The organism is Neorhizobium sp. 05N33 (assembly GCF_056397445.1).
Window position 1 is genome coordinate 614,342 of record NZ_JBFTNK010000003.1, and the last position, 54,622, is coordinate 668,963.

The window sequence follows — 54,622 nt, forward strand, 5'->3', positions numbered from 1 at the left end:
TCTCCTCGACGGATCAATGGGCGCAGATGTCCCTCGCCGGTCCGAAGGCGCGAATCATCATGAGCCGCGTCGTGCAGGACGATATTTCCGATGCTGCCTTACCCTTCCTCGCCGCCAGGGAGGTGATGCTGCGCGACGGGCTGAAGGCGCGGCTGTTCCGCATTTCCTTCTCGGGCGAACTCGCCTACGAGCTCGCGGTTCCGGCCGGTTACGGCGAGGCCGTCGCCGACGCGATCATGAACGCGGGCCGCGAGGAGGGCATCTGCGCCTATGGTGTCGAGGCGCTCAACGTGCTGCGCGTCGAGAAGGGGCATGTCACCCACAGCGAACTCGACGGCCGCACTACCGCGGACGATGTCGGGCTCGGCCGGATGATGGCGATGCAGAAGCCGGATTTCATCGGCAAGCGGCTCTCGACCCGATTCGGATTGACGGCCGCCGACCGGCTGCAGCTCGTCGGATTGAAGCCGATCGAGGCAGACAAGGATATCAAGGCCGGTGCGCATCTCCTGAAGGATGGTGCAAAGCCCTCCCTCGCCAACGACCAGGGCTTTGTTTCTTCGGCTTGTTTTTCGCCAACGCTCGGGCATTTCATCGCGCTCGCCATGCTGAAATCCGGGCGCGAGCGGATCGGCGAACGGATCATGGTCTGGGACGGGTTGCGCGGTTCGGAAGTGCTCGCGCAAGTCTGTCCGCCGGTCTTCGTCGATCCCGAAAACAGCAAACTGCATCTATGAGGGCTGCCTGATGTCGATCAACCTTCTCCACCGGCATGTCCTCGATGATCATATTTCCGGTTTCGAGACGGATCCCAATCCGAACCATCTCGCCATCATTCGCCGGCCGGTGATCTTCACCGTTCTCGCCCATACAGGCCAGGAGGCCGCCGTCGCCGAGGCCCTGTGGAATGCTCCGGATGTGGCGCCGCGCTTCTGCAGCCCGTCCGAATGGCTTGCCGTGTCGCGGACGGTCGGGGCCGAGACGGTCGCCGGCATGCTGTCCGAAATCGCGGGCGCATCCGTGGTCGACCAGAGCGACGGCCGGGTCTTGATGGAAATCTCCGGCCCGAGCGTGCGAAAGATACTGGCCAAATGCGTAGCGATCGATCTGCATCCGGAGGTGTTCGAGGAGGGGCATTCCGCCGCGATGTTGTGCTGCCACGCTGAGGTAAATGTCGCGCGCACCGGTGCCGACACGTTCGAGATCATCGTGCCGCGCTCGCTTGCCGGATCGGTTTTCGAGGAGCTGATGGAGATGGGCCGCGAGCATGCACTGACCCGCGGCTTCGTGGACTGAGCGCCGAGCCTGCAGGGCGAGGGTCGAATCTGAATTTAACGTTAACCGCGGGACGATCTTTAATTTCGAAAACCGGACGCCTTGGCTAATTTTTCGACAGAAGCTGCCGGTTTTTTGGAATTTCTGATCTTTGTGTTGCCAGATTGTTGAGAAGTGCTGCGATTTTGTCGGTCTCGCGGCTTTTTGTCTTCCCATTCCTTACGAAAACGTTATGGAATGCGCCAAAGAACGTAAGAACCCGCAAGGGGCAAATAAACGAGATGTGACCCTTCCGGGATCGCATCCAGGGGAAAATATATGGAGTATTTTATCCAGCAGCTCATCAACGGGCTGACTCTTGGATCCATCTATGGCCTTGTCGCAATCGGCTATACGATGGTTTATGGCATCATCGGCATGATCAACTTCGCCCATGGCGATATTTTCATGCTTGGCGGCTTTGCCGCTCTCATCGTCTTCCTGATCGCAACCTCCTTCTTCGCCGGCATTCCGGTGGCGTTGCTTCTGCTGCTGATGTTACTCGTCGGCATGCTGATGACGGGGTTGTGGAACTGGACGATCGAGCGGGTCGCTTACCGGCCGTTGCGCGGTTCATTCCGGCTTGCGCCGCTGATCACCGCGATCGGCATGTCGATCGTGCTGTCCAACTTCATCCAGGTGACGCAGGGCCCGCGCAACAAGCCGATCCCGCCGATGGTGACCGACGTCTTCCATATCGGCGGCATCACCATCTCGCTGAAGCAGGTGCTCATCGTCATCATCACGGCGGTGCTGCTGTTCGCCTTCTGGTACATCGTCAACAAGACGCCGCTCGGCCGCGCCCAGCGGGCGACCGAGCAGGACCGCAAGATGGCGGCGCTGCTCGGCGTTGATGTCGACCGGACGATCTCGATCACCTTCATCATGGGTGCAGCGCTCGCGGCGGTCGCCGGTGGCATGTATCTGATGTATTATGGCGTCGCCTCGTTCAACGACGGCTTCATCCCAGGCGTCAAGGCGTTCACCGCAGCGGTTCTCGGCGGCATCGGGTCGTTGCCGGGTGCTGTTCTCGGCGGGCTTCTGATCGGCCTCATCGAGTCGCTGTGGTCGGCCTATTTCTCCATCGCCTACAAGGACGTCGCCACGTTTGCGATCCTCGCTTTCGTGCTGATCTTCAAGCCGACCGGCATTCTCGGCCGGCCGGAAGTGGAGAAGGTGTAACATGACAGCTTCCACCGAAACCGGTCACCCGAACGTGCTTGCCAAGGCGGTACGGGAAGGACTGTTCGCCGGCGTCATCGCCTTTTTCATGTTCCTGCTGTTCGTCGGCATCGAGACCTATCAGGACATCAACAACGCGCTCGTCTGGCGCACCCGCTGGGGTCTGCTGGCGATCTTCGTGGCTGTTGCTGCGGTCGGCCGCTTCCTGACTGTCGGCTTCATCAAACCGCATGTCGACCGTCGCAAACTCGCCAAGGCAAAGAGTGGAGTTCTCGAGATTTCCGAGAACAAGAGCTTCTTCCACCGGCATTTCCTCAAGATCGCGCTGGTTTTCCTGCTGGTCTATCCCTTCCTGTCGCTGCTGATCGTCGGCAAGCAGGGCTCGCTGAAATATGTCGACAATTTCGGCATCCAGATCCTCATCTACGTAATGCTCGCCTGGGGCCTGAACATCGTCGTCGGCCTTGCCGGACTGCTCGACCTCGGTTATGTCGCCTTCTATGCGGTCGGCGCCTATTCCTATGCGCTGCTGTCCTCCTATTTCGGCCTGTCCTTCTGGCTGCTCTTGCCGATGTCGGGCATTCTTGCAGCACTCTGGGGGATCATTCTCGGCTTCCCGGTTCTGAGGCTGAGGGGCGACTATCTCGCCATCGTGACGCTCGCCTTCGGTGAAATCATCCGCCTGGTGCTGATCAATTGGACCGACGTGACCAAGGGAACATTCGGGATTTCGGGTATCGCCAAGGCTTCGTTCTTCGGCATCTGGTCCTTCGATACCGGCAGCGCGAACAGTTTCGTCAAGGCCTGGGGCCTGTCGGCTTCCTCGGTCTATTACAAGATATTCCTGTTCTACATCATCCTGGCGCTCTGCATGCTCACCGCCTACGTCACCATCCGGCTTCGGCGCATGCCGATCGGCCGGGCCTGGGAAGCGTTGCGCGAGGACGAGATCGCCTGCCGTTCGCTCGGCATCAATACCGTCACCACCAAGCTGACCGCCTTTGCGACCGGCGCGATGTTCGGAGGGGTGGCTGGCTCCTTCTTCGCCACCCGCCAGGGCTTCGTGTCGCCGGAAAGCTTCGTCTTCCTGGAATCGGCCGTGATCCTGGCAATCGTCGTTCTCGGCGGCATGGGCTCGCTGACCGGCATTGCCATCGCCGCGGTGGTGATGGTGGGCGGTACCGAAGTGCTGCGCGAAATGTCCTTCCTCAAGGCCGTGTTTGGACCGGACTTCACCCCTGAACTCTACCGCATGCTGCTTTTCGGTCTGGCGATGATCATCGTCATGCTGTTCAAGCCGCGCGGCTTCGTCGGATCGCGAGAACCGACGGCCTTCCTCAAGGAGCGCCGGGCGGTTTCAGGAAGCTTTACCAAGGAGGGCCACGGCTGATGGCTCCCGGAACGACGACTATGACGAGTGGCATTGCTGGCGATACGATCCTCAAGGTCGAGCATCTGTCGATGAAGTTCGGCGGCCTGATGGCCATCAACGATCTGTCGCTGGAAGTGCGGCGCGGCGAGATCACCGCGCTGATCGGCCCGAACGGCGCCGGCAAGACGACGGTGTTCAACTGCATCACCGGCTTCTACAAACCGACCATGGGCATGCTCACCCTGCAGCGCAGGGACGGCAAGGAATACCTGCTGGAACGCCTGCGCGACTTCGAGATCCCCAAACTGGCCGGCGTCGCCCGCACGTTCCAGAACATCCGCCTGTTCTCGGGCCTGACGGTGCTCGAAAACCTGCTGGTCGCGCAGCACAATGCCTTGATGAAGGCATCGGGCTACACGATCCTCGGGCTTCTCGGCCTGCCGGCCTATAGCAGGGCCGTCGATGCCTCGATCGAAAAGGCGAAGTACTGGCTCGACAAGGCCGATCTGACCGATCGCGCCGACGATCCCGCCGGCGATCTTCCCTATGGCGCCCAGCGGCGGCTGGAAATCGCTCGCGCGATGTGCACCAATCCGGAACTGCTATGCCTCGACGAGCCGGCGGCCGGCCTCAACCCGCGCGAATCGGCGGCTCTCAACACGCTCCTGCATCAGATCCGTGACGAGGGCGCTTCGATCCTGCTGATCGAGCACGACATGTCGGTGGTCATGGAGATTTCCGACCATGTCGTGGTGCTGGAATATGGGCAGAAGATTTCCGACGGCTCGCCGGACCATGTGAAGAACGACCCACGAGTGATCGCCGCGTATCTCGGCGTCGAGGATGACGAGGTGGAAGAGGTGATTGCGGTAGAACTCGAGGGGGGCAATCACTGATGGCGGCCGAGAACCTTCTGAAAGTCGAGGCTGTCGAGACTTATTACGGCAATATCCGTGCGCTCGCAGGCGTCGATGTCGAAGTCAACAAGGGCGAGATCGTCAGCCTGATCGGTGCCAACGGTGCCGGCAAGTCGACGCTGATGATGACCATCTGCGGCAGCCCGCAGGCCCGAGCCGGCTCGATCATCTTCGACGGCGAGGACATCACCAAGCTGCCGACGCATCTGATCGCGCGGCGCCGCATCGCCCAGTCTCCCGAAGGCCGGCGCATCTTTCCGCGCATGACCGTCTACGAGAACCTGCAGATGGGGGCCGGCCTCGACAACCTCAAATATTTCAACGAGGACGTCGAGAAGATCTTCACGCTCTTCCCGCGCCTCAAGGAACGCCAGAGCCAGCGCGGAGGCACGCTTTCGGGCGGTGAACAGCAGATGCTGTCGATCGGGCGCGCGCTGATGGCCCGGCCGAAGCTGCTCCTGCTCGATGAACCTTCGCTGGGCCTGGCGCCGCTGATCGTCAAAGGCATTTTCGAGGCGATCAAGAAGCTGAACAAGGAAGAGGGCCTGACCGTCTTCCTCGTCGAGCAGAACGCGTTCGCGGCTTTGAAGCTCTCCGACCGCGGTTATGTGATGGTCAACGGCAAGGTGACGATGAGCGGTTCCGGAAAAGAACTTCTCGCCAATCCGGAAGTGCGCGCCGCTTACCTTGAAGGTGGACGGCATTGATCGCAAAGGTTGTACTTTTGACGACCGGAGGAATTTAGGATGCAGGGACTGTTTTTCGAAAGCGACAGCGGCGTGCGTTACCTCTTGCGTTTCCTCGTGCTGATGATCGGTTTCTGGACTGCCTGGCGGTCGGGCAAGGCCGCCGCCGAGGGCTGGAACGGCTATCCGACGGTGGTGGTCTATACGCTGCTACTCGGCGTGGCGATGCGTTTTCTGCACTATGCGCTGTTCCAGGGGCCGTTCATCAGCCCGTTCTACTACGTCCTCGACGTGATCGTCCTGCTCGTCTTTTCGGGCGCCGGATTCCGCATTCGCCGGACACGCCAGATGGTGCAGAATTACTATTGGCTCTACGAGCCGACTTCGGCTTTCTCCTTCAAGAAGAAAGATTGACAGCCGCACTTTTCTGTCCTCAGATTAGCTCGGGTTGAAATCATAAGTAACCTAGAGTGGAACATTTCCGGCGCAGTGATGGTGGGTATTGCGTCCGGTCTCGAAAAATCAGCTCACCTAAAAAATTGGGAGTAACTCGATGAAGAAGTCTCTTCTTTCCGCGGTTGCGCTGACGGCCATGGTCGCCTTCAGCGGTAGCGCATGGGCCGACATCGTTATTGGCGTCGGCGGTCCGCTCACGGGTCCGAACGCCGCCTTCGGTGCGCAGCTCCAGAAGGGTGCCGAACAGGCAGCAGCCGACATCAATGCCGCCGGCGGCATCAACGGCGAAAAGATCAAGATCGTCCTCGGCGACGACGTATCGGACCCCAAGCAGGGCATCTCGGTTGCCAACAAGTTTGCATCCGACGGCGTCAAATACGTGGTTGGCCACTTCAACTCCGGCGTGTCCATTCCGGCTTCCAAGGAAGTCTATGCCGAAAACGGCATGCTGGAAATCACCCCGGCTGCGACCAACCCGGTCTTCACCGAGCGTGGCCTGTGGAACGTCTTCCGTACCTGCGGTCGTGACGACCAGCAGGGCGGTGTTGCCGGCGCTTATCTCGCCGACAAGTTTAAGGGCGCGAAGATCGCCATCATCGACGACAAGACGCCTTACGGTCAGGGCCTTGCCGAAGAAACCAAGAAGGCAATGAACGCCAAGGGCCTCAAGGAAGTCATCCGCGAAGGCGTCAACGTCGGCGACAAGGACTTCTCGGCTCTCATCTCCAAGATGAAGGAAGCCGGCGTCTCGATCATCTACTGGGGCGGTCTCCACACCGAAGCCGGCCTGATCATCCGCCAGGCCAAGGACCAGGGCCTCAAGGCCACGCTCGTTTCGGGTGACGGTATCGTCTCCAACGAACTGGCTTCGATCGCCGGCGACGCCGTCGCAGGCACGCTCAACACCTTCGGCCCCGATCCGACGCTGAACCCGGCCAACAAGGACCTGGTTGCCAAGTTCAAGGCAGCCGGCTTCAACCCGGAAGCCTACACGCTGTATTCCTACGCAGCCGTGCAGGTCATCGCTGCCGGCATCAAGGCAACCGGCAAGGCCGACGACGCCGAAGCCGTTGCCAAGACGCTGCATGCAAAGGGTCCGTTCAAGACCGTTCTCGGCGACATTGCCTTCGACGCAAAGGGCGACCCGAAGATTCCGGGCTATATCATGTACGAATGGAAGAAGGGTCCGGACGGCAAGTACAGCTACTTCCCGCAGGGCTGAGCCGTTATCGGCAACCGTATCTTAGAAGGGAGCCCGGTCAAAAGCCGGGCTTCTTTGCGTTTGGGAGCACTTATAGGCGGCACGCCGGAGTCTCACTAAACCGGCAGCTGAATTCCGGACTTGGAAATCTCCACTATCTGGCATATCAAGGGTCAGGGCCTGTTAAATTCAGCCGAACCCGAAGGACGAGACGGGTTTCGCGCCTGGACTGCGTCGGGAAGATTTGAAAATGTGCGAGCATTTCCTGCATTTCCCCTCCTAACCGGGTACGAAATCCGTCACTTGGATTGGATGAATTCAACAGGTCCTAAGCCTGGATAATCCAATTTGAGGAGAGGTGATGTTATGGATCTGAGTGCCATTATTGCCCAGGTCATTGGCGGTGCCGTCGGCGGGGCCGCGGGTGGGAAAATCCTGAAGGATGCCGATCTCGGTCAGATCGGAAATATCATAGCCGGCGCGGTCGGTGGAGTTGGCGGTGGTTCAATCCTCGGCTCGCTTCTTGGAGCCGGCGGCGCGGCGGCTGGAGGCGTCGATTTTGCGGCGCTCGCTGGTCAGCTGGTCGGGGGCGGTATTTCCGGGCTTGTTGTTCAGATCGTCGTTGGTCTGGTCATCAACAAGTTTTTCAAAAAAGCCTGACTGCAGCGAAGCGTCTGTCGTCGCCACGCAGAGAAGCTTGTTCGTCGCTCGAAACGGTTCGCCGGATCGTTGTCGGCTACGCTGACCGCTCCTCGCCATGCAGCACATGCGCGGCCTTGACGGCGGCCGATGCGCGGTTTTCGACGCCGAGCTTCACATAGATCTGTTCCAGATGCTTGTTCACCGTGCGTGCCGAGAGGCCGAGGATGTCGCCGATGTCGCGGTTCGATTTGCCCTTGGCGATCCACAGCAGCACTTCGGATTCGCGCTGGGTCACCGGGAAATGCTGGCGCAGCACTTCGTCGTCGGGGCGTTTGTTGGCGGCCGTCAGGCGGAAAAGATGTTCGTCGGCACCGATCGCGCCGAGGAAGGAGAACTGCAGGCTCGCCCGGCCGTTCTGGACGAGGGCGAAGGCGACGTCGCGGGCAAAACCGGGCTTGTCACGCTCGGCCATCCAGGTGGAAATCCGGCGGGAAACGATGTCGAGCCCATCGTCGCTGTTGGTGGCCGCGTTGATCAGCCGTGTCGCCTGGGGGGTCGACCAGTGGATGGCGCCACTCGCCTTGACCGCCAGCAGGTGGCGGCCCGCGGCGTCGAGCGCCACACGGGCGCTCTGGGCCGAACGGGCATTGGAAAGGTGCACCCGGATGCGGGCGCGCAGTTCGTCGATGTTGATCGGTTTGGTCAGATAGTCGACGCCGCCGGAATCGAGCGCGTTGACCACATGTTCGGTCTCGGTGAGGCCCGTCATGAAGATGACCGGTACTTGCGCAACGGCGCCATTGGTCTTCAGCTTGCGGCAGGTCTCGAAACCGTCCATGCCGGGCATCACGGCGTCGAGCAGGATGAGGTCCGGGGTGATGCGCTCGACGATGTTGAGCGCCGACTGGCCGGCGGTGGCGATCAGCACCGAAAAGCCGGATTTTTCCAGCGCCTCGGTGAGGAAGCCCAGCGTTTCGGGACTGTCGTCCACGAGAAGGACGATATCGCGCGGCAGAGCAGTTTCAGCCATCACTCGTCCTTTCTGCCTCAAGTCGGCTCAGGAATTTCATATAACCGGCAAGGTCGAAGGCCTGCACGTAGGCGCCGAGTTCTTCCGTGAAGGGGCGGTGTTCCTCCTCCCGGGCGAGATCGGCGAGTTTCGCTTCGATACCGCGGACGTAGCCGATTTCGCCGAGCCGCAAAAGGTCCTGGACATGGTTCGTCCCCGGACTTTTGATCGGCTTTTTCGGGCCAACGACCGCCGGAACCACCGTTTCGTTCTCGTAGACCCAGACGAGGCCGAGATGGGCGGCGAGTTTGTCGGCAAGCCTGCGGATGTCGACCGGTTTGGCGATCGCGTCGTTATGGCCCTCGTCGCCGGAATGCGTCGCGATACCGTCGCCGATATTGGCCGAGAGCATGACGATCGGCGCCACCTGGCCGATCTCGCGCAGCCGCGAAACGAGCTGCCAGCCGCTCATGCCGGGCATGGAGATATCGACCAGGAACAGGTCCGGCGTCACGCCCTCGATCAATGTCAGGCAATCCGGCCCGCTATTGGCGGTCAGCACAACGAAATCCATCGGCACCAGCACCTCGCGCATCAGGTCACGATGGTCCTCGTTGTCGTCGACGATCACGATTGTGCGGCGCGGGCCGGTATAGGAGACGATCTTCTTTTCCGCCGCCGGTGTCGTGTTGGGCCGCTCGATGGCGGACAGCATCAGTCGCACCTTGAAGATCGAGCCTTCGCCCCTGGTGCTGGCGACCGCGATCTCGCCGCCGAGCGTATTGGTCAGCAACTGGGTGATGGTGAGGCCGAGACCGAGGCCGGGCATCGGCCTGATGCTTTCCGCCTCGCCGCGCTGGAAGGGTTCGTAGATGCGGCCGAGATCCTTTTCGGCGATGCCCCGACCGGTATCTGAGACGGTGAAGGTAGCGACCTGGCTGCGATAGGCGATGTCGAATTTCACCGTGCCTTCGTCGGTAAACTTAATCGCGTTCGAGAGAAGATTGACGAGGATCTGGCGCAGCCGCTTCTCGTCGGTGCGGACATATTGCGGCAGGGCGCGGGCGCGCTCGTGCTCGAAGGCTAGGCCCTTGGCCTGTGCCTGCAGGCCGAACATCTCGACGATCTGGTCGAGAAAATCCTGGATGTTGATCTCGTTGGAATAGACCTGCAGCCGGCCCGCCTCGATCTTGGAAATGTCGAGCAGCCCGTCGATCAGGCCCGACAGATGGTCGGCGGAGCGCTTGATGACCTTGATCGCCGACTGCCGCGGTGCGGGGATCGTCTCGTCGCGCTCGAGGATCTGGGCGTAACCGAGCACGGCGTTGAGCGGCGTTCGCAGCTCATGGGAAAGGCCGACGACATAGCGGCTTTTGGCGCGGTTGGCGGCCTCGGCGGTCTCCTTGGCATCCTGGAGTGCCGCGTCGGTCTTCTTGTGGGCGGCGATTTCCTTCAAGAGCAGCGTGTTTTGGCGGGAGGATTCCTCTTCCGCCACCACCCGGCTGTCATGGGCGAGCACATAGAACCAGGAAACGATGCCGGCGATGATCGCGAAGACGAAAAAGACGATCAGCACCGTGCCATAGATGACCTCGGCGTTGACGGGGGTTGCATGGCTGACCTGGTAGGCGATCATGCCGAGGATCGCGCCGATCATCGAGATCGAAAATACCGCCGTGGTGGCATAACGCCCGAGGCGCGTCGTCAGCCGGGTGATGACGCTTTCCGGCAGGAAGGAGCGAGCGACCGCGCCAACCTGGGTGTTCAGCCGCGCATGCGGCTTGCACATGTCGTGACAGCGACTATCGAGCGAGCAGCAGAGCGAGCAGATCGGCGCGGCATAGGCGGGGCACCACGCCATGTCCTCGTGCTCGAACGGGTGTTCGCAGATGGAACAGGTGATCGAGCCGACCGTCTTCCAGCTCTGGCGCGGTTTTCGGGCGAGGTAAAATTTGCCCTTGGTCGCAAAGGCGAGCGCCGGCGAAATCAGGAAGGCGATCAGCGTCACATAGGTGGCGAGCGAGGTCATCAACGGGCCGAACAGGCCGAAATGGGCGGCGAGCGCTATCGCCGCCGAGCCGAACATCGAGCCCAAGCCCACCGGGTTGATATCGTAGAGATGGGCGCGCTTGAACTCGATGCCTTCGGGCGACAGGCCCAGCGGCTTGTTGATCATGAGATCGGCCGAGATGGTGCAGAGCCAGGCCATGGCGATGATCGAGAAGATGCCGAGCGTCGCTTCGAGCAGCCGGTAGATGCCGAGCTCCATCAAAAGCAGCGCGATCACCACGTTGAACACCAGCCAGACGACACGGCCTGGATGGCTGTGGGTGAGGCGCGAGAAGAAGTTCGACCAGGCGAGCGAGCCCGCATAGGCGTTCATCACGTTGATCTTCAACTGCGAGACGACCACGAAGGCTGCCATCAGCAGCAGCGCGGCCGTATCGTTGGGGATCATGTAGCCGAAGGCCGCAAAATACATATGCGCCGGGTCTGCCGCCTCGCGGATCGGCACGGCGGTCGAGAGCGTCAGGACAGCGAGGAACGAGCCTGCCAGGAGCTTCGGCACGCCGACCACCACCCAGCCGGGGCCGGCGAGGAAGACGGCGAACCGGTGACGCCACTTGTCGAGGCCCTCCGGCGGCAGAAAGCGCAGGAAGTCGACCTGCTCGCCGATCTGCGGCATCAAAGCGAGGATGACTGCGGAGGCCGCGCCGAACTCGACCAGGTTGAACGGGGCTGGTCCGCCGACCTGGGCGTTCGAATGGCCGATACCGGCAAAGGCACGCCAGAGATCGAACTTCTCCCAATCCATGAAGGCGATGAACACGAAGGGGAGGATGTTGAGCACGATCCAGAATGGCTGGGTGATCAGCTGAAAGCGGGAGATCAGCTGCACGCCGTAGATGACCAGCGGGATGACCACCACGGCGCTGATGATGTAGCCGATCCAGGGCGGAATGCCGAAGGCGAGATCCAGCGCGCCGGTCATGATCGACGCCTCGATCGCAAACAGCATGAACGTGAAGCTCGCATAGATCAGCGAGGTGATGGTCGAGCCGATATAACCGAAGCTGGCGCCGCGGGTCAGGAGGTCGATATCGACGCCGTGGCGGATCGCGTAACGGCTGATCGGCCAGCCGATCGCCAACATGGCTATAGCGGCCGCGACGATCGCGAAAATTGCGTTGGTGGTGCCGTAGGAGAGGGTGATCGTGCCGCCGATCGCCTCCAGCGCCAGGAAGGAGATGGCGCCGATGGCGGTCTGGGAAATACGGCTGGAGGAAAACCGGCGGGCGCTCTTGGCGGTGAAACGGAGGGCGTAGTCCTCCAGCGTCTGGTTGGCGACCCAACGATTGTATTCACGCCGGACGGGAATGATGCGTTGCCGCGCTGCCATGCCTAATTTCTAGCACCTTTTGAGGAGAGACCGTCAATTGTGCACTTTCGGCTGAGGCGCGGCGTTTTGCAAGCAAAGTATGATGCGGTGCGGCAAATCCCCACCGCATCTTGGGACCACTTACATTGTGCGTGTCGGGCGCACGACGATCTCGTTGGTATCCACGTCTTCCGGCTGTTCGATCACATGCAGGATGGCGCGGCCGATCGCATCGGGCGTCAGGGCGACGCTGCGATAGGTCTTTATCGCATCCGCCGCGACCGGGTCAGTGATCGTGCCGGCAAGCTCGGATTCCACGACGCCCGGATAGACGCAGGTGACGCGGATCTTGTCGTTCTCCTGGCGCAGTCCATCGGAAATTGCCCGCACCGCGTATTTGGTGGCGCAATAGATCGCTGCGGTCGGCACCACGCCGAGGCCGCCTATCGACGAAATGTTGATGATCTGGCCGTACCCCTGGCCGTTCATGATCGACAGAACCGAGGCGATGCCGTAGAGCACGCCGCGGATGTTCACGTCGATCATCCGATCCCATTCCTCGACCTTCAGCGATGACATCAGCGACAACGGCATCAGGCCGGCATTGTTGATGATGACGTCGATGCGGCCGAATTCGGCCAGCACGAATTCGGCGAAGGCCTGAAAGTCCTGCCGATCGGTGACGTCGAGCCGGCGGATGCGGACGGTGCCGCCGGCCGCGGCGATCTCTTCGGCCAGCGCTTCCAGCCGGTCGGTGCGGCGGGCGCCGAGCACGACCTTGGCGCCGGCAGCGGCGAGGGTGCGCGCCGTACCTTCGCCGATACCGCTGCTGGCGCCGCTGATAAGAATCACTTTTTCAGTGATTTGAGTCATGTTGCTGATCCTCTGTGCGAGGCAGCGGCGGCATGCCGCTGCAGGCACGGGATCTATGCGCCGGATGCGCGGCCGACCGGTATCAAGGTCCTCCGCAGTTCTTGCACGATCGTCCGAGCCTGCATCTGCGGCTATTTCAAAAGCGGCCAGAGCGTTGCGACCAGCAGCAGCGCCATGACGATGTTGAACCATTTAAGTCGGGCCGGATCGGACAGGAACTGCCGAAGCGCTACGCCGAAGCCGGCCCAGACGGCGACGCTCGGCAGGTTGACGATGGCGACGACGAGGGTGATCAGCATGACTGACACGAAGGGGTTTTCGGCGCTGGCATAGGCCGCCATGGCGGTGAGCGCGGCGACCCAGGCTTTCGGGTTGACCCACTGGAAGGCGGCGGATTCGAGGAAGGTGAGCGGCCGGGCGGCGCTCGCGTCGCTGTTGGGGACGGAGCGGGACATGGCGATCCGCCAGGCAAGGTAGAGCAGGTAGGCGCCGCCGGYGATCTTCAATGCCAATGCGAGCGGCGGATAAGCCGTCAGCAGGGCGCCGAGGCCGAAGCCGACCGCCAGGAGCACCGATGAAAGGCCGATGGTGATGCCGAGGATCTGCGGCACGGTGCGCCGGAAGCCGAAATTGGTGCCCGAGGCAAGCAGCATGAAATTGCTCGGCCCCGGCGAAACCGAGCCGACAAGCGAAAAAAGGGCGATTGCAAGAATGGTTTCAAGGGCCATGGCAAAGGGTCTCCCACGCGGGGAGGTTGCTCCCGGCGGCGTTAGGGCGTCTGGTTGTTCAATCGAGATTCCGGGTGGCGGGATTCTAGAGGTGGCGGATGCCGAGCTTGCCGCCCCATTTGCCATTCAGGTAGTCACAGACGAGCCGGCGATGGCAATGGTGCGGCTTGTCTTCCGAGCAGAGCAGACAGGAGCCATCGAACTCTTCTGCCTTGAAATGATCTTCCACCTTGCGTTCAGCCATCAAGCCAAGGAAATCATTCTGGAAAACATTCCAGTCGCCTTTCTCCTTCTTGAAGGCAGTCATGATCTCCTCGGTCGGCGCCAGCAGCGGTTCGTGCACATAGCCGGCACCGCAGATCGTCTTCAGGAAGAAGGCGAGGTCGTCCGATTTGGCAAACCCCGCAAGCTGCGAGGTGTTGTGGAGGCGCACGTCCAGGACCCGCTTGACGCCCGCCGCCTTGATGCGGCCGAAGAAATCTTCGGCGGTCGTCTTGGTGAAGCCGATCGTGGTGACGTCCATGCTCATGCTTCTCTTCCTATCGCAACGGGCTCGTCAGGCGACCTCTTTCAAGCCCGATATTCCGCCACGCCGGCCCGTTTGCCTATTGTCAATATTGACATTTTTGATAGTGTTCTTGCCATGAAGCTACAGATCCTTGCCCTCGATCCCGTTTTCGATACCGGCCTGTCGACCATGCTCGACGTGTTCACCATGGCAAACGAGCTTGCGGCGATGCTGTCGCTCGATGTGCCGGCCTTCGATGTGTTGGTCGTCGGCGTGCGCAAACAGGTGAAGACGGCGCATGGGCTTGCGGTGCCGATCTCCGGAAGTTTCGATCCGAAGGCCGGCGGCTGGCTGATCGTGCCGGCGATTGCCTGCAAGATGCCGGACGTGCTGGTGCCCGCCCTCGACCGTCCCGACATCCGCGATGCGGGGGCGGTGTTGCGCGAGGCCAACGCGGCGGGCATGAATATCGCCGCCGCCTGTATCGGCACGTTCGTGCTCGCCGAATCCGGCCTTCTCGACGGGGAGAAATCGACGACCAGTTGGTGGCTCGCGCCGCTCTTCCGCCAGCGCTATCCCTCCGTGCAGTTGGAGGACGGTCAGATGCTGGTGAAATCCGGCTCTCTGGTGACGGCGGGCGCCGCACTCGGTCACATGGACATGGCGCTCTGGCTGGTACGGCAGGTGAGCCCGGAGCTTGCCGGCCTTGTGGCGCGCTACCTCATCGTCGACAACCGGCCGTCGCAGTCGGCTTACGTAATCACCGACCATCTTTCGCATGCCGATCCCCTGGTGCAGCGTTTCGAGCGCTGGGCACGCAGCCGTCTCGGGGAGGGGTTTTCGCTGGACAACGCGGCCGATGCGGTCGGCGCCAGCAAGCGAACGCTGGCCCGGCGCATGCAGCAGGTGCTCGGCAAGTCGCCGCTCTCCTATTTCCAGGATCTGCGTGTCGAGCGTGCGGTGCATCTCCTGAAGACCAGCGACAAGAGCCCCAACGAAATCGCCGGACTCGTCGGTTATGCGGATGGCGTTACGCTACGGGCATTGTTGCGGCAAAAGACTGGCCGCGGCGTGCGCGAGGTGAGGGCGGGCGGTTAGGCTAGACTTCCCTGCGCCGCAGCAGGTAATCGAGACCGCCGACCCGGAACCAGCGATAGGCATAGGCGTCGAGCAGGAGACGGTGCCGGCCGTTGGCGTCCGCCTCGCTGTTACCGCCGTCTGCGATATCGATGAGAAGATCGCCGTGCTCTCCGATACCGACCACGAACGTTACTTCGACCGGCTTCGAATTCAGATTGTGGACTACCAGCACGGAATTGTCGCGCCAGTCATAGCGGAGCGCCAGCACGCCGTTGTCCCCGGTGTTGAGGGTTGTACAGGCCCCCCAGCCGATCTCCGGGGCTTCCTTGCGCATCCGAATCAGGCGCTCCGTCCAGTTCAACATCGAGTTCGGGTCGCGCCGCTGCTCCGCGACGTTGATGTGCTCAAAACCGAACAGACCGCCGCTGATGACCGGCAGGACCGGCTTTTCGTTCTTGGTGAAGCCTCCATGCGGCTCGGTCGACCATTGCATCGGTGTGCGGGCGCAGTTGCGCTCCGGCAGCGACAGGTCGTCGCCCATGCCAATCTCGTCGCCGTAACGCAGGACCGGCGTGCCGGGCAACGAAAACAGCAGGCTATAGGCGAGTTCAAGGCGCCTCCGGTCGTTCTCCAGCATTGGCGCCAGCCGCCGTCGGATGCCGCGGTTGTAGAGCTGCATATTCTTGTCCGGCCCGAATTCCGAGAACACTTTCTGGCGCTGTTTTTCGCTCAGCCGACCGAGATCGAGCTCATCGTGATTGCGCAGGAACATGCCCCATTGTCCCGTTTCAGGCCGATCGCTGGTATTGACGATCGCTTTTGCGAGCGGACCGGCGTCGCCGGAGGCGAGCGCATAAAACAGTGCCTGGTTGACGTGAAAGTTGAACATCATCTGCATGCGGTCGCCGTCATCGCCAAAATAGGCGAGATTTTCCTTCGGCACGACATTGGCTTCGGCAAGGATAATCGAATCTCCGAGCCGCCATTGCAGGAATTCGCGGAAAACCCGGAGCATGTCGAACTGCTCCTTCGGCTTTTTCACCTCGGCACCCTTTTCGGCGATCACGAAGGGCACCGCGTCCATGCGAAAGCCGGAAACACCGAGCTGGATCCAGAACCCCATTATTTTGAGGATTTCCGCCTGCACATGCGGATTGGAGGTGTTGAGATCCGGCTGGAATTCATAGAAGCGGTGAAAGTAATACTGCTTGGCCTTTTCGTCATAGGTCCAGGTAGTCTTCTGCACGCCCGGGAACACCATGCCCTCGTCGGCGTTCGCCGGCTTCTTGCCGGACCAGATATACCAGTCGCGATAGCGGGAGTCCGGGTTGCTTCGGGCGTCCTGGAACCAGGGATGCTGGTTGGAGGTGTGGTTGACCACGAGATCGATCAGCACCCGGATGCCGCGCTGCCGGGCTCCGTGAGTGAATTCGACGAAATCGCCGAGCGTGCCGTAGCGCGGGTCGACATTGTAATAGTCGGAGACGTCGTAACCGTCGTCTCTACCTGGCGAGGTCTGGAACGGCATCAGCCATATGGCGCTGACGCCGAGGCCCGAGAGATAATCGAGCCGCCGCTGCAGCCCCTGGAAATCGCCGATCCCGTCGCCATTGGCATCCATGAAGGTTTCCACGGAAAGGCAGTAGACGATGGCGTTCTTGTACCAGAGGTCGTTGATCACGGGGCAGCTCCTCGGATGGTTGGCGGATCCGGGGAGGCAAGCGCATGAGGCCGGGAAATGTTCCCGAGAGGGAACCGCCAGGCCCCAAGAATTTACGCGGCGCGGTCTACCCGCACCGGCTGCCAGACTGAAATGTCGCGCGGGCTGGCGAGCAGGTCCGGCAGGGCCGCGTGCCAGGCCTCGCGATAGGGGCGTTTCAACTGGACGTCCAGCACATCGGCGTGATCCTCCCAGGTCTCATAAAGCATCATGTGGTTCTCATTCTCGGGATCGGCATGCAGCATGGCATTGTGGAACATCGGCTCGTGCCGCATGGCATCGAGCACGCCGTTCAGAAGCGTCAGGAAGCGGTCGCGCTGACCTGGGAGGATATCGAAACGAATGACATAGGTGACGGGCATCGGGCCGATCCTTTCGCGCTGCAAAGCTGGATAGTGGGATAGATGCCATCCGTCGCCGGGTCGATTACCTCGGAGGTCATATATCGCACGCGCAATGCGCGCCTGCCCATCAAGGATGACGGTCTCGTTACCGGAAGAGAGACAGGATGTTTTGCGCGTCCGAATTGGCGATGGAAAGCGACTGGGTCGCGAGTTGCTGCTGGACTTGCAGTGCCTTGAGCCTGCTCGACGCCTCGGTCATATTGGCATCGACGAGGCGCCCAATGCCTCTGTCGAGACTGTCGGCGAGACTGTTTCCAAATGCTTCCTGCATCTCGATCCTCGACCTGAGCGAGCCAAGGTAGGCGCCGGCCGATATAGCCTTCTGCTGCATCTCGTCGAGAACCAAGGTAATCGTCGGAAAGTCGATGTTGGGATCGGTGACGTCGATATCGAGAATATCGATACCCTCCGGCGGCAGCGTCCGGGTGTGAACTGGCGGCTGTACCGTGATCAGCTCCGCGGCGAGAGGAATGATGGCGCGGAAGAAGATATTCGGCGTCCCGCCCTGAGCCGTCAACAAGGCGTCGGAGGGCGCCTTGTTGAGAAACGTTGCCTGCTGGAGGACTTTCGCCCAATCGGCCGTGTTTTCAATATCTCCATCGAAGCCGTATCCGATCTGGCCCCCGAGGGCCTGATCGACGACATTCTTGGTGATGACGAACGTATCGTTGGACGTACCCACTGAGAAGGGGACCGTGACGACGTCGAATTTCGTAATCGTGAAGGGTTGGTCGAATACCGGACCCGGTACGTCGCCATAACCGGATGTCGAAAATCCGAGCAATCCACCGATCGTGCCGAGGCCATAACCCAGATCCGGATCAGGTTCTTTCTGCAGAATCCCGCCGCCGCCATTCTTGAACAGTACGAGTTTCGACAGGTCGACGTCGATGGTCTTAACGGCGACGGTTCCGTCCTCGCTGCGATCGAATGACGATACGACAGAAGTCTTGGCGCCTGTTTCGCTAGCCTCGCCCTTCATGTCCGACCGCAACCAGTTCTGACCGGCGAAAGTCGCGGAGTTGGATATCGAGACGATCTGCTGCTTCAACTGCTCCAGTTCTTCCTGGATCTTCTTCTTGTCTATTCCGTCCTGCTGGGCGGAAACGACCTTGGCCATGAACGCCGCCAGGATATCGGTCGTCGCAGCCATGCCTTCATAGGCCGTATCGACTTTTGCGGCTCCGAGGCCAAGGGCGTCGCGCACGGTCGAGAGGGCACCATTGTCCGACCGCATGGTGGTGGCGATCGACCAGTAAGCGGGATTGTCGGAGGCCTGTTCGATACGCAAGCCGGTCGAGACCTGCCGTTGCGTGCCAAACATCTGGCTGTCGAGGGAGCGAAGCATTTGGAGCGCGGAGGCAGCTCCAGCATTCGTGAGGATGCTACTCATGGGATCTACACCGAACCAACTCCCCCCGCCCTACATGAGCGTCGGATCATAAAATCCAAATATGGTTAATATATCAATAAGTACGCTCGATGGTGGCCACGCCGACCTGCTTGGCTGAAGATGCCAGCTGGGCGTGGGATTTCTACCCCCGGCATCCCTCTTCCCCCTTCTCCCCCACCGGTACGTCATTCGACGTATACGGTTTTGCGATGCAGCAACCGATAGTCGCTTAAGCAACGGTTAAGTTCTTCGTTGCGGACGAACGAGAAGAGGGGTTCGAACCAATGACATTCAAGTCCAAATCGGGCAAATCCAAACTGGGTGGCGCGCTGCTCGCTGCCGTAATGTCAGCGACGGCGCTGCAGGGTGCTTTCGCCGCTGACGACACCATCAAGATCGGTGTTCTGCACTCGCTTTCGGGCACCATGGCCATCTCTGAGACCACCCTCAAGGATGTCATGCTGATGCTCGTCGCCGAGCAGAACAAGAAGGGCGGCGTGCTCGGCAAGAAGCTCGAAGCCGTCGTCGTCGACCCGGCGTCCGACTGGCCGCTGTTTGCCGAAAAGGCCCGCCAGCTGATTTCGCAGGACAAGGTGGCGGCTGTTTTCGGTTGCTGGACCTCCTCTTCGCGCAAGTCGGTCCTGCCGGTCTTCGAAGAGCTGAACTCGATCCTGTTCTACCCGGTCCAGTACGAGGGTGAAGAATCCTCGCGCAACATCTTCTACACAGGCGCTGCCCCCAACCAGCAGGCCATTCCGGCCGTCGATTATCTGGCGAAGAAAGAAGGCGTCAAGCGCTGGGTTCTCGCCGGTACCGACTACGTCTATCCGCAGACGACCAACAAGATCCTCAAGGCCTATCTGATGTCGAAGGGCGTTGCCGAATCCGACATCATGGTCAACTACACGCCGTTCGGTCATTCCGACTGGCAGACGATCGTCTCGGACATCAAGAAGTTCGGCTCGGCCGGCAAGAAGACCGCCGTCGTCTCGACCATCAACGGCGATGCCAACGTGCCGTTCTACAAGGAACTCGGCAACCAGGGCATCAAGGCTGAAGACATCCCGGTCGTCGCGTTCTCGGTCGGCGAAGAAGAACTCGCCGGTCTCGACACCAAGCCGCTGGTCGGGCATCTGGCCGCCTGGAACTACTTCCAGTCCGTCGATGCGGACGTCAATGCCGAATTCATCAAGGAATGGCATGCGTTCACCAAGAACGACAAGCGCGTCACCAACGACCCGATGGAAGCCGCCTATATCGGCTTCAACGCCTGGGTAAAGGCCGTCGAAGCCGCCGGCACCACCAACACCGATGCCGTGCTGGACAGCATCATCGGCGTCTCCGTTCCGAACCTGTCGGGTGGCACGTCCACCGTCATGCCAAACCACCACATCACCAAGCCGGTGCTGATTGGTGAAATCCAGGCTGACGGCCAGTTCGACATCGTTCAGGAAACTGCGCCTGTGGTCGGCGACGAGTGGTCCGATTACCTGCCGGACAGCAAGAACCTGATCTCCGATTGGCGCAAGCCGATGTCCTGCGGCAACTTCAACGTTGCTTCCGGCAAGTGCGGCGGCAAGGGCAGCTGATCCGATTGCCTTCTAGATGTTCATCGACATCATCGCGGGCGGCGTTCAGTCGCCCGCGATCTCGCAAGGGGGTTCCAATGACGAGCAAAGTTGCTTTCCGCGTTCTGCAGAGCCTTGGTCTTCTGCTCTGCCTGATCTTTTCTCTCGCCGCGCCGTCGTTCGCGCAGCAGACCGATCCCAAGCCGCTGATCGACGCGCTCTCCAAGGCGGATTTCGGCGAAGCTGAAAAGCTGATCGGCCAGCTCGCCGCCACAGGCGATGCGCGGCTCGTGCCGGCGCTGAACGCCTTTTCCGAGGGCGATCTCTATTTCCGCAAGTCGGACAACCTGGTGTTCATCGGCAAGGCGGTCGGCTCCAGCTACGAACTGACTGATCCGGTCACCGGCGCCTCTGCCGGCCAGGCCGCCAAGAACGCCGTCACGAAGATCAAGATCAACAACAGCCTTCGCCGTGTCATCCGCTCGGCCATGGGCGGCCTGACGCTGATGAGCCCGGATCGCGAGGTCCGGCTGCAGGCGGCCGATGCGGTGCTCCGCTCGCCGAGCGCCGAAAACCTCGAACTCCTCGAAACCGCAATCTCCAAGGAGACGGACGGCGAGGTCAAGGCCCGCATGGTAGAGGCGCGCGCCGTGTCGCTGCTCTCCTCCGATCGCTCCATCGATGAAAAGCGCACCGCGATCCAGACGATCAAGAACTATGGCGGCCGCAACGCGATCGGCATCCTGATGGGTGCGTCCGCGGGGCTCGATCCGAGCCTCAAGGGCGATGTCGATGCGGCCATCGCCAGTATCGAAAGCGGCCAGAGGCTCTGGGATATCGGCCAGAACGTCTGGTACGGCGTTTCGCTCGGCTCGGTCCTGCTTCTGGCGGCGATCGGGCTCGCGATCACATTCGGCGTCATGGGCATCATCAACATGGCGCATGGCGAAATGGTCATGCTCGGCGCCTATTCCACCTTCGTGGTGCAGCAGGTCATCCGCGACCATGCGCCCGGCCTGTTCGACTGGTCGCTGGCGATCGCGCTTCCGGTTGCCTTCCTCGTCACCGGCGCCGTCGGCCTGGTCGTCGAACGCGGCGTCATCCGCTTCCTCTACGGCCGGCCGCTCGAAACGCTGCTGGCCACCTGGGGCGTCTCGCTGATCCTGCAGCAGACGATCCGCTCGATCTTCGGCCCCACCAACCAGGAAGTCGGCAATCCGTCGTGGATGTCCGGTTCCTTCCCGGTCGGCGGCATGACGATCACCTGGAACCGCATGTGGATCATCGCCTTCTCGCTGTCGATCTTCGTGGCGCTGCTGGTGGTGATGAAAAAATCCTCCTTCGGCCTCAACATGCGCGCCGTCACCCAGAACCGCCGCATGGCCTCGTCAATGGGCATCAAGACGCCCTGGGTCGACGCTTTCACCTTCGCCCTCGGCTCCGGCATCGCCGGCATTGCCGGTGTCGCACTCTCCCAGATCGACAACGTCTCGCCGAATCTCGGCCAGAGCTACATCATCGACAGTTTCATGGTCGTGGTGTTCGGCGGCGTCGGCAATCTCTGGGGCACGCTGGTCGGCGCGCTGTCGCTCGGGGTGCTCAACAAGTTCCTCGAACCATCGGTCGGCGCCGTGCTCGGCAAGATCCTGGTTCTGGTGCTGATCATCCTGTTCATCCAGAAACGTCCGCGCGGTCTCTTCGCGCTCAAGGGAAGGGCGGTGGAAGCATGATTTCCGGCTTTGTCTTCCGCGCCCTCAAGGGCCGCATTGTCGCTGCCGTCGGCATCCTTCTCGGCATCGGCATCCTGGTGCCGGCACTCAACCTTCTGACCCCGCCCGACAGCGCCATCCATATCCCGACCTACGCCATGGCGCTGTTCGGCAAGTATCTCTGCTATGCGCTGCTGGCGCTGGCGCTCGATCTCGTCTGGGGCTATTGCGGCATCCTCTCGCTTGGCCATGGCGCCTTCTTCGCGCTCGGCGGTTATGCGATGGGCATGTACCTGATGCGCCAGATCGGCCCGCGCGGCGTCTACGGCAACCCGATCCTGCCGGACTTCATGGTGTTCCTGAACTACAAGGAACTGCCGTGGTTCTGGCACGGCTTCGACTGGTTCATCTTCGCCATGGCGATGGTGATCGTCGTGCCCGGCCTGCTCGCCTTCATCTTCGGCTGGTTCGCCTTCCGCTCCCGCGTCAACGGCGTCTATCTGTCGATCATCACTCAGGCGATGACCTACGCTTTGCTGCTTGCCTTCTTCCGCAACGACATGGGCTTCGGCGGCAATAACGGCCTCACCGACTTCAAGGACATTCTCGGCTTTTCTGTTCAGGCGGACGGCACGCGTGCGGTCCTGTTCTTCATGTCGGCGCTGATGCTGTCGCTCTGCCTGATCCTTGCCTCGGCCATCGTCCGCTCGAAGTTCGGCAAGGTGCTGGTCGGGGTGCGTGATGCGGAAAGCCGGGTGCGCTTCCTCGGCTTCCGGGTCGAGAACATCAAGCTCTTCACCTTCGTCGTTTCCGCCATGATGGCGGGGATTGCCGGCGCGCTGTTCGTGCCGCAGGTCGGCATCATCAATCCGGGCGAATTCGCGCCCGCCAACTCGATCGAAGTGGTCGTCTGGACGGCGGTCGGCGGGCGCGGCACGCTGATCGGCCCGATCATCGGCGCGATCCTGGTCAATGGCGGCAAGAGCTTCTTCACCGGCGCCTTCCCGGAAATATGGCTGTTTGCGCTCGGTGGTCTGTTCATCGCCGTGACGCTCTTCCTGCCGAAGGGCATCGTCGGAACGATCCAGCACGGCTTGAAGGCTCGGCATGCGTTGAAGGCGGCGGCGGATGCCGAAAAGGGCAGGGGTGACGCCACCACGGTGGCGCAAGCCCAGGCGGCGGAATAGGGGCACGCAACCATGAACATGATTTCCGAAACACGACAGAAAAGCCTGCTCTATCTCGAAAACGTCTCGGTCTCCTTCGACGGCTTCAAGGCGCTCAACTCGCTGTCCTTCGTCGTTGAGCCCGGGGAACTGAGGGCGATCATCGGCCCGAACGGCGCCGGCAAGACGACGATGATGGATATCATCACCGGCAAGACAAGGCCCGATACCGGCACGGTGCTGTTCGAGGATACGATCGACCTCACCAAAAAGGACGAGGCTGATATCGCCCAGCTCGGCATCGGCCGGAAATTCCAGAAGCCGACGGTGTTCGAAAGCCACACCGTGTGGGACAATTTGGAACTGGCGCTCAACCGGTCGCGCGGCGTGTTCGCCACCTTGTTCTATACGCTTTCAGCGGAGGACAAGGCCCGCATCGAGGAGATCCTCGAGACGATCCGCATGACGCATCGCAAGAACGAGTATGCCGCCAATCTCAGCCACGGCCAGAAACAGTGGCTGGAAATCGGCATGCTGCTCGCCCAGGAGCCGAAACTTCTGCTGGTCGACGAACCCGTCGCCGGCATGACGGACGCGGAAACGGCGGAGACGGCGGTGCTGCTCAAGGAAATCGCCAAGACCAGGTCGGTGGTCGTCGTCGAGCACGACATGGGTTTCATCCGCGAACTCGGCGTCAAGGTAACCTGCCTTGCGGAAGGTTCGGTACTTGCTGAAGGCTCGATCGATTTCGTTTCGAACGATCCCAAGGTGATCGAGAATTATCTGGGGCGCTAACATGCTGACAGTCAACAACGTCAACCTTCACTACGGCGCAGCGCAGGCGCTGCGCGGCGTCTCCATTCACGCGGATATGGGCAAGATCACTTGCGTGCTGGGGCGGAACGGCGTGGGGAAGAGTTCTCTTCTCCGCGCCGTCACCGGCCAGCATCCGGTCAGCGCCGGCACGATCAGCTTTCAGGGGGAAGTGCTGAACGGTCTCGCGCCCTATAACCGCGCCAAGCACGGCATCGGCTACGTGCCGCAGGGCCGGGAAATCTTTCCGCTCCTGACAGTTCAGGAAAATCTCGAAAGCGGTTACGCGCCGCTCGCCCGCAAGGACAAGTTCATTCCCGACGAGATATTTTCGCTGTTTCCGGTGCTGAAATCGATGCTCGGCCGGCGCGGCGGCGATCTCTCCGGCGGTCAGCAGCAGCAGCTTGCAATCGGCCGTGCCATGGTTACCCGTCCGAAGATCCTCGTCCTCGACGAGCCGACCGAAGGCATCCAGCCGTCGATCATCAAGGATATCGGACGGGCGATCCGCTACCTGCGCGATTCAACTGGCATGGCCATTCTCCTAGTGGAACAGTATCTGGACTTCTGCCGGGAGCTTGCCGACCAGGTCTACATCATGGATCGTGGCGAGATTGTGCACGAAGGGGCGGCAGAGACTCTGGATACGGCAGAAGCAAGGCGGCATCTGACCGTCTGAGACTGGTATTTTTACTGGTGAATGTTTGTATCGTTTCGCAGCACTTCGTGCGTTTCAAAGGCCGCTAATATATGTTAACAACACTGCGTTTTCAGGGCATTCCGCATAATTGTTGACAACCCCCGCACCCCATGATGAGGCGCTGATGGTCTTTGCACGCGTTGCCGGTTTCTTCTCTCGTTCCGCTCTTACACGCATGGTTACGGTAGGAGCGGTTTTTTTGGGCGCCACGACCTTCCTGGGGTCGATGACCGGCAGCGCCCTTGCCGCAGGCTGCGGCCAGCCGATGGAAGCGGGTCGCCACCCAATCACCATCGAAACCGACGGTATCGCCCGTTCGGCAGTCTATTTCATTCCCTCGTCCTATACCGGCAAGGACAAGGTTCCGCTGGTTTTCGATCTCCATGGCAGCCACAGCAACCCTGAAGGGCAGCTGAACAGAAGCTCCTGGGACAAGGTTGCCGAGAAAAACGGCTTCATCGTTTTGGCGCTGCAGGGGAGCCTGCCCGGAAGCTCCGCGGGGACCTATGCCTGGAACGTGCCTTTCGTCACCGTGCAGCAGGGCGGCCTCGACGAGATCGCCTATATCCGGCAGGCTATCGCGACCGCCAAGCAGCAATTCTGTGTCGATCCGGCCCGCATCTATGCCTCGGGTTATTCGGGTGGCGGCCGCATGTTGTCGGCTTATCTCTGCTCGGGTCATGAYGATTTCGCGGCCGCCGGCTTCGTGCATTCGCTGCGCGCCGGACGTCCGGTCGAGGCCGACGGGAAATGGGGCCCCGATGCGCAGGGCTGCAATCCGGCCAGGCCCATCTCGATCATGGCCTTTGCCGGCGTCAAGGATGCGGCAAATCCTTACGCTGGCGGCGGCAGCGCCTATTGGCAATACGGCTTCAAGACCGCGATCCAACGCTGGACGGAACTCGACGGCTGCAAGGGCAATGGCGACGTAAAGACCGTCGACGGTGTGACCTTCAGTCTCTACGGCACCTGCAAGAACGGTGCACGCGTCGCATCCTACGTCTTCGCCAACGGCACGCATGATTGGCCGAAGCCGGTTGCCGCTACGGAAGCCGTGATCGCCGCCGCCAAGGACGGGGCAGCGAGCGTCACCAAGGTGGCTGCGGTGACCGTCTCCAAGCCGGCATTCGACGCCAATGTTGATCCGGCTTCGCGGATGTGGGAGTTCTTCGGCAAGGCCGACAGCACCGACGTGATCGCCACTGCAACGCCGGCCAAGATCGGTTCGACGGCCAAGTCTGGCACGGGCGTTGCATCGGGTTGCGGAACCGAAGCCGATCTTCAGGGGACGACGTGCAACAGCAACCAGCCGATCGATATGCGCCGCAGCGGGCAAGGGGTGCAGGACGCCTTGTAACCAAGGCTTTCGGCGGGCGGACACGGCTCGCCGAATTCTACCAGGAAGGCTGCGCAAAAATTCGCCTCCCGGAAACATTTTCGCCTGAAATGGAGGCGATTTTAATCAATACGTCGGGGGGACTGACGGGCGGCGACGTGATCGAATGGTCCGTCGCCGCTGCCGCTTCCACAAGACTGTCGGTCACCACCCAGGCGAATGAGAAGATCTACAAGGCCTCGTCCGGCACGGCCTCCGTCTCCACCCATGTCACCGTCGGCGAGGACGCATCGGTCCACTGGCTTCCCCAGGAAACCATCCTTTTCGACCAGTCCTCGCTGACCCGCCGGCTTGACGTCGATCTTTCCGAAAGGTCCGAATTTCTGGCCGTCGAGGCGGTCCTGCTCGGCCGCAAGGCGATGGGCGAAGCGGTCGCGAATGGTTTCTTCCGCGACCGCTGGCGGGTGCGCCGGTCAGGTCAGCTGATCCATGCGGAAGAGATGAAGTTCGAGGGCGAGATCGAACAGCTCTCTCAAGCTGCTGCCGTGCTCTCCGGCCAGGTCGCCTTCGCGACGCTGTTTTACACCGGCCCGCTCGCCGAAATGCTCTTCCCGAAACTCCGCCAGATTGTCGACGGCACGCCTGGCGGAGCCAGCCTGTGGAGCGGCGGAGCCAGTCACTGGAACGGCAAGCTGATCGCCCGGCTGGTGGCCCCGACCGGCTTCGACTTGAGAAAAATCCTGACACCGGCAATTTCCGTATTGCGTAACGGCGCGCCAGTGCCGAAAGTCTGGAACATCTGATCTTACAGCGGGATTCCCATGAACCTGAGCCCACGAGAAAAAGACAAACTGCTGATTTCCATGGCGGCGATCGTCGCCCGACGCCGGTTGGATCGCGGGGTCAAGCTCAACTATCCGGAAGCGATCGCCCTGATTACCGATTACGTGGTGGAAGGTGCGCGCGACGGCCGCGCGGTCTCCGACCTGATGGAGGCCGGAGCTCATGTCGTCACCCGCGACCAAGTGATGGACGGCATTGCCGAGATGATCCACGACGTGCAGGTGGAGGCGACTTTTCCGGACGGCACCAAACTTGTCACCGTCCACGAACCGATCCGCTGAGGAGGCCTGCAATGCTGGAACTGCGCCCGAATTGCGAGTGCTGCGACAAGGACCTTGTACCGGAAAGCCGGGAGGCGATGATCTGCACTTTCGAGTGCACGTTCTGCGCCACCTGCGCCTCCGACGTGCTGAAGGGCATCTGCCCCAATTGCGCCGGCGAACTGGTGTGCCGGCCCGTGCGTCCGGCGGCCGCGCTCGCCCGCCATCCGGCCTCCACCAAACGCGTACTGAAGGCCGAGGGCTGCGCGCCCAAGGCGGCTTGAAGGAGAATGCCATGATTCCCGGTGAAGTGATTGCCGCAGAAGGCGAAATCGAGCTCAACGCAGGTCTTCCGACGGTGACCATAAAGGTCGCCAACACCGGCGACCGACCGGTGCAGGTGGGCAGCCACTACCATTTCTTCGAGACCAATAACGGGCTCTCCTTCGACCGGGACAAGGCGCGCGGCATGCGGCTCGATATCCCGGCCGGTACGGCCGTCCGTTTCGAACCCGGCCAGATGCGGGAAGTGACGCTGATCCCGCTTTCGGGCAAGCGCGAAGTCTATGGTTTCCAGCAGAAGATCATGGGTGCGCTGTGAAGCCCGCATTGGCGTTTTCCGCCGCGTTCATGCCGCTTCTTGCCCTGCCGGCGGCGGGGCAGGAGCCGAAGGCAAATTGCAAGAACCCGCAGACGCAGCTGGAGATGAACATCTGCTCGCAGCGCGACTACGAAGCCGCCGACAAGGCGCTTAATGCCCAGTACCAGACGACCCGCAAGGCGATGAAAAAATGGGATGCGGATAGTTCCGCGGATCTCAAAGGCGCCGAGGATGCGCTCGTCAAGGCGCAACGGGCCTGGGTCGCCTATCGCGACGCGCAATGCATCTCCTCCGGCTTCCAGGCCCATGGCGGCTCGATGGAGCCGATGCTGATTTCCGGATGCCAGGCGGACCTGACACGCAAGCGCATTGCGGAGCTCAAAGAGCTGACCGAGGCGATGGGGAACTGAACGTTGAGCGTGTTCGTGGTAGTTATGGGAGCGGGAAGGAGAGCGACATGACCGAAACAGTCAAGATCAGCCCTGAAAACCAGATAACCCTATCTGCCGAAGCGCTCGCTTTGCTTGGCGTCAAGGCCGGAGACCAAGTGGATATCGTACCGAGTCAGGACGGCCATCTGGAGATCCGGCCGAAACGTTGGACATTCGCGGACCTGAAAGGGATCGTAAAGCTGGATAGGCCGATTACCGCGGGCGAACTGGATGAATGGGTTGCCGAAGCACGTGGCCGGATTCCTGAAGGCGGCAACGACCTATGATCGGGATCGACACGAATGTCCTCCTTCGTTGGCTCGTGCGCGATCAGCTGATCGGGGAGCCGGCATTGGCGCAGAGTGAGGCGCTGTCTGCGCTCTTCGATAAGAGCGAGGAAGCATTCTTCATCAACGAGATTGTTGTCGTCGAAATTGCCTGGGTCCTGAAACAGCGCGCCCGCCTACCAAAGACCCAGATCGCCGAGATCATCTGGGGTCTGCTGAATTTGGAAAATGCGGTCGTGAAGGACCGAGACATATTGAGCGCTGCGCTTCAAGCCTATTCCGAGTTTCCCGGCGACTTCTCCGATCATTTGATTGGAGAAATCAACAGCCGCAACGGTTGCCGCACCACAATGACGTTCGACAAAGCCGCATCGAAATCCTCCCATTTTACCGAGCTTACAAGGTAGACCGTCCATGCCCCACAAGATGTCCCGCGCCTCCTATGCCAGCATGTTCGGTCCGACCACGGGCGACAGGGTGCGGCTTGCCGATACCGAATTGTTCATCGAGGTGGAGAAGGATTTCACCGTCTATGGCGAAGAGGTGAAGTTCGGCGGCGGCAAGGTCATTCGTGATGGCATGGGGCAGAGCCAGGCGACGCGGGCGGAAGGCGCCGTCGATACGGTCATCACCAACGCGCTGATCGTCGATCATTCGGGCATCTACAAGGCCGACGTCGGTTTGAAGAACGGCCGCATCCACGCGATCGGCAAAGCCGGCAATCCGGATACCCAGCCGGGCGTGACGATCATCGTCGGCCCGTCCACCGAGGCGATCGCCGGCGAGGGCAAGATCCTGACGGCCGGCGGCATGGATGCGCATATCCATTTCATCTGCCCGCAGCAGATCGAGGAGGCGCTGATGAGCGGCGTCACGACCATGCTCGGCGGCGGCTCAGGCCCGGCACATGGCACGCTTGCCACCACCTGCACCGGCGCCTGGCATATCGAGCGGATGATCGAGAGCTTCGACGCCTTCCCGATGAACCTCGCGCTCGCTGGCAAGGGCAATGCGTCGCTTCCCGCACCGCTGGAGGAAATGATCCTCGCCGGTGCCTCGTCGCTGAAGCTTCACGAGGACTGGGGCACGACGCCGGCGGCGATCGACAACTGCCTGACGGTCGCCGATGCCTTCGACGTGCAGGTGATGATCCACACCGACACGCTGAACGAAAGCGGTTTCGTCGAGGATACGGTCGCGGCTATCAAGGGCCGCACCATCCACGCCTTCCATACGGAAGGTGCCGGCGGCGGCCACGCGCCCGACATCATCAAGATCTGCGGCAACCCGAACGTCATCCCGTCTTCGACCAACCCGACCCGGCCCTACACGATCAATACGCTTGCCGAACATCTCGACATGCTGATGGTCTGCCATCACCTGTCGCCGTCGATCCCGGAAGACATCGCCTTTGCCGAAAGCCGCATCCGCAAGGAAACCATCGCTGCCGAAGATATCCTCCACGATCTCGGCGCCTTCTCGATCATCTCCTCCGACAGCCAGGCCATGGGCCGCGTCGGGGAAGTGGCGATCCGCACCTGGCAGACCGCCGACAAGATGAAGCGCCAGCGCGGCAGCCTGAAGGAAGAAACCGGCAATAACGACAATTTCCGCGTCAAGCGCTACATCGCCAAATACACGATCAATCCGGCAATCGCCCAGGGCGTTTCCCATGAGATCGGTTCGGTCGAAGTCGGCAAGCGAGCGGATCTCGTGCTCTGGAGCCCGGCCTTCTTCGGCGTGAAGCCGGAAATGGTGCTGCTCGGCGGCTCGATTGCGGCCGCACCGATGGGCGATCCGAACGCCTCGATCCCTACGCCGCAGCCGATGCATTACCGGCCGATGTTTGCGGCCTACGGCAAGCTGCGCACCAATTCCTCCGTCACCTTCGTCAGCCAGGCTTCGCTGGATGGCGGTCTTGCCCAGCGCCTCGGGGTCGCCAAGAGGCTGGTGGCAGTCAAGAACACCCGCGGCGGCATCTCCAAGGCCTCGATGATCCACAATTCGCTGACGCCGCATGTGGAGGTCAACTCGGAGACCTACGAGGTGCGCGCCGACGGCGAGCTGCTGACCTGCGAGCCCGCGACGGTGCTGCCGATGGCGCAGCGCTATTTCCTGTTCTGAGGCGCTGGCACCTCGGAGCCCCTGAATGAAGACGTTTTTGCGCTGGCTCCTCGCTGCGGTTCTGTTCGTGGTTGTCGCGGTGGCCGTCGGGACGTTCATCCCGCGACCGTTGTTTGCGCCGAGCCGAGCGGCGGAACCGGCGGCGCAAAGGCGCATCTTGGTTCTGTCCAACCCGATCCACACGGACATTGCCATTCCGCTGGCTGAGGACACCCGCACCGCCTTCGCTTTTCTGGAGCGGTCCGGAATCCCGGTTGCCGACCCCGGTGCGGAATGGCTGGTGCTCGGTTGGGGTGGGCGGGCCTTCTATCTTGAAACGCCGACCTGGGCAGAGTTGAAGCCGCTTCCGGTGTTGCGCGCACTGACGATCGACAGTTCGGTCATGCATGTGGACGTTGCCGGCGGGATCGACGAAAGCCATCCGGCGGTGATGCCGCTCGACCTGGAGGCGGCGGAATTCCAGCGGCTTTTGGCGTTCATCCAGACGAGTTTCATCCGTCAGGCAGGCGAGGTGGCTGTGGTGCCGGAGGCGGGCTATGGCGATAATGACCGGTTCTTCGAGGCAAACGGCTATTTCAACGCATTTGTTGGCTGCAATACCTGGACCGCCGCCGCACTTCGCACAGCCGGAATACGAACCGGCCTCTGGAATCCGCTGCCGCAGACGCTTACCCTCTCACTCAAGCTTTTCAATTGACCTCGGAGCATTCCATGCAGCACGTCCATTCCTATCATCCGGCCGGCGTGGTCACAGATCCGCCGATCGATATCGTCACGCTGCCACATGACCTGCGGCATCTGCGCCGCAAGCTGCTGCATCTCTCCGATGGCGAGATGGTGATGCTCGACCTCAAGGAGGCTGTGCTTTTCCATCACGGCGATCGGCTGGTGCTTGAGAACGGCGATACGATCGAAGTACACGCGGCCCCGGAAAAACTCTTCGAGATCAAGGGTCGAGATACGCTGCACCTGATCGAACTCGCCTGGCATCTCGGCAACCGGCATCTGCCGGCGCAGATCGAGGAGGGGCGTATCCTCATCCTGCGCGACCATGTGATCCGTGCCATGCTGGAAGGGCTGGGTGCGAGGGTTGCCGAGGTCGAGGAAGGGTTCCAGCCGGCCCGTGGCGCCTACCATTCGCATGGTTCCCACGGCCACGACCATCATGGACATTGAGCCTTCGTGACCAACCTCGACACCAAGGTGCTTCTGAAGCTGATGGCCTGGCTTTCGCCGGCCTTTCCGATCGGCGGTTTCGCCTATTCGGGCGGGCTCGAACGGGCGGTGCACGATGGCCTCGTCAAGGATGCGGCAAGCCTGACCGCCTGGCTGACGAGCCTGCTGCGGCAAGGCGCCTTGTGGAATGACTCCGTGCTGTTCGGCGAAGCCTGGCGGCAATTCGAGGACGAGGCCGCGTTGAAGGAGGTGGCCGAACTGGGGCTGGCGCTTGCAGGCTCCGCAGAGCGCCACGTGGAGACATTGTCGCTTGGCCAGGCGTTCGCTTCAGCCGCCTCCGCCTGGCCGCATCCTGTCCTCGATCGCCTGCCGCCGGCTGTGCCCTTCCCGGTCGCAGTCGGCGCGGTTGCGGCGGCGCATGGCGTAGCGGCAGCGCAGGCGTTGGCAGCCTATCTGCATGCGGCCGTCTCGCAATCGGTGTCTGCCGGTATCAGGCTTGGGGTTTCCGGGCAGGTGGAAGGGGTGGCCATCCTCGCCGAGATCGAGGACCTGATCAGCCAGATTGCCGAGAAGGCAAGCCTTGCCACGCTTGACGATCTCGGCGGTGCGGCAGTGCAGGCGGAAATAGCTTCGCTTCGGCATGAAACGCAACATTCGCGGCTTTTCCGCTCCTGAAAGCGGGCCTAAGCTGAAGTCTGGAAGAATGAAAGGACGACACATGAAATCGGCGAACGGACCTTTGCGCGTCGGTATCGGCGGGCCTGTCGGCTCCGGCAAGACGGCACTGACCGAAAAGCTCTGCAAGGCGATGCGGGAGGATTATTCCGTCGCGGTCGTCACCAACGATATCTATACCAAGGAGGATGCCGAAGCGCTGGTGCGCTGCCAAGCGCTGTCCTCGGACCGCATCGTCGGCGTCGAGACCGGCGGCTGCCCGCATACCGCCATCCGCGAGGACGCGACGATCAATCTGCAGGCGATCGCGGGTTTGAACGAGCGTTTCCCGGATCTCGACGTGGTGTTCATCGAATCGGGCGGCGACAATCTCGCGGCGACCTTTTCGCCCGATCTTGCCGACATCACCATCTATGTGATCTCCACCTGCCAGGGCGAGGAAATCCCGCGCAAGGGCGGTCCGGGGATTACCCGCTCCGACCTGCTGATCATCAACAAGAAGGATCTGGCTCCCTATGTCGACGTCGATCTCGACGTGATGGACCGCGACGCGTACCGCATGCGCGAGGCCAAGCCGCATCTGTTCACCGATCTGAAGCGCGGCGTCGGCGTGGACCATGTGGTCCGTTTCCTGAAGGAGCAGGGCGGGCTTTGAAAAGATTGAGGCCGGCGGCCCCTCGAAGCCACCGGCCTTATCTGCATGTCACGGTCCCGCCGCCCGTGTCGCAACATGCATCCAAAGAGAGCCCGGACCCGCCCGCCCGGTCTCGCTTCGCTTGAACTTCAGATTTCGCGCAGGGCCTGCACGTCGACGACCTGGATCACTCGCCCGCGCACCGTCACTCCGGTCCGCCGGAGAGTGGAGAATGCGCGGGAGAGCGCCTCGGGAGCCAATCCCAACATGCCCGCGAGCAGGTTCTTCTGGAAAGGCAGGCGGATGGAGGCCGGGCCGCCATCCACAGGGCATCTTTTCAGTATGTAGTCGGCGACCCGCTGCGGCGCCGTATGCAACCTGTCGTTGGCGACGCAGTCCATCGTGGTGATGAGGTGTTTCGACAGCGAGGTGATCACCGCCTTGGCGATATCCCGCTCTTGTTCGGCCAGATCCCGTACCGCCTGCATGTCGAAACGGGCAAGCGTCGTGGCTTCGGCCGTCTGGGCGTGGTAGCGGTATTTCGTACCGCCATAAAGAAGACATTCAGCGAACGTGTCGCCCGGGCTGCAGATCCGGATATCCGCCTCGCGGCCGTCCCGATTGAGCTGGTAAAGTCGCACATAGCCGCTGAGAACGCAGAAAAAAGCGTCAGCATTCTCGCCTTCGCGGAAGATCGATTTGCGGTTCGTCAGGCTGACGACGCTCATGGCCGACATCATCCGGACGAGCGAATTGCCGCTCAGGCTGGTCAGGAAAGGCGTCTTCATGAGGACGGCCCGATCCCTGTTGTTGAGCTTCAAATTGCTGTTCATCATATCCGTCGTCTCTTCCATAACCCGAACCGCCGCGCATTCCCGATACTGCTAAAATAACAGGTTCATGAAATCTGATTTTGACATCGATCAAATCCGTGCAATTTTTCTGCAATCTCAGCGAGCCGGTTATTTCCAACGAAAAACGCCGGGCCAACAGGCCCGGCGTCGCCGAAATACAGTCTGGAGATGATGCTTATTCCGCGGCCAGAGGCGGCAGGCGTAGCACCTTGCTGCTGGCTTGGGCGCCGGGAGAACGATCGTCGTTGGCGCTCGTCTGCCGTTCCATCTGGTTGAGGCGTTCTTCCAGGGCCGCGATCGACTGAGCGTATTTGCGTGCCTCCTGGCTGAGTTCCTCGTTGGAGAGACCGAAGTCCTCCTGTTCCTTCTTGCCGACCATGCGGCCGAAGATCTTGCCGAGCAGGCGCGACAGGTCGTCCATGATCAGGAAGAAGGACGGCACGACGAGAAGCGAGAGCACCGTCGAGACGATAATGCCCCCCATCACGGCGATTGCCATCGGTGCACGGAAGGAGCCGCCTTCGCCGACGCCGAGCGCCGAGGGAAGCATGCCTGCCGACATGGCAATCGAAGTCATGATGATCGGACGCGCGCGCTTGCGGCCGGCTTCCACCATGGCATGCACCCGTTCCAGACCCTGACGCTTCATCTCGATCGCGAAGTCCACCAGAAGGATGGCGTTCTTGGTGACGATACCCATCAGCATCAGGATACCGATCAGGACCGGCATCGACAGCGCGTTCTGGGTGATGATCAGCGCCACCGCCACGCCACCGATCGCAAGCGGCAGCGAGAACAGGATGGTGAAGGGCTGGATGACGTCCTTGAAGAGCAGGATCAGCACCACGAGCACTAGCATCAGGCCCATCAGCATGGCATTGCCGAAGCTCTGCTGCATTTCTGCCTGCACCTTCGCATCGCCGCTTTCGGCCAGACGAACCGTCTTCGGCAATTCGGTCTCGGCGACGATGCGCTTGAACTCGGCCGATGCGGTATCGAGCGCCGTGCCAAAGGGCACGTCGGAGCCGATTGCGACCACGCGGTTGCGGTCGTTGCGCTTGATCGAGCTCGGGCCTTCCGAATAGTCGATGTCGGCGACGCTGTAGAGCGGCACGCTGGCACCGGCCGCGGTCTTGATCTTCAAGGCACGGATGGAGGCCAGATCGCGGCGGACGTCGAGCGAGGCCTGGACGCGGATCGGGATCTGCCGGTCGTCGAGCGAGATCTTGGCAAGGTTGGCATCGACATCGCCGATCGTCGCGACGCGGACGGTCTGGGCGATCTGCTGCGGCGTGATGCCGAGGCGCGAGGCCTCCGCCATGCGCGGCCGGATCTGCAGTTCCGGACGGGGCAGGGCGCCTTCCGAAGAAACGTTGGCGAGGACCGGCGAGGCCCGCAGCTTCGATTCCAGCATGCTGACGGCTTCGGTCAGGTCCGCCTCGCTGGTGGAGAGGAAGTTGAACGAAAGGTCACGCTCTGCGCGATCGTTGACCTTGGAGATCCGCACATCCGGAATGGATCGGACAGCTGCAAAGATATCCTTTTCGACATCCCATTGCGGACGCGTGCGGCCGTTTTCCTTGATCTTCGGGACAAAGTCGCGGATGAGGGGGATCGATCCCAAGCCCTTGTTGACCAGGGTCTTTACCAGCGAATGGTCGATGTTCTGGAGGATGACGCGCACGGTGGCGCGCCGCAGTTCGAGGTCGCCCTTCGGCGAAGCTCCGCCGAGAATGAAGACGCTCTCGACGCCGTCGATGTGGCGTATCGCATCATAGACGACGTCGGTGCTGGCGGCCGTTTCCTCGAGGGTCGCGTTCGGCGGGAGTTCCACCGACAATACGACGCGCGAAGAGTCGTCCGGCGGCAGGAAGCTGCCGGGAACCTGGGAGAGCAGCATGACCGAGCCGATCAGGAAGCCGATCGCGGCCAGCATCGTCGTATATCGCCAGTACCAGCGGCGGGTCGTGCCGGTGACGAGGCGCGTATAGGCCTTCATGATCCAGCCGTCGTTGTCGTGATGATCTTCCATCCCGTCTTCGGGGCTCATCAGATAGGCAGCCATCAGCGGCGTGATCAGTCGCGCCACCGCAAGCGAGAAGAATACCGAGAAAGCGACGGTCAGGCCGAACTGGATAAAGTATTGGCCCGGGACGCCCGGCATGAACGATACAGGCACGAACACGGCGATGATCGTGAAGCTGGTGGCGATGACGGCGAGACCGATTTCGTCCGCCGCCTCGAGCGCCGCTCGATAGGGCGTCTTGCCCATCTTGATATGCCGCGCGATATTTTCGATCTCGACGATCGCGTCGTCGACGAGAATACCGGTCGCAAGCGTCAGCGCCAGGAAACTGACGAGGTTCAGCGAGAACCCCATGAGATCCATGATCCAGAAGGTCGGCACCGCCGAAAGCGGCAGGGCGACTGCCGCGATCAGGGTGGCGCGCCAGTTCCTCAGGAACAGGAAGACCACGATGACGGCGAGGACCGAGCCTTCCACCAGCGTATGGAGGGCAGCTTCGTAATTGCCGTAGGTGAAGTAGACGGAGTCGTCGACCATTTCGATCGCGACGTTCGGATTGGTCTTGCGCACTCCATCGAGGCTGGTGGCGACGGTTTCGGCGACCGAGACCTCGCTTGCGCCCTTGGCGCGGAACACGGCGAAAGTGACGGATGGCGTGCCGTTGAAGCGCGAGAAGGATTTCGGCTCTTCGTAGGTGTCGGTGATGGTGCCGAGCTCGGCCAGCTTGACGAACTGACCATTGGGCAGGGTGATCGTCGTATCGGCAAGCTGGGCGACGCTGCGGGCATCGCCGAGCGTGCGGATCGTCTGTTCGTTGCCGGCCACCTGGCCGCGGCCGGAGCCGAGATCGACGTTGGTGCCGCGCATCTGGGTGCTGACATCGGCGGCGGTAATGCCATAGGCGTCGAGCTTGGCAGGGTTCAGCGACACCCGGACTTCACGGTCGGAGCCGCCGTAACGGTCGATACGGCCGACGCCGGGCTGGCCCTGCAGGGCGCGCTTGACCGTGTCGTCGACGAACCAGGAGAGTTCTTCGAGCGTCATGTTCGGGGAGGAGACGGCGAATGTCTGGATCGCCTGGCCTTCGACGTCGACCTTGGTGACGACAGGCTCCTCGATGCCGGCGGGAAGGTCGCTGCGGATCTTGTCGATCGCGTCCTTGGTATCCTGCACGGCTTCGGCCGTCGGCTTTTCGATGCGGAAGACGACGACCGTCTGCGACTGGCCGTCGGTCACCGTCGACTGGATTTCATCGATGCCGCTGATCGAGGCGACAGCGTCCTCGATTTCCTTCGTCACCTGCATTTCCAGTTCGGCAGGGGCGGCGCCGCTCTGGGTGACGGTGATCGACACGACCGGGACGTCGATGTTCGGGAAACGGGTGATCGGCAGCGCGTAAAACGACTGAATGCCGACAATAAGCAGCAGGGCAAAACCGAGCATCGGCGCTATCGGATTGCGGATCGACCAAGCAGAGAAGTTCATGCGGCTCAACCTCAGTTCGCAATAGCGGCGGGTTCGGCCGGGACCGGAGCGATCTTGTCGCCGTCCCGGACGAAGGCGCCGGCCTTCGCAACGACAATGTCACCGGCCGTAAGACCGCTGACGACCTGCACGAAACCGCCATCCTGGATGCCGGTTTCAATCTTCACCTGCTTGACCACATTGTCCTCGACCTTGCGGGCGGTGGAACCATTCCGCCCGGTGGTGACGGCCGAGAGCGGCAGGGCCAGGGCATTGGTCTCGGTAATGACGATCTCGGCGCTGCCATACATGCCCGAGCGTGCGCCGGTTTCATCATCGATGACGATATGCACGGCGCCGAGGCGGGTGACCGCATCGACCGTCGGGGAGACGAGCCGAACCTTGCCCTCGATCTTCACCTTGCCGCCGGCGACCGTGACGATCGCCTTCTGGCCGGCCTTGATCTTCTGGATATCGGTCTCGGACAAGTCGGCGACGAGTTCGATCGCGCCGTCCTTGATGATCGTGAAGAGCGGATTTCCGGTGCCGCTGGCGATCGCTCCGACCTTGGCGGTGCGGGCGGAAATGACGCCGGCCACCGGTGCCTTCACGCCCGTGCGGGCGAGCTTCAGGTTGATATCCTCGATCTGGGCGTCCACTACCTTGGTCTCGGATTCGCCGACGGCCACCGCCTGCTTGGCAGCATTCAGCCGCGCCTGGGCGACCTCGACGGCGGCGGATGCCTGTTCGAGCTGCGACACCGTGCCGGTGCCGCTCTGGCTGAGCTTCTGGAGGCGGTCGCGCTGGCGCGTCGTGTCGGCGACGTTGGCCTGAGCCTCGATAACCTGGGCCTGATATTGCGCGACAGCAGCCTGGGCCTTCGCCTTATTGGCCTGGAGCTGGCTCTTCTGGAGAAGCAGCGCGTCGTCGTTCAGCATCGCAAGCACGCTGTCGGCCTTCACTTCGTCGCCGACGTCGGCATTCAGCGTCTTGATCGACAGGGCGTCGACGAGCGGCTGGACATAGACTTCCTCGACGGGCCTGACCGTGCCGGTGGCAATGACGCGGTCAACCAGCGGCTTCTCGATTGCCTCGGTTACGACGATGGAAGGCAGCTTGATTTCCGTCTGCGCCGGGGCGGGCTTGGCCGCCGCTTCCTGCGCAAACGCGGAACTGGGACTCAGTGCAGAGGTTGCGGCAAGGGCGATGCTTGCGCCGAGGGCAAGCTTGAGAGCCGGGTTCCCGGCAGACTGGGTGAACTTGCGAAACATGCGACTACTTTCAAATTGAAGGTAAGGGGCAAATATTCCGCTGGGAACCGCTCCGGCCACCTTACGCCCCCTCAGCGCTCAGCAACCCGGATCAAGGTGGTAACCGCATAAAACAGTTACAAGACCGGCAGCGAAAGATTCATCAGCGCCCCACTTCTACGTGTTTGCGTTGCACAAATCAATCCGCTGCCGTTATGAGACGAATGAGTTTTAGTTATGATTTGAGTGAGAAAAATTTAGAAAACGCGCAACCGATAGCCGCGCGTTCTCCCTCACCGGGCGACTGGCGATTATTATTTCAATGCCGCGTCGGTGATCTCGCTCGTATAGGCGCCTTCCGGCTTCTTGGTGATGATCTTCTGGTCGAGCAGCGCCTTGACCGTGCGGTCGTAGGTGGCGGTGTCAAGCTTGCCGGTACCGGTGCCGATCAACTTTGCCACTTCGCCCATCATCCGCTTCTGGTGGTTCTCGTCCTGGCCGCCATTGTCCATGACGATCCCGGCTGCTTCGGCAGGATTGGCGATGGCGTATTTCCAGCCCTTCATCGACGCACGGACGAACTTCACCATGGTCTCCTTGAACTTCGGATCCTTGAGCTTGGTGTCCATCACGTAGAGGCCGTCCTCGAGCAGGTCGTTGCCCATGGCAGAGAAGTTGAAGACGACGAGCTGGTCCGGCTTGAAGCCGGCATCGATCGCCTGCCAATATTCGTTATAGGTCATGACCGAAATGCAGTCCGCCTGCTTCTGGATGAGCGGCTGCACGTCAAAGCTCTGCTTCAGCACCGTGACGCCGTCCTTGCCGCCGTCGGTCTTGAGACCGAGCTTGTTCATCCAGGCGAAGAACGGATATTCGTTGCCGAAGAACCAGACGCCGAGCGTGTGGCCCTTGAAGTCGGCTTCGGTCTTGATCGGGCCGTCCTTCGGGCAGATCATCTGCAGGCCGGATTTCTGATAGGGCTGGGCGATGTTGGTGAGCGGCACGCCCTTTTCACGGGCGACCAGCGCTCCACCCATCCAGTCGACGATCACGTCGGCGCCGCCGCCGGCGATCACCTGTTCGGGGGCGATGTCCGGGCCGCCCGGCTTGATCGTGACGTCGAGGCCTTCTTCCTTGTAGAAGCCCTTGTCCTTGGCGACGTAGTAACCGCCGAACTGGCCTTGAGCGACCCATTTCAGCTGCAGGGTCACCTTGTCGGCGGCCATCGCCGCCTGGGCTGCTGCGAGCGACATGGCGCCCGCCATCAGCGCAACGAGAATTTTTCTCATGTTTTTTATCCTTCCCTCTGAGGTTTGCCGGTTCCGCCGAAACGGGCCGGATTTTAAGCGCCTAACCACCGCGGTTAGACGGATGCCAGAACGTCGTCGCTCTTTCGCCAAGCGCCACGACGCCATAAAAAACCGAACCGATCAGCGCTGCAACAGCGATTTCGGCCCAGACCATGTCGACATTCATGCGGCCGATCTCGGTCGAGATCCGGAAGCCCATGCCGACGATCGGCGTGCCGAAGAATTCCGCGACGATCGCGCCGATCAGCGCGAGCGTCGAGTTGATCTTCAGCGCATTGAAGATGAACGGCATGGCGGCTGGCAGGCGCAGTTTCATCAGCGTCTGCCAGTAATCGGAAGCGTAGGAGCGCATCAGGTCGCGCTCCATGGCGCCCGAAGCCCCAAGCCCTGCCACAGTGTTCACCAGCATCGGAAAGAAGGTCATGATGATGACGACGGCGGCCTTCGACTGCCAGTCGAAACCGAACCACATGACCATGATCGGCGCGACGCCGATGATCGGCAGCGCCGAGACCATGTTGCCGATCGGCAGCAGCCCGCGGCGCAGGAAGGCGATGCGGTCGGCAAGGATGGCGACGACGAAGCCGGAGGCGCAGCCGACCACATATCCGAAGAGCACCGCCTTGAAGATCGTCTGCTGCACATCGGCCCAGAGGATCGGCACCGAGCTTGCGAGCCTTGCGCCGATCGAGGATGGCGGCGGCAGGATGATGAAGGGAATGCCGGCGCCACGTGTCGCCGCCTCCCAGAGGATCAGGATCCAGGCGCCGAAGATCGCGGGGATCAAAAGGCGCAGGAACGTATCTCCGGTTTTGGATTTGGCGCGGATACCGGCGAGGACCGTGACGCAGCGCCAGGCAATCAGCCAGCAGGCCGCGACCATCAGGAAGAAGGCAAACGTCGCCTTACCCTCGTTGCCGGCAATGCCCGCGAGCAGCAGCCAGACTGCGAGATGGGGGGCGACGAACAGGGCCATTGCAAGGAGAGGCGGAGAAAGCCTGGTGAACGAGGCGAGCGCCGCACCGATGACGAGGAGGAAGATGACGGTGACGCTGCCGGTGCCGAACGGCGAGGGGGCGTCGAGCGCCATCAGCGGCAGCGAGGTGAGGGCGGCGAGACAGAGGAGCAGGGCAAAGGTGCCCTGCCAGGAACGAAGAACCGCGGTCATGCCGGCCTCCCGCCCATGGAGCGATCGACGATCTTGGCGATGATCCCGACGATGGCAACGAGAAACGCCGCCAGTACCGAGCCGGCAATCAGTGCGGCCCAGATGTCGATCGTCTGGCTGTAATAGGCCCCGGCGAGCAGTTTCGAGCCGATGCCGGCGACGGCACCGGTCGGAAGTTCGCCGACGATCGCGCCAACCAGGCTCGCGGCGATCGCCACCTTCATCGAGGTGAACAGGAAGGGAATGGACGCCGGTACCCGGAGTTTCCAGAAGGTCTGGGCGCCGCTGGCATAATAGGTGCGCATCAGGTCGAGCTGAATGATTTCGGGCGAGCGCAGACCCTTCACCATGCCGACCGCGACGGGGAAGAAGGAGAGATATGTCGAGATCAGCGCCTTGGGGAGAAGGCCGGTGATGTTGAGGGCCCCGAGCACGACGATCACCATCGGCGCGACAGCCAGGATCGGCACGGTCTGTGAGGCGATGATCCACGGCATCAGGCTACGGTCGAGTGCCTTCAGATGCACGATGCCGACCGCGATCAGGATGCCGGTCAGCGTGCCCATGGTGAAGCCGAGGACCGTTGAGGAGAGCGTCACCCAGGAATGGTAGACGAGGCTGCGGTTCGACGTGACGCTGCGCAGAAACGTGTTCTCGAAGACGTTGCTCACCACCTGATGCGGCGCCGGCAGAATAGGCTTCGGCTGCGCCATGGTCTTGCCGATGAACTCCATCGTCGTGGAGGTGACGTTGGCGCGCCGATCGAGATCCCGCTGAAACGGCGCGTTCATGAAATAAGCGGCGACGTACCAGAGGGCGACAATGGCGATGAGGATAGCAAGGACGGGGATGATGCGGGATTTGAGGGAGTCGGGTTTCATGCCGCGGACCTCTCACATATCGGCCCGGAGCCACCCCCCTCTGTCCTGCCGGACATCTCCCCCTCAAGGGGGGAGATCGACCAGACGTGACCGCGTTGCAAAGCATTGAGCATCACCGCTACGGCAATCTCCAAAGCGAATTGAGGGCGAGACTGCGCTACTCTCCGATCTCCCCCCTTGAGGGGGAGATGTCCGGCAGGACAGAGGGGGGTATCCCCGGAAAACAACGCGTCACTCCTCATAACTATGCCCAGCTCTCAACCCCTCGCGCACCCGATGGGCAATCTCCAGGAACTCCGGCGTCTCGCGGATTTCGAGCGGGCGTTCCTTGGGCAAGGTCGATTCGATCACGTCCGTCACCCGGCCCGGCCGCGGCGACATGACGACGATGCGGGTCGAGAGGTAGACCGCCTCCGGTATCGAGTGGGTGACGAAACAGATGGTCTTTTCGGTGCGCGCCCACAGTTTCAGCAGCTGTTCGTTCAGGTGATCGCGGACGATCTCGTCGAGCGCGCCGAAGGGTTCGTCCATCAACAGCAGGTCGGCGTCGAAGGCGAGTGCGCGGGCGATCGAGGCGCGCTGCTGCATGCCGCCGGACAGCTGCCAGGGGTATTTGTTGCCGAAGCCGGAAAGATTGACGAGGTCGAGGGTGCGCTCGATGCGCGCTTTGCGATCCGCTGACGAATAGCCCATGATTTCCAGCGGCAAAGCGATGTTCTTCTCGATCGTCCGCCAGGGATAAAGCGCCGGCGCCTGGAAGACATAACCGTAGGAGCGCGACTTGCGCGCCGCTTCCGGCGTCATGCCGTTGACGGTGATCTCGCCGGCCGTCGCCTTTTCGAGATCGGCGATAACCCGCAGGAAGGTAGTCTTGCCGCAGCCTGACGGGCCGATGAAGGAGACGAAATCGCCCTTGTTCACAGTGAGATCGACATTCGACAGCGCGTGAACCGGGCCGTCGCCGGTCTCGAAGGTGAGGCCGAGCTTGCTGGCCGAGACGACGGAGGATGGAGCATTGTTCATCGGCATTTCGGCATGGGTCCCAGTTTGGTGCCGCCCGGGAAGCTGACGGTGTAGCCTTTGGCGGATTTGGTGAGCGTCGCAACATCTTCCGGCCCGACTTCCCCTTCGACATCGCATTGTGCCTTGATGGTAAAACCGTTTGCCGTCTTCTTGGGAGCGCCCTTGAATTCGCAGGCGGAAACGGATGTCGTCACGCCTTCGTCGTTGAGCAGCAGGAAGTCGTCGGCGCCGGACGATTCTCCGGTCTCGGCGTAAGTGCAGCCTTCCTTGCTGCCATATGCGCCGTCAAGGAAGGTCGCGGCGCTAGCGGGAACGGCAACCGAGATTGCGGCAAGCATCGCGAATGCGATGGTGAAGCGGATGTTATTCAATGACATGTCTCGAAAGGCCCCCATTCAAATCCGTCTGCGAAGCGTACAGTATAGACGCCATCGTTGCGCAGGATATCGATCATTGCGGTGTGCTGATCTTCTTTTCGTTGGCTCCCGCTCCCGAACCGTCATGATATGCTGGCGGTAGATCCCGTTCGACAGAGGAAATTGACAATGGACAATGCATCAAAGCCCACCTGCCGTGTCGTCAAACCCGGTGCGGCCTACGACGGCAAGCAGGGCCTGAGCTATTTCGAGGGGATCGCGGCGGAAACGGTCGGCTCCAAGGGCATTTGCATGCACCTCCTCACCATTCCGCCGGGCGCACGGGCGAAGGCCCATCTGCATGAAACCCACGAGACCGCCATCTACGTACTCTCCGGCTCGGCCGTCACCTGGTATGGCGATCGGCTGGAGGAATGCGCCGAACTTTCGGCCGGCGAGATGATGTATATCCCCGCCGGCGTACCGCACCTGCCGGCGAACATTTCCGATGCGCCCTGTTCGGCGGTGATCGCCCGCACCGACCCGAACGAACAGGAAAGCGTCGTGCTGCTGCCCGAACTGGACCGGCTGGTGAAGGGGTGAATTCTTTCCAACTATGTAAGTGGTCGTACTACCGGCATTGCAATGCTTCCGCAGGCCGTGGGTTTTGGCTGTCGCTTGCAGCAATTCGATATGCTCGTCTCCCCACCGAGAGTGCATTCAACCTCTCCATTTTTTCACGATTGCTTCGGCGTCTTCGAACAATGTCGCGTGATCAAAGGTTTCCCGTTCACGTTGGATGAAATCGCTAAGTCTATCCCAATCTCTTATAAGCGCTTTTTTCCAGTATCCCTCCCATACGTGTTCGTCGATCGCTCCATATTTTACCGTCAATCCAAGCATTTCGTATGTATTAAGAACGCTTCTGAAGCAATTTATAGTCTCTTTATCCTTCGGAATTTTTACTCCCTTGTTGAGGGCCTCGAGCATATTGCTCCTTGCGCCTCTAAAAGATTCACTTTGGAGGGATGCGAAAATGTGACTGGCAGACTCGCGAGCGAAGCGACGAGAATCCGTTGACAGTGTTCTTGTCTGCAGCGACACCTGTCGCCAGACGAATGCGGCGGTTACCCATACCGCGATTGAAGCGATGATGTTAGCAACGCTCGCGACATGCGGTAGGGCAGAGAGTGACCATTGGCACAGAGCGTTGCCATCGCACATATCAAACCCCGCTTGCCGGAATGCCTGTGCGTTCCACCTTGCGCGGCGAGGTCAGCTCCTTCCAGGTCGACAGCGCCTTGTTCACCGCAGGATAAGGCTCGCGCTTGACGAACTGGCCGTGGCCTTCCTGCGTCTTGATCGCCCCGTCCTCGATTGCGACCACGCCGCGGGTCAACGTGTAACGCGGCAGACCGGTCACTTCTTTGCCCTCGAAGACGTTGTAGTCGATCGCCGACTGCTGGGTCTTGGCCGAGATCGTCTTCGACTTGTTCGGATCGAGAACGACGATATCCGCGTCGGCTCCGACCAGGATGGCGCCCTTCCTTGGATAGATATTGAGGATTTTCGCGATGTTGGTGGAGGTGACCGCCACGAACTCGTTCATGGTGATGCGGCCGGTTGCGACGCCATGCGTCCACAGCATCGGCAGGCGGTCTTCGAGACCGCCGGTGCCATTCGGGATCTTTCTGAAATCGCCGAGACCAGTGCGCTTCTGGTCGGTCGTGAACGCGCAGTGATCGGTCGCTACCACCTGCAGCGAACCGGAGGCAAGGCCCGCCCAGAGGCTGTCTTGATGCTGCTTGCTGCGGAACGGCGGCGACATTACCCGGCGGGCCGAATGGTCCCAGTCCTTGTTGAAATATTCGCTCTCGTCGAGCGTCAGGTGCTGGATCAGCGGTTCGCCATAAACGCGCATGCCGTTCTGTCGGGCGCGGCGGATCGCTTCATGGGCCTGTTCGCAGGATGTGTGCACGACATAGAGGGGCACGCCGGCCATATCGGCGATGATGATAGCGCGGTTGGTCGCCTCGCCCTCGACGGAGGCGGGACGGGAATAGGCGTGTGCCTCGGGGCCGTTATTGCCCTCGTCCATCAGCTTGGTCTGCATGGCGGCGACCACGTCGCCATTTTCAGCATGGACCAGCGGCAGGGCGCCGAGTTCGGCGCAGCGCGAGAACGAGGCGAACATCTCGTCGTCGTTCACCATCAGTGCGCCCTTATAAGCCATGAAATGCTTGAAGGTGTTGATGCCGTGATGGGCGACGACCGCCTTCATCTCGTTGAAGACCTGCTCGCCCCACCAGGTGACCGACATGTGGAAGGAATAGTCGCAATTGGCGCGGGTCGCCTTGTTGTCCCAGCGTTTCAGCGCGTCGAGCAGCGACTGGCCGGGCTCGGGCAGGCAGAAATCGACGACCATGGTGGTGCCGCCGGCAAGTGCTGCCCGCGTGCCGCTCTCGAAGTCGTCGGCGGAATAGGTGCCCATGAACGGCATTTCGAGATGCACATGCGGATCGATGCCCCCCGGCATGACATAACAGCCGGCGGCGTCGAGCGTGGTATCGCCGAAAAGGTTCGGGCCGATCTCGATGATCCGGCCGCCGTCGATCTTCACGTCCGCCTTGTAGGTCAGGTCGGCCGTGACGATGGTTCCACCCTTGATGACTGTGGTCATTGTTGTTCCTCTGTTCTTGTCGGTTCCCTTACGGGCGCGATGGTGTGCGTCAAGCCAGTGACGTGGACGAGCGCAACTTCGATCTGCCTCATGTCGCTGTCGGCCAATCGGCCGATCCGCTGGCCGATGACCTCTTTTCTGACCGGCGTGATCTTTTCGACCATGACCTGCGACGGATATTGAAGTCCGTTCTGAGCACTGGGCTCGATGATCGGCCGAAGAAGCGGTGCCTCAAGCAGATGGGTCGTCAAAGGGCAGGCAAGAGCCGTCGTATAGGTCACGAGAAACTCGTCAGCCTGAAGAATGACGGCGGGCCGAGGTTTGCCAAGTTCACCGGGAAAAACCGCGATCACGACGTCTCCTCGGCTCAGCTTCACGGCTTGTCCCAATCCGTTGGGCCAACGGCTTCGATCCAGTCCTCAATGTCTTCTTTCGCATCCGCTTCTGCGATCCGGCGCATTTCTTCCTCCGCCTGTCGGCGGAAGGCTTCGTGGGTGAGGTCCGGCACCCAGATCTCAATCGGCCGGTATCCCTGGCGGATCAGTTCGGCCCGTTCTTCGGGTGATATTTCCCTCGGTCGTCCCATTGTCCGTTTCCTGTCTCAAGGTTGGCGGTTGCGATGCTACTCCACAATCTCCGCCGTCTCCAGCACGGCATGGAACAGGACATCCGCGCCGGCTGCCGCCCATTCCTTGGAAATCTCTTCCGCCTCGTTGTGCGAAAGCCCGCCGACGCAGGGGCACATGATCATCGTCGCGGGCGCCACCTTGGCGGCCCAGCACGCGTCGTGGCCGGCGCCGGAGATGATGTTCATGTGGCTGTAGCCGAGCTTTTCTGCCGCTTCTCGGACACGGCCGACCAGAACCGGATCGAAGGTCACCGGGTCGAAATGGCCAACCGCCTCGACAGAACAGCCGACGCCGAGCGGCTCGCAGATTTCGGCCGCCTGTTTCTCGATCGCCGCCCGCATGCGGTCCAGCTTTTCCTGGGACGGCGTGCGGATGTCGACGGTGAAGACCACTTTGCCCGGCAAAACGTTGCGGGAGTTCGGCGAGAAGAACACCTGGCCGACGCCGCCGACGGCGCCCGGCTGTTCGGACATCGCCACCGCCTGCACCATTTCGAGGATGCGGCCGAAGGCGAGCCCGGCATTGACGCGCAGGTTCATCGGCGTCGAGCCCGTATGCGCTTCGCGGCCGGTCAGCGTGAATTCCAGCCACCACAGGCCCTGACAGTGGGTGACGACGCCGATCTGCCTGTTCTCCGCCTCGAGGATAGGCCCCTGTTCGATATGATATTCGAAATAGGCATGCATCTTTCTGGCGCCGACCTCTTCTTCGCCGAGCCAGCCGATGCGCTTCAACTCGTCGCCGTAGGTCTTGCCGTCCGGATCCTTGCGGCCGTAGGCGTAATCGATCGAGTGAACGCCGGCAAAGACGCCCGACGCCAGCATGGCGGGGGCGAAACGCGCGCCTTCCTCGTTCGCCCAGTTGGTGACGACGATCGGATGTTTCGTCCTGATCCCGAGGTCATTCATGGTGCGGACCACTTCCAGCGCGCCGAGCACGCCGAGAACGCCGTCATATTTGCCGCCGGTCGGCTGGGTGTCGAGATGGCTGCCGACATAGACCGGCAGCGCATCCGGGTCGGTGCCGGCGCGGGTGGCAAACATCGTGCCCATCCTGTCGACGCCGACCGTCATCCCCTCGGCTTCGCACCACCGCTTGAAGAGATGGCGGCCTTCGCCGTCGGCATCGGTCAGCGTCTGGCGATTGTTGCCGCCGGCAATGCCGGGGCCGATCTTCGCCATGTCCATGAGCATGTCCCAGAGACGATCGCCGTTGATGCGCAAGTTCTCGCCGGGTGCTGCCACCATTTTTTAGTCCTCGCCTGTTTTACGTCCACCCGGAGCGGGCGGCATGCTTTTCGTTCCCGTCGGTCCTTCGCGCGCCATAGCACTTGAAGATCGGCATTGCGTTTATTCCGCTTGTCGCTGATAATTTGACCGCTTGGTAAAACATTACTATTTCCGCCGCGCCACTCAAGACGAAAATCAAGAAAAATCCACGGAATTTCTAAAGCGCAAACGGACGCGGAAGAGGGCAGGGACACGCATGGCCATCCCGAGGGCGGCGAAAACGCAGAGACGCACCCGCATCCAGGAAGAGAAGGAGGAGCGTATCCTCGAAGCGGCGCTCGACGTATTTTCCCAGAACGGTTTCCGCGGCGCCACGATCGATCAGATCGCCGAGGCCGCCGGCATGTCTAAACCCAATCTGCTCTATTATTTCCGCACCAAGGAGGCGATCCACCGCCACCTCATCGACCGGGTCCTGTTCACCTGGCTGGAGCCGCTGCGCGCCTTCGACGCGGAGGGCAATCCGGAATCGGAAATCCGTTCCTATATCCGCCGCAAGCTCGAGATGGCCCGCGATTTCCCGCGCGAGAGCCGGCTCTTCGCCAACGAGGTGCTGCAGGGCGCGCCGCATATCGAGGACGAGCTGAAAGGGCCTTTGAAGGCTCTGGTCGATGAAAAAGCGGAGGTGATCCGGGCCTGGGCGCGATCCGGCAAGATCGCCAAATGCGATCCCTACCACCTGATCTTCTCGATCTGGTCGACGACCCAGCATTATGCCGACTTCGACGTGCAGGTGCGCGCCGTGCTCGGCCAGGACTATGCGGGCGAGGGGCGTTTCGAGGATGCGGCTCGGTTCTTGGAACAGCTCTTCATCGACGGGCTGCGGGCGCGCGCCTGAGCCTCTTCCCAAATCCGAAAACGAAAAACGCCGGCGCTGAGGCCGGCGTCTTCTTATTTACCGATTGCCGAGCCTGGTATCAGGCGGCGGCGGAAGCCCGGTTGGTCGGGACTTCGGCGATCGTCTTCAGAACCTGGGAAGCGATCTGGTAGGGGTCGCCCTGGGAGTTCGGACGGCGGTCTTCCAGATAGCCCTTGTAGTCGTTCTTGACGAACGAGTGCGGCACGCGGATCGAGGCGCCGCGGTCGGCAACGCCGTAGGAGAACTTGTTCCACGGAGCCGTTTCGTGCTTGCCGGTCAGGCGCTTGTCGTTGTCCGGACCGTAGACGGCGATGTGGTCCATCAGGTTCTTGTCGAAAGCAGCCATGAGCGCTTCGAAATAGTCCTTGCCGCCGACTTCGCGCATGTACTTGGTCGAGAAGTTGCAATGCATGCCCGAGCCGTTCCAGTCGGTGTCGCCGAGCGGCTTGCAGTGGTATTCGATGTCGATGCCGTACTTTTCAGTCAGGCGCTGCAGCAGGTAGCGTGCCATCCAGATCTGGTCGGCGGCCTTCTTGGAGCCCTTGCCGAAAACCTGGAATTCCCACTGGCCCTTGGCCACTTCGGCATTGATGCCTTCGTGGTTGATGCCGGCTTCCAGGCAGAGGTCGAGATGTTCTTCGACGATTTCGCGGGCGACGTCACCAACGTTCGAGTAACCGACGCCGGTGTAATACGGACCCTGCGGAGCCGGGTAACCCTGTTCCGGGAAACCGAGCGGGCGGCCGTTCTGGTAGAAGAAGTATTCCTGCTCGAAGCCGAACCAGGCATCCTCGTCGTCGAGAATGGTTGCGCGGGCATTGGTCGCATGCGGCGTGACGCCGTCCGGCATCATCACTTCGCACATGACGAGCGCGCCGTTGGTGCGGGCCGGATCGGGATAAAGCGCAACCGGCTTCAACACGCAATCGGACGAGCGGCCTTCGGCCTGCATGGTCGACGAACCGTCGAAGCCCCACAGCGGCAGCTGTTCGAGCGTCGGGAAGGTGTCGAATTCCTTGATCTGCGTCTTGCCACGCAGGTTCGGTACCGGGGTGTACCCGTCGAGCCAGATGTACTCGAGCTTATACTTGGTCATATTTTATCTCTCAGGCCGTGACGTTCATGGTTGAGCCATCCTGAGGAAGCGGCATCGCGACGATACCGCGCCTCCGGGGTAACCAGAAGAACGCATTTCCCGTGCCAGTTTGCATCGGAGCGACGGTTTTGGATTAAAAAAGTGTGAACGAAGGGTCGCAGGCGGAGCGCTGAGAGGGGCTAAAGGTCCGGTAGATCAGCACGGTCTCATGAAATCTCCGAGTTTTAAAGGTTCTATCAAGATTGCCCGGAACCGGGGTCGGTTGGCACACGTTTCCCCGCTGGAGGTTGCTGCGAGCAAAATAGATCGCCGGAACCGCGCTGCCGCTAAATTAGCGCCTAGCGCGAGTCGGAAAAATGATATAAAATCATGCAATAAGCACAAAAAATGTGCAGATTTGTGCTCTGTGCGTGTTTGGATGCACTTTTAAAGTTAGGAGACGATAGGATGGCAATTCACATCCATCGTGAGTCAGCAACGATCTATCAGTTTCCGGTCCGCCCAAGACGGCGGCTGGAGGATGGCCGGACCGTGCCGACCGGGATCCATGAGGTTGCGTTGAGTGTTGTCGATACCAATTGCTGGTATCACGACGAAGCGGTGCGGGATTCCGAGCCCAAGAACGACCAGCCGAAGCCCTGCTGACCCCTAGATGACGAAAAGGCCGCGCCATTGGATGACGCGGCCCCTATCCCTTCGATCTGATTTTCTTAGAACGCGAACAGCTTCAGCATTGCGTAGCCGAAAACCGCGATGAACAGCCAGCCGAACGCGCCGAGCGCGAGCGGCCGCCAGCCTTCCGCCTTCAGCTTGCGGATATCGGTCTGCAGTCCCATGGCCGCCAGCGCCATGGACAAAAGGAAGCTCGTCGAGGTCACGAGCGTCTGGCTCACGCTTGCCGGAATGGCGACTGCGCTGTTGAAGAGCATCATCCCGATAAAACCGAGGACGAACCACGGCATCGGCGCCGAAGCCTTCGAGGGGCCTTCCGCGCCGGAGCGCATGGCGAGCGCCAGCGTCATGATCAGCGGCGCCAGCATGACGACGCGGGCGAGCTTGGAAATGGTGCCGAACTGCCCGGCGACATCGCCGCCCTGGAAGGCGGCGGCCACCACCTGCGCGACTTCGTGGATGGTCGAGCCGGTCCACAGGCCATAACCGCGGGCGTCGAGCCCGAGCGGGGCGGCGAGCAGTGGATAGACAAGCATCGACAGCGACCCGAACAGCGTGACGCAGGCGATCGCATAGGCGACATGTTCCTGCTTGCCACGCACTACCGTATTGGCGGCGATGACGGCCGAGGCGCCGCAGACCGAAGTCCCGGCGGCGATCAGGTCGGTCAGCGACCGGTCGACACCCATGGCCCGCCCGACCAGCCGGATCGCAACGAAGGTGGTCACCAGCGTCAGGGCCACCATGGCAAGGCTGGCGCCGCCGAGAGAGAGGATCTGGCCGGCCGTCACCTGCAGGCCGAGCAGCACGATGCCGAAGCGCAGGATCCGCTTTAGCGAAAAGCCGATGCCGGGCTCGACGGCCACCGGGACAGGGGCCAGATTGCGGATCAGCATGCCGAAAACGATCGACAGGATGAGCGGGCTCAGCGCCATCCATCCGGTCAGATTGCGGACGGTGAGGGCGGCCGTGGCGATCGCGGCGGTTAGAAGAAGTCCGGGAAGAAGCTGGAGAAATGCCGGCCAGTGGGGCGAGGCGGGAAGGGCGCGCTGTTCCGCAGTCGGCTGAATCGGCTTCATGATTTTTCCACGAGAGTCTCTATTCGTCGAAAATCATTCTCTCTTCTGTAGAAACACAAATCCAATTGATAAGTTTTCTGATATCGTTCGATAAAACGAATGGTTTTGGACGATGACCCTCGATCAGCTTCGAATTTTTCTGGAAGTCGCTACGCGCGAACATGTGACCCGTGCGGCGGAGGTGCTGAACCTCACGCAGTCGGCGGTGAGTGCGGCGATCTCGGCGCTGGAGGCGCGGCATGCCGTGATCCTGTTCAACCGGGTCGGGCGGCGGATCGAACTCACCGAAGCGGGAAAACTGTTCGTGCCGGAGGCGCGCGCCGTTTTGGAGCGGGCGCAGACTGCCGAGCACGTGCTTGCCGATCTCGGCGGGTCGGCCTCGGGCATCCTGCGTGTGCATGCCAGCCAGACGGTGGCGAGCTACTGGCTGCCGGCTCGCCTCGTCAGTTATCACGAGCGGTTCCCGCGCGTTGACGTGAGGCTTACCGTCGGCAACACCCAGAGTGCGGCCGAAGCCGTGCTGACCGGGGCGGCGGAACTTGCCGTCGTTGAAGGCGAGGTGTTTCTGGCGGGGCTCAAACGCCGCAAGGTGGCGGAGGACCGGCTGGTCCTGGTGGTCGGCAGCCGCCACCCCTGGGCGGACGGTCGCAAGATCCGCTCGAGCGATCTTCTCGAAACCAACTGGATCATGCGCGAACAGGGATCCGGCACGCGCTCGGCCTTCGAGGCGCAGCTCTTCAATCTCGGCATCGAGCCGCAGTCATTGTCCGTTGTTCTTGAAATGCCGTCGAACGAGGCGGCGATGGCGGCGGTGGAGGCGGGGTTGAGCGCGACGGTGCTTTCAAGCCGGGCAGCATCGTCCCACTCCTTTTCGGGCCGGCTCCACGTCGCCGATTTCCCGATGCCGCTCCGTCAGTTCTCGGCGATCTTCCATGGCGAGCGGCACGTCACCCGGGCGCTGCGCGCCATGCTCGACCTATTGAACGAGCCGGCTGAAGGCAGCTCCCGCTGATCCCCGGCCAGATCCCCCACGTAAGTGCGCGCTTTGTGTGAACGATAAAATTTAAATCGTTCAGTATTTGCGAACAATACGTCTGCAACTTGCTGTCTATTCCCGGCGGCCGACTTGCACCATCTTGAGCATCAGAAGCGCGGCAACGAGCTTCGAAAGACAAGATCAAACACGGAGAGGGGCTTCGAGAAACTCGGCCCCACACAGCAAGGAAGAAGACAATGACCAAAATTTCCGCCGCCATCGCCGCAGCCCTGATCGCTTCGGCTTCGTTCGCTTCTGCCGCTCTTGCCGAAGGTGACTATTACCAGGGCGTCCAGAAGAACGCTCCCGCCGCTACCATTGACCGCATCAGCACCGGCAGCATCGGCCGGAACGACAAGCTCCAGGCCGACATCAACAACGGCGACTATTTCGACGGCGCCAACCGCCCGAACTAACTGCAGCTCACTCAAGATACCGAAACAAACAATCCGCAGGCCAGGTCGCAAACTCGTGAGCCGCGGAACACTCTGAAGGGACTACCACAATGACCAGGATCACTTCCGCTATCGCCGCAGCTCTTATTGCTTCGGCCTCCTTCGCTTCTGTCGCTCTCGCTGAAGGCGACTATTACGAAGGCGTTTCCAAGGCTTCCGCAACCGTCGACCAGGTCCAGACCGGCAGCATCGGCCAGAAGGCCGAAGCCCGGAAGGCCAACGTTCAGGCCGACGTCAACAGTGGCGACTATTTCGACGGCGCAAACCGCCCGAACTGATCGCCCCTGAACTCATTGCAGGCATCCAGTGCGAAGAAGGCCCGGCCAACCCGCCGGGCCTCTTTGTTTCCATACTTATTCTTTAGATAATTCGCATATTGCAGGCGTTGTGTTATAATTGTGGACCGAAAGAAGTCTTGGGAGGTGAAACCCATGGAGAGACTGCTTTTTAGGAACCTGCGACCACTGTATGGCTGGCTCTTCATTGTCGCCTGGTTTGCTATTCTTGTGCTGATGACCTGGGTTTTCCTTCGTGACAGCGGCATCTCCCAGGAACCGTTCAGGGCTCTCACTATCGCTTTTTTCTGGGGCCTCGGCTGCTGGCTGGCATTCGGAGCACTCACACGGCCGGTCGTCTCGGTCCGGCAGAAGAGCGACGGCAGCTGGATCGTCATTCGCCGCTGGCCCTGGACCCATGACGAGGAGCGCATCGATCCCGATCGCCTGCCGGCTCCGACCATCGACGCGGAAAGCGACGGCGAGGGAGGCATGCACTACCGCTGCCTTCTGAAGACGCCGGAACATGGCCCGGTGGAATTCAGCGAGCACCTCAAACTGGACAAGGCCGCCCTGGCGCGCGATCGCATGGCCTTGCTGATCAGGAGCGCCAGAACCAGAACGCCGAGAAGCACCCCGCCTCTTCCCGGTTCGCGTTAAGCCGTCCGGTTCCAAGGCATGCGCTGAAGCAGGAGAGCGAGGCCGCACCAGCCGCTGAAGCCCGCAAAGGCAAGCATGAAGCCGAAAAATCCGGCCAGCGCAAAGGCAGGGGTCAGGCCAAGAAAGCCGAGAGCCACGGAAAGCAGCACGAGGCTGCCGACGATCATCTGCACCTGGCGAAAGATCGATGGCCCACCTTTACCTGCGAGCCCGACGACGGGCAAACCTGCCTGTTTCCATGCGGTGATGCCGCCTTCGAGATTGTAGATCCGGTGAGCCGGCAAGATATCTTCGAGTTTACGGCAGGCCTGTTCGCCGCGTCCGCCCTTCAGGCAATGCACAACGATCCTTCGGTTTTCCGGGACCTTCAGGT

General features: G+C 61.3%; 59 protein-coding genes (2 of these 59 cut by a window edge). 35 read left to right on the forward strand and 24 right to left on the reverse strand.

Features of this window, described 5'->3' with window-relative positions; all coding sequences use genetic code 11:
• From AC1DLT_RS11755 to AC1DLT_RS11795, 9 genes are all read left to right on the forward strand, one after another.
• Positions 1-737, forward strand: the end of a protein-coding gene (locus AC1DLT_RS11755; protein WP_477486832.1) for a sarcosine oxidase subunit alpha family protein. It extends 2,221 nt beyond the left edge of the window; 737 of the gene's 2,958 nt are visible here — the last part of the coding sequence; the start codon falls outside the window, past its left edge; its stop codon occupies positions 735-737.
• Between the two features lie 10 nt (positions 738-747).
• Positions 748-1,296, forward strand: a complete 549-nt coding sequence (locus AC1DLT_RS11760) for a sarcosine oxidase subunit gamma (protein WP_477486833.1) — start codon at positions 748-750, stop codon at positions 1,294-1,296.
• A gap of 297 nt (positions 1,297-1,593) precedes the next feature.
• A complete protein-coding gene (locus AC1DLT_RS11765) occupies positions 1,594-2,496 on the forward strand; it encodes a branched-chain amino acid ABC transporter permease (protein ID WP_038544603.1) in 903 nt (300 codons plus the stop codon).
• A gap of 1 nt (position 2,497) precedes the next feature.
• Positions 2,498-3,886, forward strand: a complete 1,389-nt coding sequence (livM, locus tag AC1DLT_RS11770) for a high-affinity branched-chain amino acid ABC transporter permease LivM (protein WP_247038014.1) — start codon at positions 2,498-2,500, stop codon at positions 3,884-3,886.
• Positions 3,886-4,764, forward strand: coding sequence for an ABC transporter ATP-binding protein (locus AC1DLT_RS11775; protein WP_247038012.1), 879 nt, complete (start codon positions 3,886-3,888; stop codon positions 4,762-4,764). Before livM ends, AC1DLT_RS11775 begins: the two co-directional genes overlap by 1 nt.
• On the forward strand, positions 4,764-5,492 hold the full coding sequence (locus AC1DLT_RS11780; protein WP_247038010.1) for an ABC transporter ATP-binding protein: 729 nt from the start codon (positions 4,764-4,766) through the stop codon (positions 5,490-5,492). Before AC1DLT_RS11775 ends, AC1DLT_RS11780 begins: the two co-directional genes overlap by 1 nt.
• Before the next feature lie 39 nt (positions 5,493-5,531).
• Positions 5,532-5,885: a DUF6867 family protein gene (locus AC1DLT_RS11785; RefSeq protein WP_038544595.1), complete on the forward strand. Its 354-nt coding sequence runs from the start codon at positions 5,532-5,534 to the stop codon at positions 5,883-5,885.
• A gap of 139 nt (positions 5,886-6,024) precedes the next feature.
• Positions 6,025-7,149, forward strand: a complete 1,125-nt coding sequence (locus AC1DLT_RS11790; protein ID WP_477486834.1) for a branched-chain amino acid ABC transporter substrate-binding protein — start codon at positions 6,025-6,027, stop codon at positions 7,147-7,149.
• Positions 7,150-7,494: 345 nt separating this feature from the next.
• Positions 7,495-7,788 carry a hypothetical protein gene (locus tag AC1DLT_RS11795; protein WP_038544591.1) on the forward strand — a complete coding sequence of 98 codons (294 nt, stop codon included), beginning with the start codon at positions 7,495-7,497 and terminating at the stop codon, positions 7,786-7,788.
• A 76-nt stretch (positions 7,789-7,864) separates the two neighbouring features.
• On the opposite strand, the gene AC1DLT_RS11800 is transcribed toward AC1DLT_RS11795, so the two are convergent.
• The 5 genes from AC1DLT_RS11800 to AC1DLT_RS11820 all read right to left on the reverse strand — a co-directional run bounded on the left by AC1DLT_RS11800 (position 7,865) and on the right by AC1DLT_RS11820 (position 14,288).
• Complete coding sequence (locus AC1DLT_RS11800) at positions 7,865-8,800, reverse strand: response regulator (protein ID WP_477486835.1); 936 nt, start codon at positions 8,798-8,800, stop codon at positions 7,865-7,867.
• Entirely contained in the window at positions 8,793-12,179 is a 3,387-nt protein-coding gene (locus tag AC1DLT_RS11805) for a hybrid sensor histidine kinase/response regulator (protein ID WP_477486836.1), read from the reverse strand. The genes AC1DLT_RS11800 and AC1DLT_RS11805 overlap by 8 nt, the downstream gene beginning before the upstream one ends.
• A gap of 120 nt (positions 12,180-12,299) precedes the next feature.
• Positions 12,300-13,031 (reverse strand): SDR family oxidoreductase, encoded by a 732-nt coding sequence (locus AC1DLT_RS11810; RefSeq protein WP_477486837.1) that lies wholly within the window; start codon positions 13,029-13,031, stop codon positions 12,300-12,302.
• Between the two features lie 131 nt (positions 13,032-13,162).
• The gene (locus AC1DLT_RS11815; RefSeq protein WP_477486838.1) at positions 13,163-13,759 is read right to left on the reverse strand and encodes a LysE family translocator; all 597 of its coding nucleotides are present in this window, start codon (positions 13,757-13,759) and stop codon (positions 13,163-13,165) included.
• 85 nt (positions 13,760-13,844) lie between these two features.
• A complete protein-coding gene (locus tag AC1DLT_RS11820; RefSeq protein WP_477486839.1) occupies positions 13,845-14,288 on the reverse strand; it encodes a DUF488 domain-containing protein in 444 nt (147 codons plus the stop codon).
• A 114-nt stretch (positions 14,289-14,402) separates the two neighbouring features.
• Between AC1DLT_RS11820 and AC1DLT_RS11825 the strand changes: the two genes are divergently transcribed.
• Positions 14,403-15,365, forward strand: a complete 963-nt coding sequence (locus AC1DLT_RS11825) for a GlxA family transcriptional regulator (RefSeq protein WP_477486840.1) — start codon at positions 14,403-14,405, stop codon at positions 15,363-15,365.
• A gap of 1 nt (position 15,366) precedes the next feature.
• On the opposite strand, the gene AC1DLT_RS11830 is transcribed toward AC1DLT_RS11825, so the two are convergent.
• The 3 genes from AC1DLT_RS11830 to AC1DLT_RS11840 all read right to left on the reverse strand — a co-directional run bounded on the left by AC1DLT_RS11830 (position 15,367) and on the right by AC1DLT_RS11840 (position 18,864).
• Positions 15,367-17,028 carry an alpha-amylase family protein gene (locus tag AC1DLT_RS11830; protein WP_477486841.1) on the reverse strand — a complete coding sequence of 554 codons (1,662 nt, stop codon included), beginning with the start codon at positions 17,026-17,028 and terminating at the stop codon, positions 15,367-15,369.
• 92 nt (positions 17,029-17,120) lie between these two features.
• Positions 17,121-17,429 carry a putative quinol monooxygenase gene (locus tag AC1DLT_RS11835; RefSeq protein ID WP_477486842.1) on the reverse strand — a complete coding sequence of 103 codons (309 nt, stop codon included), beginning with the start codon at positions 17,427-17,429 and terminating at the stop codon, positions 17,121-17,123.
• A 127-nt stretch (positions 17,430-17,556) separates the two neighbouring features.
• Positions 17,557-18,864, reverse strand: coding sequence for a flagellin N-terminal helical domain-containing protein (locus AC1DLT_RS11840; protein WP_477486843.1), 1,308 nt, complete (start codon positions 18,862-18,864; stop codon positions 17,557-17,559).
• A 284-nt stretch (positions 18,865-19,148) separates the two neighbouring features.
• Between AC1DLT_RS11840 and urtA the strand changes: the two genes are divergently transcribed.
• The 18 genes from urtA to ureG all read left to right on the forward strand — a co-directional run bounded on the left by urtA (position 19,149) and on the right by ureG (position 33,208).
• The gene (gene urtA, locus AC1DLT_RS11845) at positions 19,149-20,453 is read left to right on the forward strand and encodes an urea ABC transporter substrate-binding protein (protein ID WP_038544573.1); all 1,305 of its coding nucleotides are present in this window, start codon (positions 19,149-19,151) and stop codon (positions 20,451-20,453) included.
• 77 nt (positions 20,454-20,530) lie between these two features.
• Positions 20,531-22,162 (forward strand): urea ABC transporter permease subunit UrtB, encoded by a 1,632-nt coding sequence (gene urtB / locus AC1DLT_RS11850; protein WP_477486844.1) that lies wholly within the window; start codon positions 20,531-20,533, stop codon positions 22,160-22,162.
• Positions 22,159-23,328: an urea ABC transporter permease subunit UrtC gene (gene urtC / locus AC1DLT_RS11855; RefSeq protein ID WP_477486845.1), complete on the forward strand. Its 1,170-nt coding sequence runs from the start codon at positions 22,159-22,161 to the stop codon at positions 23,326-23,328. Before urtB ends, urtC begins: the two co-directional genes overlap by 4 nt.
• Positions 23,329-23,340: 12 nt before the next feature.
• On the forward strand, positions 23,341-24,102 hold the full coding sequence (gene urtD, locus AC1DLT_RS11860; protein WP_157885157.1) for an urea ABC transporter ATP-binding protein UrtD: 762 nt from the start codon (positions 23,341-23,343) through the stop codon (positions 24,100-24,102).
• A 1-nt stretch (position 24,103) separates the two neighbouring features.
• Entirely contained in the window at positions 24,104-24,799 is a 696-nt protein-coding gene (gene urtE, locus AC1DLT_RS11865; protein WP_007762131.1) for an urea ABC transporter ATP-binding subunit UrtE, read from the forward strand.
• Positions 24,800-25,019: 220 nt separating this feature from the next.
• Complete coding sequence (locus tag AC1DLT_RS11870) at positions 25,020-26,177, forward strand: CE1 family esterase (RefSeq protein ID WP_477486846.1); 1,158 nt, start codon at positions 25,020-25,022, stop codon at positions 26,175-26,177.
• Positions 26,114-26,959 carry an urease accessory protein UreD gene (locus AC1DLT_RS11875; RefSeq protein ID WP_038544569.1) on the forward strand — a complete coding sequence of 282 codons (846 nt, stop codon included), beginning with the start codon at positions 26,114-26,116 and terminating at the stop codon, positions 26,957-26,959. The genes AC1DLT_RS11870 and AC1DLT_RS11875 overlap by 64 nt, the downstream gene beginning before the upstream one ends.
• Positions 26,960-26,977: 18 nt before the next feature.
• Positions 26,978-27,280, forward strand: a complete 303-nt coding sequence (locus tag AC1DLT_RS11880) for an urease subunit gamma (protein ID WP_038544567.1) — start codon at positions 26,978-26,980, stop codon at positions 27,278-27,280.
• Positions 27,281-27,291: 11 nt separating this feature from the next.
• Positions 27,292-27,543 (forward strand): DUF1272 domain-containing protein, encoded by a 252-nt coding sequence (locus AC1DLT_RS11885; RefSeq protein WP_477483237.1) that lies wholly within the window; start codon positions 27,292-27,294, stop codon positions 27,541-27,543.
• A gap of 11 nt (positions 27,544-27,554) precedes the next feature.
• Positions 27,555-27,860 (forward strand): urease subunit beta, encoded by a 306-nt coding sequence (locus tag AC1DLT_RS11890; protein WP_038544563.1) that lies wholly within the window; start codon positions 27,555-27,557, stop codon positions 27,858-27,860.
• A gap of 29 nt (positions 27,861-27,889) precedes the next feature.
• Complete coding sequence (locus AC1DLT_RS11895) at positions 27,890-28,270, forward strand: lysozyme inhibitor LprI family protein (RefSeq protein WP_038549528.1); 381 nt, start codon at positions 27,890-27,892, stop codon at positions 28,268-28,270.
• Positions 28,271-28,317: 47 nt separating this feature from the next.
• Positions 28,318-28,578, forward strand: coding sequence for an AbrB/MazE/SpoVT family DNA-binding domain-containing protein (locus AC1DLT_RS11900; RefSeq protein WP_007773816.1), 261 nt, complete (start codon positions 28,318-28,320; stop codon positions 28,576-28,578).
• The gene (locus AC1DLT_RS11905; RefSeq protein ID WP_038544561.1) at positions 28,575-28,985 is read left to right on the forward strand and encodes a PIN domain-containing protein; all 411 of its coding nucleotides are present in this window, start codon (positions 28,575-28,577) and stop codon (positions 28,983-28,985) included. The genes AC1DLT_RS11900 and AC1DLT_RS11905 overlap by 4 nt, the downstream gene beginning before the upstream one ends.
• A gap of 7 nt (positions 28,986-28,992) precedes the next feature.
• Entirely contained in the window at positions 28,993-30,702 is a 1,710-nt protein-coding gene (gene ureC / locus AC1DLT_RS11910) for an urease subunit alpha (RefSeq protein ID WP_038544559.1), read from the forward strand.
• Positions 30,703-30,727: 25 nt separating this feature from the next.
• The gene (locus AC1DLT_RS11915) at positions 30,728-31,399 is read left to right on the forward strand and encodes a TIGR02117 family protein (RefSeq protein WP_477483239.1); all 672 of its coding nucleotides are present in this window, start codon (positions 30,728-30,730) and stop codon (positions 31,397-31,399) included.
• Between the two features lie 14 nt (positions 31,400-31,413).
• Entirely contained in the window at positions 31,414-31,878 is a 465-nt protein-coding gene (ureE, locus tag AC1DLT_RS11920) for an urease accessory protein UreE (protein WP_038544554.1), read from the forward strand.
• A gap of 42 nt (positions 31,879-31,920) precedes the next feature.
• Positions 31,921-32,553, forward strand: a complete 633-nt coding sequence (locus AC1DLT_RS11925) for an urease accessory protein UreF (protein ID WP_477486922.1) — start codon at positions 31,921-31,923, stop codon at positions 32,551-32,553.
• A 43-nt stretch (positions 32,554-32,596) separates the two neighbouring features.
• A complete protein-coding gene (gene ureG / locus AC1DLT_RS11930; protein WP_038544550.1) occupies positions 32,597-33,208 on the forward strand; it encodes an urease accessory protein UreG in 612 nt (203 codons plus the stop codon).
• Positions 33,209-33,336: 128 nt separating this feature from the next.
• Here ureG and AC1DLT_RS11935 read toward each other — a convergent pair whose 3' ends face one another.
• The 8 genes from AC1DLT_RS11935 to AC1DLT_RS11970 all read right to left on the reverse strand — a co-directional run bounded on the left by AC1DLT_RS11935 (position 33,337) and on the right by AC1DLT_RS11970 (position 43,540).
• Positions 33,337-34,020 (reverse strand): Crp/Fnr family transcriptional regulator, encoded by a 684-nt coding sequence (locus AC1DLT_RS11935; protein WP_038549526.1) that lies wholly within the window; start codon positions 34,018-34,020, stop codon positions 33,337-33,339.
• 196 nt (positions 34,021-34,216) lie between these two features.
• A complete protein-coding gene (locus AC1DLT_RS11940) occupies positions 34,217-37,552 on the reverse strand; it encodes an efflux RND transporter permease subunit (protein ID WP_477486847.1) in 3,336 nt (1,111 codons plus the stop codon).
• Between the two features lie 11 nt (positions 37,553-37,563).
• Positions 37,564-38,802, reverse strand: a complete 1,239-nt coding sequence (locus AC1DLT_RS11945) for an efflux RND transporter periplasmic adaptor subunit (RefSeq protein WP_477486848.1) — start codon at positions 38,800-38,802, stop codon at positions 37,564-37,566.
• 293 nt (positions 38,803-39,095) lie between these two features.
• Positions 39,096-40,070 carry an ABC transporter substrate-binding protein gene (locus AC1DLT_RS11950; RefSeq protein ID WP_038544547.1) on the reverse strand — a complete coding sequence of 325 codons (975 nt, stop codon included), beginning with the start codon at positions 40,068-40,070 and terminating at the stop codon, positions 39,096-39,098.
• A 61-nt stretch (positions 40,071-40,131) separates the two neighbouring features.
• A complete protein-coding gene (locus AC1DLT_RS11955; protein ID WP_477486849.1) occupies positions 40,132-41,259 on the reverse strand; it encodes an ABC transporter permease in 1,128 nt (375 codons plus the stop codon).
• Positions 41,256-42,140 carry an ABC transporter permease gene (locus tag AC1DLT_RS11960; protein ID WP_247137966.1) on the reverse strand — a complete coding sequence of 295 codons (885 nt, stop codon included), beginning with the start codon at positions 42,138-42,140 and terminating at the stop codon, positions 41,256-41,258. The genes AC1DLT_RS11955 and AC1DLT_RS11960 overlap by 4 nt, the downstream gene beginning before the upstream one ends.
• Positions 42,141-42,371: 231 nt before the next feature.
• Positions 42,372-43,163 carry an ABC transporter ATP-binding protein gene (locus tag AC1DLT_RS11965; RefSeq protein ID WP_477486850.1) on the reverse strand — a complete coding sequence of 264 codons (792 nt, stop codon included), beginning with the start codon at positions 43,161-43,163 and terminating at the stop codon, positions 42,372-42,374.
• On the reverse strand, positions 43,160-43,540 hold the full coding sequence (locus AC1DLT_RS11970) for a hypothetical protein (RefSeq protein WP_247137968.1): 381 nt from the start codon (positions 43,538-43,540) through the stop codon (positions 43,160-43,162). The genes AC1DLT_RS11965 and AC1DLT_RS11970 overlap by 4 nt, the downstream gene beginning before the upstream one ends.
• Before the next feature lie 168 nt (positions 43,541-43,708).
• Between AC1DLT_RS11970 and AC1DLT_RS11975 the strand changes: the two genes are divergently transcribed.
• Complete coding sequence (locus AC1DLT_RS11975; protein ID WP_477486851.1) at positions 43,709-44,122, forward strand: cupin domain-containing protein; 414 nt, start codon at positions 43,709-43,711, stop codon at positions 44,120-44,122.
• A gap of 117 nt (positions 44,123-44,239) precedes the next feature.
• On the opposite strand, the gene AC1DLT_RS11980 is transcribed toward AC1DLT_RS11975, so the two are convergent.
• From AC1DLT_RS11980 to AC1DLT_RS12000, 5 genes are read right to left on the reverse strand one after another with little or no spacing between them, the layout of a single operon-like run.
• On the reverse strand, positions 44,240-44,743 hold the full coding sequence (locus tag AC1DLT_RS11980) for a DUF4760 domain-containing protein (RefSeq protein WP_477486852.1): 504 nt from the start codon (positions 44,741-44,743) through the stop codon (positions 44,240-44,242).
• A 1-nt stretch (position 44,744) separates the two neighbouring features.
• Complete coding sequence (hydA, locus tag AC1DLT_RS11985) at positions 44,745-46,199, reverse strand: dihydropyrimidinase (RefSeq protein ID WP_477486853.1); 1,455 nt, start codon at positions 46,197-46,199, stop codon at positions 44,745-44,747.
• The gene (locus AC1DLT_RS11990) at positions 46,196-46,552 is read right to left on the reverse strand and encodes a type II toxin-antitoxin system PemK/MazF family toxin (protein WP_477486854.1); all 357 of its coding nucleotides are present in this window, start codon (positions 46,550-46,552) and stop codon (positions 46,196-46,198) included. The genes hydA and AC1DLT_RS11990 overlap by 4 nt, the downstream gene beginning before the upstream one ends.
• 20 nt (positions 46,553-46,572) lie before the next feature.
• Positions 46,573-46,785, reverse strand: coding sequence for an antitoxin MazE-like protein (locus AC1DLT_RS11995; protein ID WP_247034852.1), 213 nt, complete (start codon positions 46,783-46,785; stop codon positions 46,573-46,575).
• Positions 46,786-46,821: 36 nt separating this feature from the next.
• The gene (locus AC1DLT_RS12000) at positions 46,822-48,075 is read right to left on the reverse strand and encodes a Zn-dependent hydrolase (RefSeq protein WP_477486855.1); all 1,254 of its coding nucleotides are present in this window, start codon (positions 48,073-48,075) and stop codon (positions 46,822-46,824) included.
• A 238-nt stretch (positions 48,076-48,313) separates the two neighbouring features.
• Between AC1DLT_RS12000 and rutR the strand changes: the two genes are divergently transcribed.
• Positions 48,314-48,955: an HTH-type transcriptional regulator RutR gene (rutR, locus tag AC1DLT_RS12005; RefSeq protein WP_038544530.1), complete on the forward strand. Its 642-nt coding sequence runs from the start codon at positions 48,314-48,316 to the stop codon at positions 48,953-48,955.
• 79 nt (positions 48,956-49,034) lie between these two features.
• Here the strand turns inward: rutR and AC1DLT_RS12010 are convergent, their stop codons facing one another.
• On the reverse strand, positions 49,035-50,072 hold the full coding sequence (locus AC1DLT_RS12010) for a glutamine synthetase beta-grasp domain-containing protein (RefSeq protein ID WP_038544528.1): 1,038 nt from the start codon (positions 50,070-50,072) through the stop codon (positions 49,035-49,037).
• A 447-nt stretch (positions 50,073-50,519) separates the two neighbouring features.
• Here AC1DLT_RS12010 and AC1DLT_RS12015 point away from each other — a divergent pair, with 447 nt between their 5' ends.
• Positions 50,520-50,717, forward strand: coding sequence for a DUF2735 domain-containing protein (locus AC1DLT_RS12015; RefSeq protein WP_151043593.1), 198 nt, complete (start codon positions 50,520-50,522; stop codon positions 50,715-50,717).
• Positions 50,718-50,782: 65 nt separating this feature from the next.
• Here the strand turns inward: AC1DLT_RS12015 and AC1DLT_RS12020 are convergent, their stop codons facing one another.
• Complete coding sequence (locus AC1DLT_RS12020; RefSeq protein WP_477486856.1) at positions 50,783-51,823, reverse strand: YeiH family protein; 1,041 nt, start codon at positions 51,821-51,823, stop codon at positions 50,783-50,785.
• Between the two features lie 112 nt (positions 51,824-51,935).
• Here AC1DLT_RS12020 and AC1DLT_RS12025 point away from each other — a divergent pair, with 112 nt between their 5' ends.
• From AC1DLT_RS12025 to AC1DLT_RS12040, 4 genes are all read left to right on the forward strand, one after another.
• Positions 51,936-52,835 (forward strand): LysR substrate-binding domain-containing protein, encoded by a 900-nt coding sequence (locus tag AC1DLT_RS12025; RefSeq protein ID WP_247034856.1) that lies wholly within the window; start codon positions 51,936-51,938, stop codon positions 52,833-52,835.
• Positions 52,836-53,056: 221 nt separating this feature from the next.
• Entirely contained in the window at positions 53,057-53,275 is a 219-nt protein-coding gene (locus tag AC1DLT_RS12030) for a hypothetical protein (protein WP_477486857.1), read from the forward strand.
• A gap of 89 nt (positions 53,276-53,364) precedes the next feature.
• The gene (locus AC1DLT_RS12035) at positions 53,365-53,592 is read left to right on the forward strand and encodes a hypothetical protein (protein ID WP_247034858.1); all 228 of its coding nucleotides are present in this window, start codon (positions 53,365-53,367) and stop codon (positions 53,590-53,592) included.
• Between the two features lie 153 nt (positions 53,593-53,745).
• On the forward strand, positions 53,746-54,249 hold the full coding sequence (locus AC1DLT_RS12040) for a hypothetical protein (RefSeq protein ID WP_247034859.1): 504 nt from the start codon (positions 53,746-53,748) through the stop codon (positions 54,247-54,249).
• Here the strand turns inward: AC1DLT_RS12040 and AC1DLT_RS12045 are convergent.
• Positions 54,246-54,622 carry the 3' portion of a rhodanese-like domain-containing protein gene (locus AC1DLT_RS12045; RefSeq protein ID WP_477486858.1) on the reverse strand. Its footprint extends 166 nt past the window's final position, so the window shows 377 of its 543 coding nt (coding positions 167-543); the start codon falls outside the window, past its right edge — the gene reads right to left on this strand; the stop codon is at positions 54,246-54,248. The genes AC1DLT_RS12040 and AC1DLT_RS12045 overlap by 4 nt on opposite strands.

Excerpts from the sequence above, each read along its gene's own strand:
- AC1DLT_RS11760 (WP_477486833.1), top strand. The coding sequence starts at position 748 with ATGTCGATCAACCTTCTCCACCGGCATGTCCTCGATGATCATATTTCC.
- AC1DLT_RS11765 (WP_038544603.1), top strand. The coding sequence starts at position 1,594 with ATGGAGTATTTTATCCAGCAGCTCATCAACGGGCTGACTCTTGGATCC.
- livM (WP_247038014.1), top strand. The coding sequence starts at position 2,498 with ATGACAGCTTCCACCGAAACCGGTCACCCGAACGTGCTTGCCAAGGCG.
- AC1DLT_RS11775 (WP_247038012.1), top strand. The coding sequence starts at position 3,886 with ATGGCTCCCGGAACGACGACTATGACGAGTGGCATTGCTGGCGATACG.
- AC1DLT_RS11780 (WP_247038010.1), top strand. The coding sequence starts at position 4,764 with ATGGCGGCCGAGAACCTTCTGAAAGTCGAGGCTGTCGAGACTTATTAC.
- AC1DLT_RS11785 (WP_038544595.1), top strand. The coding sequence starts at position 5,532 with ATGCAGGGACTGTTTTTCGAAAGCGACAGCGGCGTGCGTTACCTCTTG.
- AC1DLT_RS11790 (WP_477486834.1), top strand. The coding sequence starts at position 6,025 with ATGAAGAAGTCTCTTCTTTCCGCGGTTGCGCTGACGGCCATGGTCGCC.
- AC1DLT_RS11795 (WP_038544591.1), top strand. The coding sequence starts at position 7,495 with ATGGATCTGAGTGCCATTATTGCCCAGGTCATTGGCGGTGCCGTCGGC.
- AC1DLT_RS11800 (WP_477486835.1), bottom strand. The coding sequence starts at position 8,800 with ATGGCTGAAACTGCTCTGCCGCGCGATATCGTCCTTCTCGTGGACGAC.
- AC1DLT_RS11805 (WP_477486836.1), bottom strand. The coding sequence starts at position 12,179 with ATGGCAGCGCGGCAACGCATCATTCCCGTCCGGCGTGAATACAATCGT.
- AC1DLT_RS11810 (WP_477486837.1), bottom strand. The coding sequence starts at position 13,031 with ATGACTCAAATCACTGAAAAAGTGATTCTTATCAGCGGCGCCAGCAGC.
- AC1DLT_RS11820 (WP_477486839.1), bottom strand. The coding sequence starts at position 14,288 with ATGAGCATGGACGTCACCACGATCGGCTTCACCAAGACGACCGCCGAA.
- AC1DLT_RS11825 (WP_477486840.1), top strand. The coding sequence starts at position 14,403 with ATGAAGCTACAGATCCTTGCCCTCGATCCCGTTTTCGATACCGGCCTG.
- AC1DLT_RS11835 (WP_477486842.1), bottom strand. The coding sequence starts at position 17,429 with ATGCCCGTCACCTATGTCATTCGTTTCGATATCCTCCCAGGTCAGCGC.
- AC1DLT_RS11840 (WP_477486843.1), bottom strand. The coding sequence starts at position 18,864 with ATGAGTAGCATCCTCACGAATGCTGGAGCTGCCTCCGCGCTCCAAATG.
- urtA (WP_038544573.1), top strand. The coding sequence starts at position 19,149 with ATGACATTCAAGTCCAAATCGGGCAAATCCAAACTGGGTGGCGCGCTG.
- urtB (WP_477486844.1), top strand. The coding sequence starts at position 20,531 with ATGACGAGCAAAGTTGCTTTCCGCGTTCTGCAGAGCCTTGGTCTTCTG.
- urtC (WP_477486845.1), top strand. The coding sequence starts at position 22,159 with ATGATTTCCGGCTTTGTCTTCCGCGCCCTCAAGGGCCGCATTGTCGCT.
- urtD (WP_157885157.1), top strand. The coding sequence starts at position 23,341 with ATGAACATGATTTCCGAAACACGACAGAAAAGCCTGCTCTATCTCGAA.
- urtE (WP_007762131.1), top strand. The coding sequence starts at position 24,104 with ATGCTGACAGTCAACAACGTCAACCTTCACTACGGCGCAGCGCAGGCG.
- AC1DLT_RS11880 (WP_038544567.1), top strand. The coding sequence starts at position 26,978 with ATGAACCTGAGCCCACGAGAAAAAGACAAACTGCTGATTTCCATGGCG.
- AC1DLT_RS11885 (WP_477483237.1), top strand. The coding sequence starts at position 27,292 with ATGCTGGAACTGCGCCCGAATTGCGAGTGCTGCGACAAGGACCTTGTA.
- AC1DLT_RS11890 (WP_038544563.1), top strand. The coding sequence starts at position 27,555 with ATGATTCCCGGTGAAGTGATTGCCGCAGAAGGCGAAATCGAGCTCAAC.
- AC1DLT_RS11895 (WP_038549528.1), top strand. The coding sequence starts at position 27,890 with ATGCCGCTTCTTGCCCTGCCGGCGGCGGGGCAGGAGCCGAAGGCAAAT.
- AC1DLT_RS11900 (WP_007773816.1), top strand. The coding sequence starts at position 28,318 with ATGACCGAAACAGTCAAGATCAGCCCTGAAAACCAGATAACCCTATCT.
- AC1DLT_RS11905 (WP_038544561.1), top strand. The coding sequence starts at position 28,575 with ATGATCGGGATCGACACGAATGTCCTCCTTCGTTGGCTCGTGCGCGAT.
- ureC (WP_038544559.1), top strand. The coding sequence starts at position 28,993 with ATGCCCCACAAGATGTCCCGCGCCTCCTATGCCAGCATGTTCGGTCCG.
- AC1DLT_RS11915 (WP_477483239.1), top strand. The coding sequence starts at position 30,728 with ATGAAGACGTTTTTGCGCTGGCTCCTCGCTGCGGTTCTGTTCGTGGTT.
- ureE (WP_038544554.1), top strand. The coding sequence starts at position 31,414 with ATGCAGCACGTCCATTCCTATCATCCGGCCGGCGTGGTCACAGATCCG.
- AC1DLT_RS11925 (WP_477486922.1), top strand. The coding sequence starts at position 31,921 with ATGGCCTGGCTTTCGCCGGCCTTTCCGATCGGCGGTTTCGCCTATTCG.
- ureG (WP_038544550.1), top strand. The coding sequence starts at position 32,597 with ATGAAATCGGCGAACGGACCTTTGCGCGTCGGTATCGGCGGGCCTGTC.
- AC1DLT_RS11935 (WP_038549526.1), bottom strand. The coding sequence starts at position 34,020 with ATGAACAGCAATTTGAAGCTCAACAACAGGGATCGGGCCGTCCTCATG.
- AC1DLT_RS11940 (WP_477486847.1), bottom strand. The coding sequence starts at position 37,552 with ATGAACTTCTCTGCTTGGTCGATCCGCAATCCGATAGCGCCGATGCTC.
- AC1DLT_RS11945 (WP_477486848.1), bottom strand. The coding sequence starts at position 38,802 with ATGTTTCGCAAGTTCACCCAGTCTGCCGGGAACCCGGCTCTCAAGCTT.
- AC1DLT_RS11950 (WP_038544547.1), bottom strand. The coding sequence starts at position 40,070 with ATGAGAAAAATTCTCGTTGCGCTGATGGCGGGCGCCATGTCGCTCGCA.
- AC1DLT_RS11955 (WP_477486849.1), bottom strand. The coding sequence starts at position 41,259 with ATGACCGCGGTTCTTCGTTCCTGGCAGGGCACCTTTGCCCTGCTCCTC.
- AC1DLT_RS11960 (WP_247137966.1), bottom strand. The coding sequence starts at position 42,140 with ATGAAACCCGACTCCCTCAAATCCCGCATCATCCCCGTCCTTGCTATC.
- AC1DLT_RS11965 (WP_477486850.1), bottom strand. The coding sequence starts at position 43,163 with ATGAACAATGCTCCATCCTCCGTCGTCTCGGCCAGCAAGCTCGGCCTC.
- AC1DLT_RS11970 (WP_247137968.1), bottom strand. The coding sequence starts at position 43,540 with ATGTCATTGAATAACATCCGCTTCACCATCGCATTCGCGATGCTTGCC.
- AC1DLT_RS11975 (WP_477486851.1), top strand. The coding sequence starts at position 43,709 with ATGGACAATGCATCAAAGCCCACCTGCCGTGTCGTCAAACCCGGTGCG.
- AC1DLT_RS11980 (WP_477486852.1), bottom strand. The coding sequence starts at position 44,743 with ATGTGCGATGGCAACGCTCTGTGCCAATGGTCACTCTCTGCCCTACCG.
- hydA (WP_477486853.1), bottom strand. The coding sequence starts at position 46,199 with ATGACCACAGTCATCAAGGGTGGAACCATCGTCACGGCCGACCTGACC.
- AC1DLT_RS11995 (WP_247034852.1), bottom strand. The coding sequence starts at position 46,785 with ATGGGACGACCGAGGGAAATATCACCCGAAGAACGGGCCGAACTGATC.
- AC1DLT_RS12000 (WP_477486855.1), bottom strand. The coding sequence starts at position 48,075 with ATGGTGGCAGCACCCGGCGAGAACTTGCGCATCAACGGCGATCGTCTC.
- rutR (WP_038544530.1), top strand. The coding sequence starts at position 48,314 with ATGGCCATCCCGAGGGCGGCGAAAACGCAGAGACGCACCCGCATCCAG.
- AC1DLT_RS12010 (WP_038544528.1), bottom strand. The coding sequence starts at position 50,072 with ATGACCAAGTATAAGCTCGAGTACATCTGGCTCGACGGGTACACCCCG.
- AC1DLT_RS12015 (WP_151043593.1), top strand. The coding sequence starts at position 50,520 with ATGGCAATTCACATCCATCGTGAGTCAGCAACGATCTATCAGTTTCCG.
- AC1DLT_RS12020 (WP_477486856.1), bottom strand. The coding sequence starts at position 51,823 with ATGAAGCCGATTCAGCCGACTGCGGAACAGCGCGCCCTTCCCGCCTCG.
- AC1DLT_RS12025 (WP_247034856.1), top strand. The coding sequence starts at position 51,936 with ATGACCCTCGATCAGCTTCGAATTTTTCTGGAAGTCGCTACGCGCGAA.
- AC1DLT_RS12030 (WP_477486857.1), top strand. The coding sequence starts at position 53,057 with ATGACCAAAATTTCCGCCGCCATCGCCGCAGCCCTGATCGCTTCGGCT.
- AC1DLT_RS12035 (WP_247034858.1), top strand. The coding sequence starts at position 53,365 with ATGACCAGGATCACTTCCGCTATCGCCGCAGCTCTTATTGCTTCGGCC.
- AC1DLT_RS12040 (WP_247034859.1), top strand. The coding sequence starts at position 53,746 with ATGGAGAGACTGCTTTTTAGGAACCTGCGACCACTGTATGGCTGGCTC.